The organism is Ruegeria sp. CDSA221, assembly GCF_059611825.1.
In genome coordinates this window covers 335544-390145 of record NZ_JBXWPK010000005.1, presented here as the reverse complement: position 1 = coordinate 390145, position 54602 = coordinate 335544, and the positions used below count along the sequence as shown (strand labels likewise).

Here is a 54602-nt window from a genome sequence, read left to right as displayed (position 1 = left end):
AGTCTGCGTCGGGCCATTGGCGAACGCCACGGGCTGGATCCGGCGCGCATTGTCTGTGGCGTGGGCAGTGACGAGGTACTGCAATTTGTGGCGCAGGCCTATGCCGGTCCGGGGGATGAGGTCATCTATACCGAACACGGGTTTTCGATGTATCCGATCATCGCGCGGATGGCGGGTGCCACGCCGGTGATGGTGTCTGAAACCGATCGTCGCGTCGATGTGGACAAGATATGTGCCGCTGTGACCGACCAGACCCGGATCGTGTTCGTGACCAATCCGGGCAATCCGACATCGACCATGATCCCCGAAGCGGATCTGATCCGACTGGCCGAAAGCTTGCCGCAGACCTGTCTGATGGTGATTGACGGCGCCTATGCCGAGTTTGTCGAAGGCTTCGACGGAGGCCGTGCTTTGGTGGATCGGTTTGAGAATGTGATCATGACGCGGACCTTCTCCAAGATTTACGGTCTGGGCGGGATGCGGGTTGGTTGGGGCTATGCCGCGCAAGAGATCATTGATGTGCTGAACCGCGTGCGCCAGCCCTTCAACCTGTCGCTGACTGCGCTGGTTGCTGCCGAAGCCGCCATAAAGGATGAAGAATACCTGAGTTTTTGCCACAGCGAAAATGCGCGGCTGCGGGTTTGGCTTTCGGCCCAGCTGTCCAAAATCGGCGTGCCTACGGATGCGTCCAGCACCAATTTCATCCTCGCCCGCTTTGCGGATCAGGCCGAGGCCGAGGCCTGCGACGACTTCCTCAAGACACAGGGTTTGATCGTGCGCCGCGTGGCGGGGTATAACCTGCCGAACGCTCTTCGCATCACGGTTGGGGACGAAGAGGCTTGTCGCCGTGTCGTTGCGGCCATAACCGCTTTTAAAGAGGGCAAGGCATGAGCCAGGTATATGACCGCGTCGCGCTGATCGGCTTGGGCCTGATCGCTTCGTCGATGTTCTGGGCGATTAAACGCGCGGGATTGGCTGGCGAAGTCACCGGTTATGCCCGGTCCGAGGCCACGCGTGACACCGCGCGCAGGATTGGCCTGTGCGACCGGATTTGCGACACCGCGCAAGAGGCTGTCGAGGGTGCCGACCTTGTGGTTCTGTGCGTGCCTGTCGGCGCGATGGGCGCCGTTGCACAAGAGATTGCCCCGGTCCTGAAATCGGGCGCGACCGTGTCAGACGTGGGTTCGGTCAAGCGGCATGTCATTGAGGACGTCTCGCCCCATATCCCGCAGGATGTTCACTTCATCCCGGCGCATCCGCTGGCCGGGACCGAGCATTCTGGCCCTGAATCCGGATTTGCCGAGCTGTTCGACAATCGGTGGTGCCTATTGGTACCGGTCGAGGGCACGGACCCCGACGCTGTCGCGCGCCTGCGCACGATGTGGACGGGCCTGGGATCGAATGTGGATGAGATGGATGCCGATCACCATGATCTGGTTCTGGCTGTGACATCCCATGCGCCCCACCTGATCGCCTATACGATGGTCGGCGTGGCAGATGATCTGCGCCGTGTGACCGATAGCGAGGTCATCAAATACTCGGCCGCGGGTTTTCGGGATTTCACCCGGATCGCAGCCTCGGACCCGACGATGTGGCGCGATGTGTTTCTGACCAACAAGGATGCGACGCTGGAGATATTGGGGCGTTTCACCGAAGAGCTCTTCGCCCTTCAGCGCGCCATTCGGACGGGAGATGGCGATCAGCTGTTCGATTATTTCACCCGCACACGTGCGATCCGGCGTGGAATCATTGATGCGGGGCAGGATACGGACGCCCCGGATTTCGGTCGCGGGAAGACCAACCCATGAGGCGCGGTTGGAGGGTTCTGTCGATCGGGTGGGTGGCGCTTGGCGCCACAATCGGCAATGCAGCACCGTCGGATCAACCCTCGATCCCAGACGACCAACCGGTTCTGGCCTTTGCAGCTCCGACTGCAATGCAGCCAGAGTTGCAGCCGAATTCGCTGATACAGCAGGTGCTGTTCAAAAAGCGCAAGCTGCGCAAAACTTCGGTCTGCGGGAATATCGACATCCAGGGCAAGCCGGTGGGTTCTGTTCCCGGCAAGATCAAAGCCTGCGGGATCAAGGAAGCGGTACAGATCACCTCGGTTTCCGGCGTGGCGCTCAGCCGTCCGTCCACCATGGATTGCGGCACCGCGATTGCGCTGAACCAGTGGGTCGATAAAAGCGTGAAGCCCACCTTCAAAAGGCGCGGTCCCGTTGTCGAACTGCAGGTCGCCGCCCACTACGCATGCCGGACGCGCAACAACCGCAAAGGTGCGCGGATATCCGAGCATGGCAAGGGTCGGGCCATAGATATCTCGGGCTTCAAGATGGCGAATGGCGAGGTTGTGACCGTCCTGAACGGTTGGCGCAAGAACCCGTCCAAGAAGCAACTGACCAAGATCTGGCGCGGGGCCTGCGGGCCGTTCGGAACGGTATTGGGTCCGAATTCAGACCGCTATCACCGGGATCATTTCCATTTGGACACGGCCCGGTATCGCAGCGGCCCCTACTGCCGTTAACGCAGGATAAGGCGCGGCGCCGGGCCAAGGGGCAGCGGGCCAAGCGCCACATAGCCCTCACGGAAGTTCAACTGCAGATCCAGCGCATCGGGATTGCCCCCCAAGCCAGCCATGAATTTCAGGGCACGTGTCACAGGGTCTACCGCCTGATCGGGCAGGGCCCCTGCGGCGTTGGCCATGGCAACCATCTCACGCCAATTTTCGGCCTTGATCGAAATCTCTCCGGTAGGAATACCCTGATCGTCCACGTCCAGCTCTCCGGCAGCGAACAGGCGCAATGCACCCCATTTCATCTCAGCCAGACGCAGGTCGATCCGGGTGGGCTGAGGTCGGCTTTGTTCCAGTGCAGATCGATCCCACGGTTTGTCAAAGGTGGCGACCATATCCATTTCCAGTGCATCGAATGTCTGGGGCAGTGTGGTGGCGGAATGCATCATGGCGCGCAGATCATCGCCGGGGGAAAAGCCATCGATCCGCGCGCTGATCGCATAGGCTTGAGGATTTTCGGTTTGCTCCATCACCAGACCAAGCGTGGTTCCCGCTGCCAGCAGATCCGCACCATCGGCAATGGACCATGGCCCGGCAGTCAGAGACATTTTCTCTAGCACCAGCGCGACACCAGGTTGCAACTGCAGCTCGGCCTGCAGGTCAGCTGCAACGATGGTCGACGTTTGATCGAAATAGGACAGCAGCTGCGGCGTTTCCGCGAAACGCAGAACTTGCCGACCCGGCCAGATCGCGGGGCTTTGGAATTCGATCCAGTCGGCGCTCCAGGCGGTGCCGTTGACCGGGTCGGCCAGTGCGGGGCTGTTCAGTCGGGTGACGTGGTTGAACGGATAGCCTGCTGTGGCTACGTCCGAAAAATCGGCCAGCCAGCCTCTTTCTTGTTGGTTGTCGAACCATGTTGTGATCGCGTTGCGCAATCCATATCCGGCGACGAACCAATAGGCGCTCCAGATCGCAGTGATGAAAATGACTACTCGTATTAGCCCGCGCATTGCTAATGGCCCTTTTTCCCGCCTTGAAATTGATGTTTATAGGCGCAAACGGGCAAGGACCAGTGCTATGACGATGTGGGTTTTCGGATATGGGTCGCTGCTGTGGAATCCCGGCTTTCCCGTGTCCCGCAGCGAACGCGCAACCCTGAATGGATATGCGCGGTCTTTCTGCATGAGTTCGATTCATCACCGCGGAACCGAAGAGAAACCCGGCCTTGTTCTGGCGTTGGATGAACAGCAAAACACCCTGTGCAAAGGTCTGGCCCTCGCCGTCGAAGCAGGCCACGAAGAGCGTACCTTGCATGAACTGCGCGAGCGCGAGCTGATCTCGTCGGCCTATGTCGAAAAGATGCTGGATGTGCATTTGGAAACGGACGAGGTCGTAACGGCAGTCACCTATGTTATCGACGCAGATCACGTGCAGTATTGCGGGGGCATGCCGTTGGAAGACCAGGCGCAGATCATTGCCCATGCTGTCGGCGGGCGTGGTCCAAATACCGAATACCTTTATAACACAGCTGAACATCTGACCGAGATTGGTCTGCGTGATCCCGATCTTGAGTGGTTAGCGCAACGGGTGCGAAGCATTACCTCATAAACCCTTGGCGTCACCGGCAGATTTTCGGTAGATTCGCGTCAGAGCAGAAAAGAACCGGGAAAAACGCGCATGGCGCAGGCACAACAGGGCGCGAGACCGCATTTCTCGCAACCCATTCGTCAGATCGTAACGATGCTTGTGGCGATCGGCCTGGCTGGTATGGGCATCTTCATGGCGCTGCCTTACGTTTTGCCGGTTTTCTATGCAAACCCGTATCTGAACGGTTTTATCCTTCTGGTATTTTTTGTCGGCGTAATTGCCTGTTTTTATCAGGTGACACAGTTGATCGGTTCGGTTCGCTGGATCGAGTCCTTCGTTGGTGGCGTTGTTCATGAGGACGCGCGCACGCCTCAGCTTTTGGCACCGCTGGCGTCGCTGCTGCGGGACCGGGGTGCGCGGTCGCAGATCAGTTCCAGTTCGACCCGATCTATTTTGGATTCGGTGGCCGAACGGGTCGAGGAAGAGCGTGAGATCACGCGTTATATCACCAATGTTCTGATCTATCTTGGGCTTTTGGGAACGTTTTTTGGCTTGGCCACGACGGTCCCCGCTATTGTCGACACGATCCGCAGTCTCAATCCGCAGGATGGCGAAGAAGGGCTGGCGGTGTTCAATCGCCTGATGGTTGGCCTTGAAACCCAACTGCAGGGAATGGGCGTGGCCTTTGGGTCTTCGTTGCTGGGCCTTGCCGGATCGCTGATTGTGGGGTTGCTGGAACTGTTCGCGGGCCACGGGCAGAACCGGTTTTATCGAGAGCTCGAAGAATGGTTGTCCTCGATCACCCGTGTCGGCTTTGCAGCAGGCGATGACGGCAGCAGCACCGAACTGGCGGTTCTGACACCGGTTCTGGATGCAATGTCCGAACAGATGAACGCCCTGCAGGACTTGTTTTCGGCGCAGGAAACCGACCGGGCCGAGCTGTCGGGCAAGCTGGGGCATCTTGTCGGCGCAATCGGAGATATGAACCAGCGTCAGTCTGAGACCGAGAATGTCACCGCTGCGCTGGAACGTGTCGCACTGGGGCAGGACGCTCTGCTGGATCATCTGCGGGAACAGGGGACCAGCGAAGGAATAGACGCAGAAAGCCGCATGCGCCTGCGCTCGATGGATGTTCAGTTGCTGCGTATCCTCGAAGAAATTTCTGCAGGCCGCCAAGAAAGCATGAGCGAGCTGCGCAAGGACATCGAACTGTTGGTCAAAGCTCTTACATTGCCCAGAGGCGCCGTTCGAACCGCTCCGGAAGGAGAGTAATCCATGGCTCTGTCCCGTCGCACAGGTCAGCGGTTTCAGGGGTCGGTCTGGCCGGGTTTCGTGGACGCGATGACCGGGCTGTTGATGGTGCTGACCTTTGTGTTGACCATCTTCATGGTGGTGCAATTCGTGCTGCGCGAGACGATTTCGGGGCAAGAGGATGAACTGACCGCCCTGTCCGGCGAAGTGGCGGCCCTTGCCGGTGCGCTTGGGTTGGAAGAACGGGAAAACAGCCGCCTTCAGGCCCGGTTAGGGGCGCTGAATGCGACCCTGACGCAGGCCGAGGAAGATCTGGCGCAGGCGGAAACCAGGATCACGTCATTCGAAGCACAGGTCGCATCTCTGTTGGCCGATCAGGAGCGGTCGCTGGGGGTTATCGCCTCACTGGAATCTGAGCGTTCGGAATTGCTGAATGAACAAGAGGCCCTGAACCTGGCCCTTGCCCAAAGTCGTGCCGAGGTCGATGCCCAGGCCGAGGCCGCCCGGCTTGATGCTGCCCGCCGCGAAGCGCTTGAAGCGTTGGTGGCGGATCTGGAACAAAATGAGGCCGCGCAGGCCGCATTGGTCACCGAGCTTGAAGGCCAGCTTGACGCCGAAGAGGCCGCGCGCCTGGCCGAAGCTGCGGCGGCCGAAAACCTGCGCAATCGTCTGCAGGATGCGGATGCGGAACTGACCGCTATGACGCTGGCTCTGGAAGCGCAACGCAAGCAAGCCGAAGAAACCCTGACCCTGTTGGCCGCTGCGCAAGCTGCTAAGGCCGAGCTGGAGCGGCAGTTTGGTGAGCTTGATAGTCAGGAGTTGCAGGCCCAGCTGCAAGCGGCATTGGCCGCCCAAACCGACGCTCTGACAGCGGAACAGATACAGCGCACATTGGCCGAAGAACGCGCAGCCTTGCTGGCCGTTGCGCGTGAGGCAATCTCTGCCGAGAAAGCCGTTTCAGCAAAGGCGCAGCGTCAGACTGCCTTGCTGAACCAGCAGATGGCAGCCCTGCGCGAGCAGTTGGGTGGATTGCAGGCCTTGCTGGACGATTACGAAGACCGCAACGCCGCCGCTGATATTCGTATTCAAACATTGGGTCAGGATCTGAACGCCGCACTCGCCCGCGCCGCCTCGGAAGAGCGTCGCCGCCGTTTGTTGGAAGAGGCCGAGCGCGCCCGGCTTGAGGCCGAGGCCGAAGCCCTTTCGGGCCAGAACCAAGAACTTACGGCGCAGGCCGAGGATCTTCAGCGATATCGCTCGGAATTCTTCGGTCGGTTGCGCGATGTGCTGGGTAATCAGGTAGGCGTTCGGATCGAAGGCGATCGGTTTGTGTTCTCGTCCGAAGTACTGTTCGATACAGGATCAGCAGTGCTGTCGCCCAAGGGTCAGCTTGAGATCGCCAAGGTGGCCAATATACTGCGCAGTGTCGCGGCTGAAATTCCCGAAGGCCTGAACTGGGTTATTCGCGTGGATGGCCATACCGACAATGTCCCGCTGGCCGGAACTGGCCGCTATCGGGACAACTGGGAGCTTAGCCAGGGACGCGCCTTGTCGGTTGTCCGTTATATGGTCGATGCGCTGGGTATTCCACCGCAACGTCTGGCGGCCAATGGCTTTGGAGAATTCCAACCCTTCAACCCCGCAAACACGCCAGAAGCGCGCGCTCAGAATCGCCGGATCGAATTGAAGCTGACCGAGCGCTGATTGCAGCAAGGAAGGCCCATTGTCAGAGTCGGGCGGTATTCCGGGCGCCCCTGAGATTTTCTTTTGAGACAGGTGACTCGGATCGGGCAAGAAAAAAGCCCGGCGTAGAAGCCGGGCTTTGGTTTGATATGCTGCTTTTAATCTGCAGTCAGAAGCGGGGGTTTGTCGCCAGGGATGCGCGGTTGATCGGGGCCAAAAATGTCCAGATCCAGCTCTCCCTTCTTGACCGAGACGCGAACGACACCGCCCTTGGCCAGCTTGCCGAACAGCAGCTCTTCGGCCAGGGGTTTCTTGATGTGTTCTTGAATGACGCGTCCCAATGGCCGCGCGCCCATCTTGTCGTCATAGCCTTTGTCCGCCAGCCATTCGGCGGCTTTTGGCGTCAGGTCGATGGTGACATTGCGGTCCAGTAGCTGTGCCTCAAGCTGAAGAACGAACTTCTCGACCACCTGCAGGATGACCTCTTTTGGCAGCGGCGCGAAGGAAATGACGGCATCCAGACGGTTGCGGAATTCCGGCGTGAACATACGTTCGATCGCGGCGGTATCCTCACCTTCGCGGCGGTCGCGGGCAAAGCCGATGGCCGCCTTTGCCTGTTCTTGCGCCCCTGCATTCGAGGTCATGATCAGCACTACGTTGCGGAAGTTCACCGTGCGACCATTGTGGTCGGTCAGCTCTCCGTGGTCCATCACTTGCAGCAGGATGTTGAACACGTCCGGGTGGGCTTTTTCGATCTCATCCAGCAGCAGAACGCAATGCGGATGCTGGTCGACACCATCAGTCAGCAAACCGCCTTGGTCGAACCCGACATAGCCCGGAGGCGCACCGATCAGGCGGCTGACCGCGTGTTTCTCCATGTATTCCGACATATCAAAACGCAGCAGTTCCACTCCCAGCGTATCCGCCAGCTGTTTCGCGACTTCGGTCTTTCCCACACCGGTTGGGCCAGCAAACAGATAGTTGCCGATGGGCTTTTCCGGCTCGCGCAGACCGGCGCGCGCCAGTTTGATGGCGCTGGACAGCGCCTCAATCGCCACGTCTTGCCCGAAGACCACCCGTTTGAGCGACTTTTCAAGGTCTTTCAGAACCTCGGCATCGTCCTTGGTGACGTTCTTGGGTGGAATGCGGGCGATCTTGGCAACAACGGCCTCGATCTCTTTGACACCGATGGTCTTGCGGCGCTTGCTTTCAGCAACCAGATGCTGGGCCGCACCGGCTTCGTCGATCACGTCGATCGCCTTGTCGGGCAGCTTGCGGTCATTGATGTACCGTGCTGACAACTCGACCGCGGTTTTAATCGCGTCGGCGGTATATTTGATCTCGTGATGCTTTTCGAAATAGGGCTTCAGACCGCGCAGGATTTTTACGCTGTCCTCAACCGAAGGTTCGTTCACGTCAATCTTCTGGAACCGGCGGCTGAGCGCGCGATCCTTTTCGAAATGCTGGCGAAACTCTTTGTAGGTGGTCGAACCCATAGTGCGCAGTTTTCCACCCTGAAGGGCCGGTTTCAGCAGGTTTGAGGCATCCATTGCCCCGCCCGAGGTGGCACCGGCACCGATGACGGTGTGGATTTCATCAATGAACAGAACCGCGTCTGGGTGATCCTCAAGCTCGGTCACGACCGCTTTCAGGCGTTCTTCGAAATCACCGCGATAGCGGGTGCCCGCCAGCAATGCACCCATATCCAGCGAATAGATGGTGGTTTCTGACAGGACATCGGGGGCCTCGCCAGAGATGATCTTAAATGCCAGTCCCTCTGCGATTGCGGTTTTGCCAACGCCCGGATCACCGACCAGAAGCGGGTTGTTCTTGCGCCGGCGGCATAGCACCTGAATGCAGCGCTCAACCTCATCAGCACGACCGATCAGCGGGTCGATATCGCCCGCGCGCGATTTCGCGTTCAGGTCGATGCAGTATTTCCCCAGCGCGCTTTCTTTTTGCTCGCCATCGGCAGTGCTGGCCGGAGATTCCTCTTCCGCCTGATCCGCGCCCGATACCGAACGGCTTTCGCCGTAGGCCGGGTCCTTGGCCACACCATGGGCGATGAAATTCACCGCATCGTACCGGGTCATATCCTGTTCCTGCAGGAAATAGGCTGCGTTGCTTTCGCGTTCGGCAAAGATTGCGACCAGAACATTCGCCCCGGTCACTTCGGTCCGGCCCGAACTTTGAACATGGATCGCAGCGCGCTGGATCACACGTTGGAAAGCGGCTGTCGGTACAGCCTCGGACCCGTCAATATCGGTGACAAGGTTCGAAAGGTCTTCGTCGATGAATTCCACCAGAGTGCTGCGCAACTCGTCAAGATCGACGCTGCAGGCTTTCATCACGCGGATCGCATCGGGCTCTTCCAACAATGCCAGAAGCAGATGCTCCAGCGTTGCGAATTCATGTCGCCGTTCATTCGCAGCCGCCAGGGCCGCGTGGATGGCTTGTTCTAGTGTGCTCGAGAATGAAGGCACGCGGGTGCTCCTCTGTCTTGGGTCAGAAGGGGGCGGGCTGAAGGCCGGATCCCCATCCCAACCATGTCCTCATACTATTAGAGTTTGGTTGATCAGAGCCCGGCTTCAAGGGTTTTCTTGCTCTTGACAGTCACATTTGTTGTGACCGTGGCTGTGAAGTAGGTGAAATAGGTATCAAAACCGATCTTTTCTAGCCCTGATTTCAGCAAAAATTTTGGCTGGTTCGGCGCCTGCCATACCCAGATGCGCCTGAATCGCCGGGTCAGCAGCGCGCAGGAAGGGGTTAGTGGCCTTTTCCAACGCCAGAGTGGAGGGAACTGTAGGCTGTTGGGCGGCTCGGGTGCTGTCAATTTCTGCGACGCGTTTCTGCAGCGCAGAATTTCCTGGATCGACGGTGAGAGCGAATTTGGCGTTGGACTGCGTGTACTCGTGCCCTGAACAAACCAGCGTGTCATCCGGCAAGGCGCTCAGTTTACACAGCGATTCCCACATCTGCGGTGCGGTGCCTTCAAACAGGCGTCCACAACCCATTGCCATCAGGCTGTCGGCGGTAAAGACCACCGCGCTTTGCGGCATGTGAAAGGCGATATGACCAAGAGTATGCCCCGAAACGTCCAGAACAAGGACGGGTTCTCCGCCGATTTCAAAACTGTCGCCGTCATTGACCTGTTGATCCAAGGGTGGCAGGCGATGTGCGTCGGCTGCCGCGCCGATCACCGTCGCCGGGTGCTGTTCCAAAATGGCCGGCAACCCGTCTACGTGGTCGAAATGGTGATGCGTGAGCAACACATGAGACAAGCCCCAGCCACGTCGTTCCAGTTCTGACAGAATCGGATCGCTTTCGGGCGCGTCGATTAATGCGGTGTTGCCGCTAACCGCGTCATGCGCCAGAAATGCGTAGTTATCGCTGAGACATGGGATGGTGACGATCTCAAGAGGCATGGCCTTTTGCCCTTTCGTTGCTAGACTGCGCTCAGCTAATCCGATTGGCCAGGTGTCCGCAATGCATCTTGATGTGCAGGATCTGAGGAATTTCTACTACCGCAGCACTCTTGGTCGTGCAGCGCAGGCGGCCATTCGTGGGCGAATGATTGATCTGTGGCCCGAGGCCAAAGGTCAAACCGTCGTAGGGTTTGGCTTTGCTGTGCCGTTGTTGCGACCCTACCTGAAAGATGCGCGCCGCGTCATCGGGCTGATGCCCGGGCCGCAGGGGGTGATGCCCTGGCCTGCGGGAATGCCCAACGTATCTGTTTTGACGGAAGAGACCTTGTGGCCGATTGAAACGGGCCATGTGGACAAGCTGGTGGTGATGCATGGACTTGAAACGTCACAACGTCCCGCCGAATTGCTGGCGGAATGCTGGCGTGTGCTTGGTCCCGGTGGACGGGCGCTTTTTATCGTACCGAACCGTGCGGGGCTGTGGTCACGGACCGATCGAACGCCATTTGGATTCGGGCGCCCTTATTCTGCCTCGCAGTTGGAAAGCCAGCTAAGGGCGCATCACTTTATGACGGATAACTATTGTTCCGCCTTGTATTTGCCTCCGTCCTTCCGTCGGTTCTGGTTGAAATCCGGCAGCCTGATAGAGAAAACTGGCCAGCGTTTGCCGACGATCATGGCAGGCGGCGTTCTGATGGTTGAGGCGACAAAGCAAATCAGACCGCCCAGCGGAACCGTCACCAAAGCGACAGGGCGCCGTCAGATCAAGGCGCTGGATGGCCTGCTCAAGCCAGCCTAGCGCAACGCCGGTACTACCTTCCGTCACAAGGCCGAAACACGCGAAAATGGCTGCAGGAATCGCAAAACCTTGCGGTTTGGTAACATTTTTCACCCTCATCAGCCGTATAAAAGGGTCGCACCCAAGCTAAGTATCTGAAATAGAACGCTTTGTGGATAAGGTGCCCATGGTGATAATATGTTGCTAGCTGGGTTTACCTCTGCTACATCCCCGTTGATTTTGATCCCCGGCCTTATGGACGGGGTTTCTTCACGCCCCCGGGTAGCTGCCGCAACGCGAATTCGGGGCCCAAATATATCGGAAGGGTGGACGTGTCCGAACCAGCTTCGATTTCCACAGGCATCGCCGAGCGCTATGCCACAGCGATTTTTGAGATCGCTAAAGAGAATAAAGACCTCGCAGGTCTGGAAACCGGAATCAACGATCTGGCAGCAGCATTGGGCGACAGTGCCGATCTGCGCGACCTGATCGCCTCGCCTCTGGTTTCGCGCGCTGAACAAGAAGGCGCGATTACAGCGATTGCCGACAAGATGGGTCTGAACGCCATCCTGCGCAACACGCTGGGTCTGATGGCGCAGAAACGCCGTCTGTTCGTTGTGCCGCAACTGGTGCAGGTTCTGCGCGACATGCTGGCCGAAGAGCGTGGCGAAGTAACCGCCGATGTCGCCTCGGCCAAGGCGCTGACAAAGACACAGATGGATAAACTGTCCAAAACGCTGTCCGAGCGTGTGGGCAAGACCGTAACAATAAATGCGACCGTTGATGAAAGCCTCATCGGCGGTCTTGTCGTTAAAGTGGGCTCGAAGATGATCGACAGCTCGATCCGCTCCAAGCTCAACTCCCTACAGAATGCAATGAAAGAGGTCGGATAAATGGGAATCCAAGCTGCAGAGATTTCTGCAATCCTGAAGGACCAGATCAAGAATTTTGGTCAGGAAGCCGAAGTGGCCGAAATCGGCCGCGTGCTGAGCGTCGGTGACGGGATTGCCCGTGTATACGGCCTGGACAATGTGCAAGCCGGTGAGATGGTCGAATTCCCCGGTGGCATCATGGGCATGGCGCTGAACTTGGAAAGCGACAACGTCGGTGTTGTTATCTTTGGTTCTGACCGTGACATCAAAGAAGGTGACACTGTTAAGCGCACCAACTCGATCGTGGACGTGCCGATCGGCAACGGTCTTCTGGGTCGTGTTGTTGACGGCCTAGGCAACCCGCTGGACGGCAAGGGTCCGATCGAATCCACCGAGCGCGGCGTTGCAGACGTCAAAGCGCCGGGCATCATCCCGCGTAAATCGGTTCACGAGCCGATGGCAACCGGCCTGAAATCGGTCGACGCGATGATCCCGATTGGTCGTGGCCAGCGAGAGCTGATCATTGGTGATCGTCAGACCGGTAAAACTGCCGTTGCTCTGGATGCGATCCTGAACCAGAAAGTTTACAACGAAGCGGCTGGCGACGACGAGTCGAAGAAACTGTACTGCGTTTACGTTGCGATCGGTCAAAAGCGTTCGACCGTTGCGCAGCTGGTGAAGAAACTGGAAGAATCTGGTGCGATTGATTACTCGATCGTTGTGGCCGCAACCGCGTCCGACCCGGCACCGATGCAGTTCCTGGCACCCTATGCCGCAACCGCAATGGCCGAGTTCTTCCGCGACAATGGCCGCCACGCGCTGATCATCTACGATGACCTGTCCAAACAGGCCGTGTCCTATCGTCAGATGTCGCTGCTGCTGCGCCGTCCGCCCGGACGTGAAGCCTATCCCGGTGACGTTTTCTACCTCCACTCCCGCCTGCTGGAGCGTTCGGCGAAGCTGAACGAAGACTTCGGTGCTGGCTCGCTGACCGCTCTGCCGGTTATCGAAACCCAAGGTGGTGACGTTTCGGCGTTTATTCCGACCAACGTGATCTCGATCACCGATGGTCAGATCTTTCTGGAAACCGAACTGTTCTATCAGGGTATCCGTCCTGCTGTGAACACCGGTCTGTCGGTTTCGCGTGTGGGCTCTTCGGCTCAGACCAACTCGATGAAGTCGGTTGCCGGTCCGGTGAAACTGGAACTGGCTCAGTACCGCGAAATGGCCGCGTTTGCGCAGTTTGGTTCCGACCTGGACGCCGCAACCCAGCAGCTGCTGAACCGTGGTGCGCGTCTGACCGAGCTGATGAAACAGCCGCAGTACTCGCCGCTGACCAACGCCGAAATCGTCTGCGTCATCTTCGCCGGCACCAACGGTTACCTTGACAAGATCGACGTGACGGATGTTGGCCGGTACGAGGCTGGCCTGCTGGCGCACCTGCGTGGCAAGCACGCCGACCTGCTTCAGTGGATCACTGACGAAGATCCCAAGATCAAGGGTGATGCCTCCGACAAGATCAAGGTTGCGCTGGACGAATACGCCGCAACCTTCGCTTAAGGGAGAGGCGGGCACATGCCAAATCTTAAGGATCTTAAAAACAGGATCGAGTCGGTCAAATCGACCCGCAAGATCACCAAGGCCATGCAGATGGTCGCGGCCGCAAAACTGCGCCGCGCCCAGGAATCTGCCGAAGCTTCGCGCCCCTATGCTGCACGGTTCAATGCCGTGATGGCGGGGCTGGCAGCATCGGTCGGGGGCAGCGACAGCGCCCCCAAGCTGCTGCGTGGTACGGGCAGTGATGACGTCCATCTGCTGGTTGTCATGACAGCTGAACGCGGCCTGTGTGGCGGCTTCAACTCGAACATCGCCAAGTTGGCCCGCGCCAAAGCCTATGAGCTGAAGGCGCAGGGCAAGACAGTCAAAATTCTGACTGTTGGCAAGAAAGGCCGCGACGCGATCAAGCGTGACTATGGCGATCTGTTCGTGGGCCATGTCGATCTGAGCGAGGTCAAGCGTCTGGGTTACTCCAATGCGCAAGACATCGCAAAAGACGTCCTGTCCCGTTTCGACGCGGGTGAGTTCGACGTAGCCACGATCTTTTACTCGAAGTTCGTCAACGTCGTAAGCCAGACCCCGACGGCACAGCAGATCATCCCGGCCTCATTCGAGGACACCGAGGGTGACGACAGCGGTGCGGTATTCGATTACGAGCCCAGCGAAGAAGCCATTCTGGCCGACCTGCTGCCCAAGGGGGTTGCGACCGCGATCTTCTCGGGGCTGCTCGAAAACGGGGCCTCGGAGCAGGGTGCACGGATGTCTGCAATGGACAACGCGACACGCAACGCGGGTGAAATGATCGACAAGCTGACGATCCAGTTCAACCGTTCGCGTCAGGCCGTGATCACCAACGAGCTGATTGAAATCATTTCCGGCGCCGAAGCGCTGTAGAGACTAACCGGAGACGAAACATGGCGAATGCAAAAGGCAAAGTCACTCAGATTATCGGGGCCGTCGTCGACGTGCACTTTGATGATGAGCTGCCTGAAATTCTGAATGCGCTGGACACCACCAACAACGGCAAAAAGCTGGTTCTGGAGGTTGCACAGCACCTGGGCGAAAACACAGTCCGGACCATTGCGATGGACGCGACCGAAGGTCTGGTTCGCGGCGAAGCCGTAACCGACACGGGCGCACCGATCGCGGTTCCAGTCGGCAACGCAACACTGGGCCGTATTTTGAACGTTGTGGGTGAGCCCATCGACGAAAAGGGTCCGGTAGAAACAACTGAAACCCGCGCCATCCACCAGGATGCGCCGGATTTCGCGGATCAGGCGACAGAATCCGAAGTTCTGGTCACCGGCATCAAGGTTGTTGACCTGCTGGCCCCCTACGCCAAAGGCGGTAAGATCGGCCTGTTCGGCGGTGCCGGTGTTGGCAAGACCGTTCTGATCATGGAACTGATTAACAACATCGCCAAAGTACACTCGGGCGTGTCCGTGTTCGCGGGTGTTGGTGAACGGACTCGTGAAGGTAACGACCTGTATCACGAGATGATTGAATCCGGCGTTATCGTTCCCGACAAGTTGGAAGACTCGAAAATCGCGCTGGTTTACGGCCAGATGAACGAGCCTCCGGGAGCCCGTATGCGGATCGCTCTGTCGGGTCTGACCCTGGCGGAACAGTTCCGTGATGCAACCGGTGCCGACGTTCTGTTCTTTGTCGACAACATCTTCCGCTTTACGCAGGCGGGTTCCGAGGTTTCGGCTCTGCTGGGTCGTATTCCTTCGGCGGTGGGCTATCAGCCGACACTGGCGACCGACATGGGCGCGATGCAGGAACGCATCACCTCGACCAAGTCCGGCTCGATCACGTCGGTTCAGGCCGTCTATGTTCCTGCGGATGACTTGACCGACCCTGCGCCGGCCACCTCGTTCGCACACTTGGATGCGACCACCGTTCTGAATCGTGCGATCTCGGAAAAGGGTATCTACCCTGCCGTTGACCCGCTCGACTCGACCTCGCGTCTGCTCGACCCGGCCATCGTCGGTGAAGAGCATTATACCGTTGCGACTGACGTTCAGCAGATCCTTCAGCGCTATAAGTCGCTGCAGGACATCATCGCGATCCTCGGCATGGACGAACTGTCGGAAGAAGACAAACTGACCGTGGCCCGTGCCCGTAAGATTGAACGCTTCCTGTCGCAGCCGTTTGACGTGGCCGAAGTCTTCACTGGCTCGCCTGGTGTTCAGGTTCCTCTGGATGTCACCATCGCGTCGTTCAAGGCCGTTGTGGCCGGCGAATACGATCACCTGCCCGAGGCAGCCTTCCTGATGGTTGGCGGCATCGATGAAGTGATCGCCAAAGCGGAAAAGATGGCCGCAGAAGCCGCCTAAGGAGCACACCTGATGGCAAACACGATGCACTTTGACCTCGTCAGCCCCGAGCGGAGCCTTGCTTCGCTCGCGGTGACTGCGGTCCAGCTTCCCGGCGCGGACGGGGACATGACGGCGATGCCCGATCATGCCCCCACCATCACCACGTTGCGCCCCGGCCTGCTAAAGGTCGAGGCACCCGAAGGGTCCAGCGAATACCTGGTCACCGGCGGGTTTGCCCAGATCAATGGCGACAGCATGTCGGTTCTGGCCGAAAAGGCCATTCCGGTCTCTGAAGTGACCCGCGCGCATCTGGACGATCTGATCGCCGAGGCACGTGCGTCGCATGACGCGGCCAAAGGCGGCGACGATCAATCAGTCGTCGACGATGCGGCCAAGCTGCTGGCCGATATGGAAGCTCTTGGGACACATATGAGCCTGTAAGTTTCAGGACATGTAGATTTAGAAACGGCCCTGCCTGTGCGGGGCCGTTTTTTTGTGGTGATTTTGGATGAAGGGCGGTCTAAGGTTCCGTAATTCTTTATAAAAGACGACAAAATGCAGACTTTTAGTACCCATCCGATTGGTATCGACCAAGGCGAAGTTGTGCTGTTCTCCGACTTCGCAGATGGCGGTGACATGTGGACAGGCGAGGGGCCGCGCGAACGACGCTCGGACATTGAATTCAGCCAGCCATACCGTTCCGCGCCTGTTGTACAGATCAGCGTGTCACTGTGGGATGTTGATACATCTTCGGCATTGCGCGCCGAGGTCAAGGCCGAGGACATCACGCCCGAGGGATTTTCTGCGGTGTTCCGTACCTGGTCGGATACCCGCATCGCGCGCATCCGAATATCTTGGACAGCGTTCGGCGAGGTGCCGCATGAGGATGACTGGGATATTCTGTGAAGCCAGCCTTGGGTTTAGGACTCGTCCGATGCCTCAATCATGGCGACCCGGTGTGCATGCCGTCCGCCTTCGAATTCGGCTGACAGGAACGCATCCACTATATCCAGCGCCTGACCCTCACCCACGACTCGGGCGCCGACAGACAGCATGTTGGCGTCGTTATGCTGGCGGATCATGCGTGCGGAAAAGGCATCCGAGCAGACACCGCAGCGAATGCCGGGGACCTTGTTGGCCGCCATCATGATACCTTGACCCGTTCCACACAGAACGATGCCAAGCTGACAATCCCCGGAAGCCACTGCTTGGGCGGCGGCTTTGCCATGAACAGGGTAATGGGTGCTCTCAGGTGTCTTGGGGCCGATATCGACAACGTCCCATCCCTGGGCCGCAATATGAGAGGCAACCGCCTGGCGTAATTCGATAGCTGCGTGGTCGCTGGATAGAACAATGCGTTTTGAGGCTGTCACGGTAAACTCCGACCTGTATTGCAGAAAGAAAAGAGGCGGCCCTTGGGCCGCCGCGTTCGATCAATCCCTATGATACATCGACTCGTAGATCGGCGTCAGGGTCTTATCCTCGAACAGTGACGATACACTGGTGCCGTTCCAGATATTCAGGATCGCCTGCGTAAAGATCGGGGCTGTGGGCACGATGCGGATGTTCTTGGCCTTGGTAATTTCTTCTGTCGGCTGGATCGTGTCGGTCAGCACCAGAGATTTCATCACCGAATTGGTCACGCGTTCGACCGCAGGGCCGCTCATGACGCCGTGTGTGATGTAGGAATGAACTTCCTTCGCACCATTATCCAGCAGTACTTGCGCCGCTTTGCACAGGGTACCGGCCGTGTCGCACATGTCGTCCACGATCAAACAGATCTTGTCTCTGACATCGCCAATTACGGTCATCTCGGCGACTTCGCCGGCTTTTTCGCGGCGTTTGTCCACGATCGACAGCGGGGCGTTGATCCGCTTGGCCAACTCGCGCGCCCGGGCCACGCCGCCCACATCGGGCGAAACGACCATAATCTCGTCGAGGCTGTCCTTGAACTGATGTTTCACATCCAGCGCAAAGATCGGCGAGGCATAAAGGTTGTCGACAGGCATGTCGAAGAACCCCTGAATCTGCGCTGCGTGCAGATCCATGGTCAGGATACGCTCGATCCCGGCGCCAGTCAGCATGTTGGCCACCAGCTTGGCGCTGATCGGTGTGCGGGCCTTGGTGCGGCGGTCCTGGCGGGCATAGCCGAAATAGGGGATCACGGCGGTAATCCGTTGGGCCGACGAACGGCGCAGCGCATCAGCAATGATGAGCAGCTCCATCAGATTGTCATTGGCCGGGTTCGAGGTGGGCTGGACGATGAACATATCTTCGCCGCGCACGTTCTCGAACACTTCGACAAAGATTTCACCGTCGTTAAACCGTTCGACCCGGGCATCGACCAGACCCTGATCGACGCCGCGATACAGGCTCATTCGGCGTGCAATGGATTCGGCAAGTGGAAGATTAGCGTTCCCAGCGATTAGCTTGGGTTCGTGAAGTGTCGGCATCGGCTGAGGTCCCCGGGCAGCAATGGCAAATGTGACAGATTCGTGATGTTGACACCGCTTAGCATGGCCTTACCGTCCAGCAAAGATAACGCTGCGGAGAAAGTTCACATGTCCACCATTGACTACTTTTTTGCGACACTCTCGCCATACACCTACCTGGCGGGACTGCGCCTGGAGGAGATTGCGGCCAAACATGGTGCGACAATCAACTACAAGCCGCTTGATATCGTCGCCCTGTTCGGACGTACGGGAGGTGTTCCGCCCAAGGACCGCCATATCTCGCGCATCGAATACCGGACACAAGAAATGCAGCGACAGTCAAAAAAGCTGGGTATGGCGTTCAACCTGCAACCGGCCCATTGGCCCACCAATGCGGCGCCGTCCTCATACGCGATCATCGCCGCCATTCAGGACGGGTCAGGGGAGGTGGGGCAGCTGGTGCATTCCTTTGTGCGCGCCTGCTGGGCCGAGGAAAAGGACATCGCGCAGGACGACGTGATCCGCGCTTGCCTGGCTGACGCTGGGTTTTCCCCGGATCTGGCCGTTAGCGGCTTGCTGCTCGGGGCTGAGACCTATACCGCCAATCTGGAAGAAGCCGTGGAACGCGGGGTTTTTGGAGCTCCGTTCTATATAACGGAAGACGATCAGCGGTTCTGGGGCCAAGACAGGTTGGACGATCTGGACGGGCATCTGGCCGGGCTGAAGGGATAGGACAACATAATGGCCGTTGCGCAGAACCTGCATGTCACGCGGCTGGGGCAGGGTGATCGCCCTGTGCTGGCCTTGCATTGTACCATTGCTCATTCCGGGGTCTGGGCAGGCCTAGCCGCGGCGATGAAAGGGCAGGCAAGTTTTATTGCACCGGATATGCTGTCCCATGGGCGCAGCCCGGACTGGGATCGCCAGGGGGATCTGTATGACCGGCTGACCGAAGCCACACTTGAACATCTGACCGAGCCGATGGACGTGGTCGGGCATTCTTTTGGCGCGGCGATTGCATTGCGGCTGGCGGTCGAGCACCCTACATTGGTTCGCAGTGTCGTACTGATCGAACCGGTGTATTTTGCCGTGGCACAGCAGGATGCCCCGGACCTCGTGGCGGAATACGCGCATGTTGCCCAACCCTGTATGGACGCGCTTGCAGCAGGCGACGAACCTTTGGCGGCAAGGCTGTTCAACCGGTTGTGGGCCGGAGATAGGGGGCCGCGTTGGTCAGACATGCCCGAAACTGCACGGGCGGGGATGGTGCGTGGAATTCATCTGGTATCCGAGGTCGAAAACGAACTGATAATGGATTCCAAAGGTTTGCTACGGCCCGAGCGGATCGCACACGCCAATATGCCGGTATTGCTGCTGCATGGCGCGCTCACCCACCCAGTGATGGTCGCGATAAACTCTGGATTGAAATCCCGTCTTCCAATGGCCGAAAGCGCCGTGATCGAAGGGGCAGGGCATATGGCTCCGATCTCTCACCCGACAGAGACCGGCGCTCTGATCGAGGCTTTTTGGAACAGACTGCCTGCCACTGCCTGAAGCTTCGGGCGCGTCGTTACAAGAGCGCGATGAACCGATCAATTTGCGCAGGCTCGATGGACCAGTCACAAACCAGCCGACAGGCTAGAATTTCGCTGTCATCTGCCCCGTCCAGCTCTGCCCCCCACAGGTGGTAAACAGCACCTGCGGCATGCAGTTGCTTGTGTTGGGCGCGTGAAAATTGGGCAAAAATCATATTCGCCTGCGGCGCGTGCAGGAAAGAGGCACCTTTGGACCGCAATCCCTCGGTCAGACGGGCGCAGTTGTTATTGGCCTGACGGGCCAGTGTCAGCCACAGATCATCCTGCAGATACGCCGCCATTTGTGCGGACAGATAGCGGTGCTTGGAGAACAGGTGCGCCCCGCGCTTGCGGCGCAATTCGAATTCCCAGGCTTTGCTTTCATCAAAGAAGACAACGGCTTCGACGCCCATCAGCCCGTTTTTGGTCCCGCCAAAACTGACCGCATCCACGCCTGCTTTCCACGTCATCTCGGCGGGTGAGCAGTTCAACGCAACAAGGGCGTTGGAAAAACGCGCACCGTCCAAATGGACAGGCAGCCCATACTCTTTGGCCACAGCGCAGAGCGCCTGCAATTCTGACAGGGTGTAAACAGACCCTCGTTCGGTCACCTGCGTAATGGATACAGGTCCGCGCTGCGGTCCATGCACGCCGCGTGTTTCTTCGGCCAGAATCGAGCCGCGCAGCGCGTCCGGCGCCATCTTGTCCGCGCCCGGAACCAGCGTCAGCTTGGCGCCGCTGTAAAACTCGGGCGCGTTGCACTCATCCTCGTGGATATGGGCCACAGGTGAGCAGAACACCGTCTCCCACGGCTGCGCCAGCGTCGCCAGCGCCAGCGAATTCGCCGCGGTCCCGGTGGCCACCAGATACACGGCGGCGCCAGGTGCCTCGAACACCCCGCGAATGCGATCCCGGACCTCATTCATCAGGGTGTCGGTTCCATAGGCCATCTGATAGCCCTGATTGGCAGCATTCAGCGCTTCCATGACCGCCGGGTGAACCGGCCCCGAATTGTCAGAGGCAAAGTACATTAGCTGGGCTCCTCGATGATATGATCTTCCCACTCCTCCAGCGGAGTTTCGAATTCGGACACGGTCCGCCCCTGAACCGAGACTCCGGCGGCATGAACGCTGTCCGGTGTGCCAGAAATCAAGGGGTGCCAGTCGTGTAGGGGTTTGCCCTCCCACAGCAGGCGATAGGCACAGGTCTGTGGCAGCCAATAGGCGTGATCGTTGATGTTGCCCGGCGTCATCACGATACATTCCGGCACAAATTGGTGGCGGATATCGTATTGGGTGCAGCGGCAACTTTCGTCATCCAGCAGACGGCAGGCGACGCAGGTCAGGGCAACCTCGCCGGTGTCTTCATCTTCCAGTTTGTTCAGACAACATTTGCCGCAGCCATCGCACAAAGCTTCCCATTCGGCTTGGTTCATGCGGGTTAGCGGTTTTCGTTCCCAGAACCTGGGGGCCAGGCCGGTGCGGTCGATCGGATCCGTTGTCATCGGTCCGCCAGCAGGCCGCGGGCCTTGTCGCAATCGGCATCCATCTGCGCGATCAGGCCGTCCAGACCGTCAAAGGTCATCTCGGGGCGCAGGTATTCTACCAGACCCACCGACAGGGTCGCGCCATAAAGGTCACCCGAGAAGTCGAACAGGAAGGTTTCGATATTGGGGACCTCACCATTGAACATCGGTCGCGTCCCAACCGAGGCTGCGCCTTGATAGCTGCCCAGATGAGGTCCATCCAGAACATCGACCAGTACGGCATAGACGCCGAATCTTGGCGGATGCAGCCCCTCAATGGACATGTTTGCGGTGGGAAATCCCAGTTCACGGCCCCGTTGTTCTCCTCCGATCACCTCGCCTTCGATCCGGTGCCAGTGACCCAGCATGGTAGCGGCATCCTGCGGGCGGCCCTCGGTCAGTGCAGTACGGATCGCAGTGGAAGAAACGACATTTTCGGACCTCTCCATCAACGGAGCGATGGTGACACCGAACCCCATCTCTTGCCCAAAGAGCACCAAGTCATCAGCGGTGCCGCTGCGGCCTTTGCCGAAACAGAAATCGGCACCTACGACGACATGCGACAGGCCGAGCCCGTCGCAGATCACGTTGCGGGCGAATTCCCTGGGCGTCAGGCCAGCCAATGCGGCGTTGAACGGCAGCTCATACAGCTTTTCGACCCCCAGTTTTGCTAACCGGTGCGCGCGGGCATTGCCGCGCATCAGACGAAAGGGCGAGGTGTCCGGGGCGAAGTATTCCCTGGGATGCGGCTCGAATGTCAGTACGCCCAAAGGTGCACTCGGCGCGGCGCTGAGGGCCAGTTCGATCACAGATTGGTGGCCAATATGAACGCCGTCGAAATTCCCGATCGCCACGCTGGCGCCGCGATCTTGGGGTTCGATGAATTGGAGGTCACGAATGATGCGCATAGCGACTGCCTAGCGGGACAGGCGCGCTTGTTCAAGGGTCTGAGACCCCCGGAAACGCTCAGTCGAATTTGCGCGACGGGGCCAGCACCATGGCTTCGCCGACCAGCACCTTCTTGCCATCCACTGCGCAGTGACAATCGAGCTTGACCCGACGCTTGGCAAAATCAATGTCGATCACCTTGACCTCGGCATAGACCATGTCACCCGGGCGAACAGGAGCGAGAAACTTCAGCGACTGCCCCATGTAAACTGTGCCGTGGCCCGGCAACTGCTCGCCGATCACGGCCGAGATCAGACCCGCGGTCAGCATCCCATGCGCGATGCGCCCCTCGAAGATCGTGTCGCGGGCGTAATCGTCGTCCAGATGTACGGGGTTTCTGTCGGTCGACACCTGAGCAAACATTTCGATATCCTCGTCCGTCACCACTTTGCGAAGGTGACGGGACATGCCCATCTCGATGTCTTCAATACAGATCGTGCCGCGTGGAAGATTATCCAACATGTTGCCCTCACTCGAATTCACCGGGCAACAAAAAAATCAAAGTCACCCCTGTTGGGAAACTTTATTACTTTGCAACTGCAGAAAATCAAGCCTTTTTTGACTACCTAAGGCGGCCAATCGTATAGGTCGGATTTATCTTTACCTTTTGAATATAATCAGTTAGGGATTCATGATGCGGATGTGCCTCGGTTTTTGTCTCGGCCGCGGCTAGCCCGCCCGAGATGAAAAGAGAATCAATGCCTTCCCCCATTCCCCCCAGAATGTCGGTGTGCGGACCGTCTCCGATGACAAGAATGTCCCCATCGGGGATGTCGTGGCCAAGTTCCTGCAACCTGCGGCGGGCAAGATCATAGATCGGCGGATGAGGCTTTCCGAAATATAGGCTTTCGCCACCCATTTCCGTATAAAGCCTGGCTAATGCACCAGCGCACCACTCCCGAACCTCGCCACGGTCCACCACAATATCGGGATTGGCACAAAGCAGCTTCAGCCCCTTTTGTTTGGCGTACAGGAAATCAGCGCGGTTCACAGACGGATCGGCCATGGGATCGAAGGGGCCGCAACAAGCAATGCCCTCTGCCTCGGCCAGCGGCACGCGCTCGATATGAATCGGGTGGTCCAACAACTTCAGCGGTTCAAAGAATCCCGCGTCCCGCTGCCATTCGCCCATGAAATAGACCTTTTCGCCCACTGCGCCCCGGAACATGGCCGACCGGGCCGAATCTCCGCTGGTTGCAATCGTGTCATAGGCGTCGTCTGGGACATTGAATTGCGCCAGCTGGGTAGCGACGCCAGCACGCGGTTTGGGTGAGTTTGTCACCAGGACAACAATGCCGCCTTGCGCGCGATAGGCCTGCAGGGCCGCAACCGCTTCGGGGTAAGCGGTGATGCCATTGTGAACACAGCCCCAAAGATCGACGAACAGGGCCTTATACCGGCTGGAAACCTCGGGCAATGCGTGGATGATCTGCGTCATGATGGGCCCCCATTGATCTGGAAAGAGTGTCGTTTGAGCCTAAGACAGTGCGTGTGGTGTTTGGCCAGTAAGGGCAATGCCTAGCAAAAAAGGCGCCCGATCAAGGCGCCTTTGGTGATTTTGGGATCAGACCTTGAGGTTCGGAATGATCTGTTTCTTACGGCTCATGATCCCGGGCAGAACGACCGCGTCGCCATCAACCGAAGCGCCAAAGCTTTTCTCGGCCACGGCTTTGACCAGATCGTTGGGAACCAGCAGGGTTGCTTCTTCGTTCAGAATATCGACCACGAACAGCAATACCTGATCGACACCGTCCTCTTTGGCTACGTCGGCCATCGACGCCGCAAGGCTGTCTTTGCGGTCCAGCACGACACCCGGTGCTGTGGTTTCCAGAACCGAAACGCGGAATTTGGTGCCGTCGACTTCGTATTCCTTGCTGTCCATCCGGATCAGCTCGGCGTCCGAGAATGAGGACACATCTGATTTGGCCGCGAACATTTCTGCAGCATAGGCCGAGACGTCCAGACCCAGATCCGCGGCCAGTTTTTCGGCCACAGCGCGGTCATGCGCGGTTGTGGTGGGCGAGCGGAATTCCAACGTGTCCGACAGGATGCAAGTCAGCGCCGCGCCTTTGATGGCATCGGGCATTTTGGCGGCATCGTCGCCGATCATGTCAACCATGATAGTGGCGGTGCAGGCCAGCGGCCGCACGGTGATGTCGATCGGGCCTTTGGTTTCCAGACCGCCGACCAGTTTATGGTGGTCGATAATGGCGCGGATATCGGCGCCGTTGATACTGGCGGGCAGCTCGGCGGGGTTGTTCGTGTCGACAATAACAACCGGTGCGTCAGCCTCTACGTCTGTGATGATGCGCGGCTTGGGCAGGTCCCAGTGCTGCAGCATAAAGGCTGCTTCAGTGTTGGGTTCGCCCAGCAGGACAGGCTCGGCCTGTTCGCCTTTGATTTCGTTCATGTACCACGACCACAGGATCGGCGAACCGGTGGAATCAGTGTCGGGGGATTTATGTCCAAATACGAGGGTTGTCATTTCAGCGTCCTGAGGAGAGTAGATTTGGGCGCCTTATAGGGTGGTCTGGCACACTTGTCACCCGCCCCTGCGTAAACTGCGACGAAGGGTAAGGCCGGGCCTAGAAAGCGGCACGTTTCAGCGTGTATCCAGCCTGTTCCAACTGGTTCAACAGACCATGGTCATCGCCCAAATGTCCGGCGCCCACAGCAATGACCACCGTTTGGTCCTGAATGGCCAATATGTGCTGCATCCAGTTGTTGTTGCGCCCGACTAGAAGTTGCTGTTCGAAACTGGACCACTCTTCGTCGAAGACCTCTTGTGACAGACCGGATGTTTCAAGCCCTTGTAGTCTGGCAAATTGGATGATCTCTGCGTGCTTTTCTTCTAGATAGGCATTGACCATAGTCGCCAGCTGATCCTCGCTGCTTTCAAAGGCACTGGCCATGCGGATCAGTGATTGCACCTGCTTTTCGATCGGGTGCTGGTCAAACATCGCCATCAGATCGTCAATCTGCTCTAACGAGTACTGGGGGATGTCATGGGCTTCGGCCATGTCGGTCAGGCGCGCGTCCATTCCATAGCTGGCTTCCGGATTCTCGGTCATGCATGGGGGGACACCCAGCATCATGCTCAGAAACCAGGGGCGCATTTTTGCAGCCATCCAACTGGGGATGCCACGCTCTGCCAGGCCGCTGGACAGGGCGGCCCAGTCCTCTTCCGGCATCAGCTCAATCAGGGTGGGACCTGAGGTTATCAGAACAGGGCTGAGGTCTTTGGCCAATTCCTGTTCAAATGCAGTCATTTCGCCCTGGGTCACTTCGAAATAGAACGCATCCGCCTGGCTGAGTGTCGGTTCCAGCCTTTCTGTGACGGCGTCCATACGCAGGTCGTTTGTGTGCAGCGTTCCTATCAGATGCAGAACTGTATCGCCTTTTGTCGCGATCCAGTGATTGCCTTCCGGGTACGGGAAGTCGGCCAAAGCCTGCTGCAAATCAGCTTGCGCCTCTGGACTTAGGTCAGACCTCAGGTCGCGCCCCTCGCAGGCCGCTTGGGCCGAGAAAGGTACCAGCAGACAAGCCAAAAAGATCAAAAAACGCATCGTACCATCCTGGTTGGATCAATCCCTATATGGGGTGCGACCTTGCCGGGGCCAAGGCCGGTGTTCAACCTGCCTGGATGGACACTGACCTGATCTGTGTCTGGCATTCCACAGTAATTCGAATAGCATGAGCCACATGGACCGCGAGCAGGATCTCTACCCCCCAATCAAGGCGCTGTTAGAGCGTCAGGGCTATACCGTCAAAGGCGAGGTCGGTGCGGTCGATGTCATGGCTGTTCGTGAGGGTGAAGAGCCTGTGATTGTAGAGTTGAAGTTGCGTTTCTCATTGGCGCTGTTTCACCAGGCAATCACCCGACTGAAGGTTACTGAAAATGTCTATATCTGTGTTCTCAAGCCCCGCGGACGCACGGCCAGGCGGGCGTTGAAGGACAACACGGCGCTATGTCGAAGGTTGGGCCTTGGCCTGATAACTGTTCGGGCGGATGGCGTTGTCGAGGTGCATTGTGATCCTGGGCCCTACGCCCCGCGAAAAGACAAGGCCAAAACAGCGCGGCTGCTGCGCGAGTTTGACAGGCTTGAAGGTGATCCGAACGCAGGCGGCGCCACACGCCACGGCCTCGTCACCGCCTATCGTCAGGATGCTTTGCGCTGTGCGGCGCATCTTGCAGAATGTGGTGCCACAAAAGGGGCAGATGTTGCTAAGGCAACCGGTGTTTCGATTGCGACCCGGCTAATGCGCGAAAACCATTATGGCTGGTTCGACAAAATTGAAAAAGGCGTCTACGCCTTGTCGGAATCCGGACAAGAGGGTCTGAAGCACTGGGCCTATAGCTGGGATCAGCCTGACTGAGTCCCAAGGATAAAAAATTCTTCACGCTTGTTGACTCAGGGATTTCGACCCCCTAGCTATACGCCGTTATCACTCGCAAGGGTCGAGTGCTAACGCCTCACCACAAGGTGAGGGGAGGATAAATAAACTTTGAGCCCAAGGAGCTGCAAAGATGGCATTGAAACCGCTTCATGACCGCGTGTTGGTTCGCCGTACCGAAAGCGATGAGAAAACCGCTGGTGGTCTGATCATTCCAGACAGCGCAAAAGAAAAGCCCAGCGAAGGCGAAGTTGTTGCGACCGGCGAAGGCGCACGCAAGGACAGCGGCGAGCTGATCGCAATGGCTGTAAAAGCTGGCGACAAGATCCTGTTCGGCAAATGGTCGGGCACCGAGGTTCAGGTCAACGGCGAAGAGCTGCTGATGATGAAAGAAAGCGACATCATGGGGATCATCGAGTAAGCCCACGCGCTTCCTCTGATCTTCATCCCAATACATTTTCTCAAGGAGAAACGACATGGCTGCTAAGGACGTCAAGTTCGACACCGATGCCCGTAACCGCATGCTGGCAGGTGTGAACATCCTGGCCGACGCTGTTAAAGTGACCCTGGGCCCCAAAGGCCGCAACGTGGTTCTGGACAAATCTTTCGGCGCACCGCGCATCACCAAAGACGGTGTTTCGGTTGCCAAGGAAATCGAACTGGAAGACAAGTTCGAAAACATGGGCGCGCAGATGGTGAAAGAAGTCGCCAGCCGCACCAATGACGAAGCCGGCGACGGCACCACCACCGCAACCGTTCTGGCTCAATCCATCGTCAAAGAAGGTCTGAAGCAGGTTGCAGCGGGCCTGAACCCGATGGACCTGAAGCGCGGCATCGACCTTGCAACTGCCAAGGTTGTTGAAGGCATCAAGAACGCCTCGCGTGAAGTCAAAGACTCGGCTGAAGTTGCTCAGGTTGGCACCATTTCTTCCAACGGTGAAACCGAGATCGGCCAGCAAATCGCAGACGCGATGCAGAAGGTCGGCAACGAAGGTGTTATCACCGTCGAAGAAAACAAAGGCCTGGAAACCCAGACCGATGTTGTCGAAGGCATGCAGTTCGACCGCGGCTACCTGTCGCCTTATTTTGTCACCAACGCTGACAAGATGGTTGCAGACCTCGAAGACTGCATGATCCTGTTGCACGAAAAGAAACTGTCCTCGCTTCAGCCGATGGTTCCGCTGCTCGAGCAGGTGATCCAGTCGCAAAAGCCGCTGCTGATCATTGCAGAAGACGTTGAAGGCGAAGCGCTGGCAACTCTGGTTGTTAACAAACTGCGCGGCGGCCTGAAAATTGCTGCTGTCAAAGCACCGGGCTTCGGCGATCGCCGTAAGGCCATGCTGCAGGACATCGCAATCCTGACCGGCGGTCAGGTCATCAGCGAAGATCTGGGTATGAAGCTTGAGTCCGTGACCATGGACATGCTGGGCACTGCCAAGAAAATCGAAATCACCAAAGACGAAACCACCATCGTCGACGGTGCTGGCGAAAAAGCCGAGATCGAAGCACGTGTTGCTCAGATCCGCACCCAGATCGAAGAAACCTCGTCGGACTACGACCGTGAGAAGCTGCAAGAACGTGTTGCCAAACTGGCAGGCGGTGTTGCTGTTATCCGCGTCGGCGGCATGACCGAAGTTGAAGTGAAAGAGCGTAAGGACCGTGTGGACGATGCTCTGAACGCGACCCGCGCTGCTGTTCAAGAAGGCGTTGTTGTGGGCGGTGGTGTTGCTCTGGTTCAGGCCGGTAAAGCACTGGACACTCTGCAAGGCGCAAACGCTGATCAGGACGCAGGCATCAACATCGTTCGTAAGGCAATCGAAGCGCCTCTGCGCCAGATCGCTGAAAACGCAGGTGTCGACGGTGCGGTTGTTGCTGGCAAAGTTCGCGAAAGTGACGATGTGGCATTTGGCTTCAACGCGCAGACTGAAGAATATGGTGACATGTTCGCATTCGGCGTGATTGACCCGGCCAAAGTTGTCCGTACCGCATTGGAAGATGCAGCGTCGGTTGCTGGCTTGCTGATCACTACCGAAGCAATGGTTGCTGACAAGCCGCAGAAAGATGCACCTGCTGGCGGCGGCATGCCCGACATGGGCGGCATGGGCGGCATGATGTAAAACGTCGAATTCGCTTAGGCGAATTCTGACGGCCCCACAGGCGCTTGGCAGCATAGCCAAACCGCCCAGAGGGGAGCTGCAGAGCTAAGGAACGGGGTCGCCTTCGGGCGACCCCGTTTCGTTTTGACACGCCGCTTTTGACTGAAACTGTGGCTCAAACTGTTCCGAGGTCGACGGTCTAACCGGTCCCTTCAGGAAAGTGAGTACCCAAACCGGTGTGAAACCGATATCGGGTTGATATGCGACTGTTCCTTCTGACCGCCCTCACCATGTGCGCCTTTGCAGCGAACTCTATTCTGAACCGGATGGCCGTTGAAGGCGGCGATAGCGACCCGGCCGGGTTTGCGGTTATGCGCGTTCTGGCAGGGGCGCTCATGCTGGCGGTGCTGGTTTTGATACGTGGCGGCAGCCTGCCGTTGCGCAGCTCTCGCCGGTTCATTGGCGCCGGCGCCTTGTCGCTTTACATGATCGGGTTCTCGATCGCCTATCTTACACTGGATGCTGGGCTGGGCGCCTTGATCCTTTTCGGGGTGGTGCAAATCACGATGTTCGTGGCCACTGCCGTGACTGGAAATTCACCGACACGACAGCAACTTCTGGGAGCGGCGATTGCATTGGGTGGCCTCGCCTATGTGCTTTGGCCGTCGGGAACGGTTCAGGTGGACCCGGTCGGAGCCGCCCTGATGTGCGCTGCCGGGATTGGCTGGGCAGCATATTCTCTGGCGGGACGGTCCGAGCCAAATGCGCTTGCCGGTACGGCGGCGAATTTCGTCATTGCCCTTCCGGTGACGGCCGGAGCTTTGCTGCTGCTCGGCGGAGGTTGGCAGATGACGGGCACCGGTTTGTTGCTGTCGGCAATATCCGGGGCGGTCACTTCGGGGCTGGGATATGCGTTGTGGTACCGTGTTTTGCCCCAACTGGCGCCGACCGTTGCAGCTGTAGTGCAGTTGAGCGTGCCCGTGATTGCTATTCTGGGTGGTGTCCTCTTGCTGAGCGAAACAGCAGAGGCCCGGCTTTTGATTGGCGCAGCGCTGGTGTTGGGCGGCATTGCGCTGGCGGTGCTGCGACGTCAGCGGGGGTAGGGCTTTCATCAGGGGCGCTTAGGCATTATCTGGCGCTTATGAAAATTCTGATCGCCCTGCTTTTCTTTCTACTCCCCGCCGCGGCCAGCGCGAAATGCGTGGTCTTGTTGCATGGTCTTGCGCGGACCGAGGCCTCTTTCACCGTGATGGAGCAGCTGTTCAAGTCACATGACTATTCGGTTGTGCGCCCGGGCTATCCCTCGACCGAGATCGGTATTCCCGAACTGGCCGAACAAACCATTCCTGATGCCTTTGCGTCTTGTGGCGATGACACTGTCAATGTGGTGGCACATTCGATGGGCGGCATTTTGTTGCGCTATTGGCTCAAGGATCATAGCCCGGAAAACCTGGGTCGTGTCGTCATGCTGGGGCCGCCCAATCAGGGCAGCCAACTGGTCGATGAACTTAGCGCGTGGGAGGTGTTCGGCTATCTCAACGGACCTGCGGGCCTTCAACTGGGCACAGGCGCCGAAGGGATTCCGGGTCGTCTACCGCCGGTGGATTTTGAACTGGGTGTTATCGCAGGCGAGAACTCATTAAACCCGGTGTTTTCTTCACTGATTGATGGGCCCGATGACGGTAAGGTTTCGGTTGAAAGCACCAAGGTCGAAGGAATGACTGATCACCTGGTTCTGCCGGTGACCCACACGTTTATGATGAATAATCCGCGAGTCATGGCTCAGGCCCTGCACTTCATTGAATTCGGCCAGTTCGACCCGCAGATCACCTGGCTTGACGGGGTGATGGAAGCTATTGACGAGATCTGCATCGGACAGGATTGCTCGGAACCTGACTCGGAGTCCACGCAATGACCGCATTAAGCCTGACTCTGACCGGTGCAGAGGTTCTTCTGCCCGGCGAGGGGCTGACGGATGTCGATCTGACCATTGCCGATGGCGTGGTTCAGACAGGCCCTGCCGGGCGGCAGATCGACCTGTCAGGATATCTGGTTCTGCCCGGTATTATCGACTTGCATGGCGATGGGTTTGAACGGCACATCGCGCCCCGTCGCGGTGCCATGAAGCAGATGAACGAAGGGATCCTCTCGGTCGAGGCTGAACTGGCGGCCAATGGCATCACCACAGCCGTTCTGGCCCAGTTTTACAGTTGGGAAGGCGGGGTGCGCGGGCCTGAGTTCGCAGGGCAGGTGTTTGATGCCATTGCGGCAGTCAAGGACCACACCGTCACCGATCTGATGCCCCAGCTTCGGTTCGAAACGCATATGCTGGACGATTACGCCGGACTGGCAGAAAAGATTGCGGCTTGGCAGGTGCCCTATGTCGTGTTCAACGACCACCTGCCGCATGACCGTCTGGCTGAAGGGCGTAAGCCCCCGCGTCTGACCGGTCAGGCGCTCAAGGCCGGTCGCAATCCCGAGGTGCATTTCGAAATGCTGCTGTCGATGCATGCTCGCCGCGATGAGGTGTCTACCGCACTGGATATACTCTGTGCTGATTTGACAAAGCAGGGCGTCCGCATGGGCAGCCACGATGACGCAAAAGCCCAAACACGCTCCGATTGGCGCGCGCGGGGCGCGCGGATTTCAGAGTTCCCCGAAACGCTGGAAGCCGCCGAGGCCGCCCGCACCGCCGGAGACCACATCATCCTGGGGTCGCCCAATGTGGTGCGCGGCGGGTCGCATAAAGGGAATGTTAGCGCGCTGGACCTGATTGCGATGGGGCTGTGCGATGCACTGGCCTCGGATTATCACTATCCCAGCCCGCGCCGGGCAGCCTTGATGCTGGCCAAATCCGGCCTTCTGGACATGGCGGGCGCATGGGCGCTGGTGTCGTCAGGGCCAGCCCGCGTACTTGGGTTGCAAGATCGCGGCACGCTCACCCCCGGGCAGCGTGCCGATCTGGTCATTCTGGAGGCAGATACAAACCGTGTCGCGGCAACGCTGGCTGCCGGGCGCGTCAGCTATATGGCCGGGGATATCGCCGCGCGGTTTGTCGGCTGATTTACCGCGTGATGCGGTTAAAATGACCCATCTTGCGGCCTGCCTTCACCTCGGCCTTGCCATAAAGATGCAGCGCAACATCACGTTCGGTCGCGAGTTCAGGTACGCGGTCCATATCGTCGCCGATCAGGTTCTCCATCACCACGTCTGAATGACGCTGCCCGTCGCCCAGAGGCCAGCCTGCCACGGCACGGATATGTTGCTCGAATTGATCCACCGCGCAGCCATTCTGTGTCCAATGGCCCGAGTTATGCACGCGCGGTGCGATCTCGTTCACGATCAGACCCTGCGGGGTCACGAACAACTCGACCCCCATGACGCCGACATAGTCCAAGGCGTTCAGGATATTTGCCGCCAACAGGATCGCATCTGTGCGCTTTGCTGCGGGCAGGCGGGCAGGGACGGAGGTGGTATGCAAAATGCCATCGCGATGCACGTTCTCACCGGGGTCGAAACAGGCGACCTGACCATCCAATCCGCGCGCGGCGATGATTGATACCTCATGGCTGAAATCGACAAACCCTTCAAGGATCGCAGGCGCACCCGCCATATCGGCCAGAGCAGTTTCAGCGTCATCGGGGCTGCGTAGCCGGGCCTGTCCCTTGCCGTCATAGCCAAATCGGCGGGTCTTCAGGATGGCAGGGGTGCCGATCTTGTCAATCGCAGCCTTCAGGCTGTCCAGATCCGTGATATCGGCGAAGGGTGCGGTATTCAGGCCCAGCCCTTGCAAGAAAGCCTTTTCGTTCAGTCGATCCTGACTGACCCGCAGCGCCTCGCGCCCCGGGCGGATGGGGCGGTGGACTTCCAGAATGTCCAGTGCTTCGGTGGGGATGTTCTCGAACTCATAGGTGATGACATCGACTGCTTCGGCAAAGGCCTTGAGGGCCTCGGCATCATCATAAGAGGCGGTGGTCACACGATCCGCCACATGACCCGCAGGCGGGGTCGCACCGGGTTCATAAATATGCGACACAAAACCCAGCCGGGCTGCAGCAACGGACAGCATACGGCCCAGTTGACCGCCGCCCAAAATCCCGATTGTCGCGCCGGGGGCGAGCATTTCCACCATTCTCAACTCTCCAAACGTTTGCCAATAGCGCCAAGTGCTGCGTGCAATACCTTGTGCGCGCCCTGATCTTGCAGGGTCTGTGTCATTTGCAGGCTCAGCGTGCCGTCAGTGGCCAGCGCATCGCGTTCGGCCTCTAGGCGGCCTGCGGCCTTCTTATCCATCGCGTGCAGAAAGCCCGATACCAACTGGGTGGTGTAGAATTCGGCCCCGGCTGCGTCTCCGGTTGTGTCTCCCAGCCAAGTTGCTCCGGTCGCCATCAGGTCCAGAAGGCCAGGGACCATGGCGCAAATGGCGAAATGTGCGTTTAGTGCCGCCTCATCTGCGACCTTGATCACCGGGTTTTCCGGTGCGAACAAATCGACCAGCAGTTGATCGTTGCCGAAAGCGACAAGCGGGCAACCACCGACTTCCAAAAATCCCAGCGGAATGGTTTGCACGATTGCCGGCGCCGGAGAGCAGAGCTCGGTTAGTTCATCTTTCGAAACTGCTGCCATGACCGAGACGATCTGATGGTCGGATCGAAACGTTAAGGCGGCCAGAACGTCCGCAGCGATATGTGGGCGCAGGCACAGGAACACGATCTCGGATGCATCAATCACGGCCTGTGGCGTCGTGACAGACACACCCAGTTCAGCCTTTAGCGCGGTTGAAACCTGGTCATTGCGTTCTGTCACGGAGATCTCGTGCCCTTTACGGGCCAAAAAACGCACCATCGGGGCCGCAATATGGCCCGTGCCGATGAATCCGATCCGGCTCATCCCTCGGGTTCTTCGGGGATTGAGGCCGATAGCGCGTCGCGCCAGGCATCCAGCCGGTCGGCCAGAGCGTTATCCTGCAGCGCCAGAATGCCAGCGGCCATCAATCCCGCATTGGCACCGCCTGCCGACCCGATCGCCATAGTCGCAACCGGAAACCCTTTGGGCATCTGAACAATGGAATAGAGCGAATCGACGCCAGACAGTGCCCGCGTCTGCACCGGAACGCCGATCACAGGAACGCGTGTTTTCGAGGCCATCATACCCGGTAAATGCGCGGCCCCGCCGGCCCCTGCAATGATCACCTGCAATCCGCGCGAGACAGCAGTCTTGCCATAGTCCCACAAGCGATCTGGGGTGCGGTGCGCTGAAACGATGCGTTTTTCATAGGCTACGCCCAGCTCATCCAGAATATCTGCGGCTTCTTTCATCGTGGACCAGTCTGACTGGCTTCCCATGATGATCCCCACTTTAACGTCGCTCATCCGCTTGCGTCCCTGCCTTCCAAAAGAGCGCGAACTATAGCCAAATCCGCCTTTGTGGCAATGCGGTTCAGATGTCTCAGGCGATGATATCCGGGGTCAGGCGGTCTTCGATCAGGCGAATGATGTCTTTCAGGCGCAGTTTCTGCTTTTTCAATCGTTTGATCGTCAGTTGATCCGAGGTGCCAGTGGCCTGAAGCGCCTCGATTGCTTCGTCAAGATCACGGTGTTGACGGCGAAAAACTTCCAGCTCTACCCGCAGAACCTCATCAGTTTTCATCGAAAGATCGGTGGGCGCGTTCATTGGCGACTCAGAGTTGTTGTGGTGCTTGTCACACAAGATAGTGTGTCAGGCTTGATCCGGCCAGACCTTGTGGACATCGCTGTATATTCCCATATTCTATTATACGCGGTTGCCAGAATGGGGCCGCACAACACGTCGCTTTGGCAATAAAGGACGAAAATACGTGTCTAAACTTACTCTGGGCTCATACCCGCATCTTTTGGGGTTCGAGCAGTTGGAACGCCTTCTGGAGCGGTCTGCAAAGGCCGGAAATGAAGGGTATCCGCCCTATAATATTGAACAGACCTCGAATTTTTCCTACCGCATTACCTTGGCCGTGGCCGGGTTTGCAGAAGAGGACCTGTCGATTACCATCGAAGATCGACAGTTGGTGATCCGGGGACGTCAGCGCGACGACAGCGAAGGACGTATCTTTCTACACCGTGGGATCGCGGCACGTCAGTTTCAGCGCATGTTCGTGTTGGCCGATGGGGTCGAGGTTGGCGAAGCGATCATTGAAAATGGTCTGCTGCATGTGGATCTGACCCGCGCCGTGCCCGAAACCGTGGTGCAAACGATCAACATAAGAAAGGGGTAAGAGCAATGAATACACCGTTTGAAATCAACGCCGAAGGCGATCGGATCGTCTATGTCAAAACAGTTGAAGTCGCCGATCTACCTCGGGAAGTTCGCGAACAGGCCGGAGATCTGAGCCTGCTATATGCGGTACACGATGCCGACGGCCAGCAACTGGCACTGGTTGCTGATCGCAAGCTGGCGTTTAACCTGGCGCGCGAGCATGATTTTTCACCGGTGGCCGTGCACTAAAGCGGCCTCCGTACGTTTTCCTCGTGACATCCATGGCCTGTCGGGCGAGACAGTCGAACCTATGATGGTTCGAATATCGGAGTGCACGACACATGAATTGGTTCGACTTTGACTGGGTAGACGCCTTCAGCGATCGCGCCTTTGGTGGCAATGGGTGCGCTGTTGTTCATGGTGGGGCAGCTCTGTCCGAAGACGTCTGCATGGCCTATGTGCGCGAGACGTCCTTGGTTGAATGCACCTTTACTGGCCCGTCCGATGTGGCCGATTTCCGGGTTCGTTATTTTCTGGCCAGTCGCGAAATCCCCTTTGCCGGGCATCCCACGATCGCAACCGTAGCTGCAATACAGTCCAGAGGAATGCTGCAAGGCAATACCCTGACGCTTGAAACCGGCGCGGGGAACGTTTCGATCTGCATCAGCGGTGATGAAATCGAGATGACGCAGATTGCACCACAATTCGGCGCCTATGTTCCCGCCGAGCTGGTCGCCTCTGCCATCAGCCTGCCCAAAGAGGCGATTATCTCGCCGCCGCAATTTGTTTCTACCGGGCTGCCCTTCTGTGTCACTGTTCTTCGTGATCACGACGCCCTGCGCGCGGCAAAACTGGTCGAAAGGCCTTTGCGCGAGATTGCCGAAAAGGCGGGCTTTTCCGGCTCCGATATGGCCGAACCTTTTCTTGTAACGCTCAAAGGCGCGACCAAAGCAGGCGATACATTCTCGAGATTGCTGTTGGCCCCGCCCAGCCCGCCCGAGGATCCGTTTACCGGATCTGCCACAGGTGCGATGGCGGCGTATCTCTGGAAACATGGGCTGATGCCAAAGGACGTTTTTATTGCCGAGCAAGGCCATGATATGGGGCGCCCCGGTCAGGCGACTGTTACCCGAGCTGGCCCATCGGATGCGATGACAGGCATCAAGGTCGCCGGTCGCGGGCATATTCTGATGCGGGGTCAGGTCAATTTGCCAGATGCCGGATGATGACAGAACCTGCAATCGCCATATTGCCCTATGGGCATCGGTTAGGGCCGAAACTGGCCACGGTTCCTTTGTCGGAACTGACCTGGCCCGAAGGTTGCCCGGATCGTCTGATCGGAAAAACAGTGGGCGATCTTGCGCACACGGACCATCTGATCATGTACCCCAATTCCACCGTACATCTGCGTCTTCGTCGGGGAACACGTGCGCGGATATCTTTGATGATGGGAGAGCCTTCGGCCATCCATGCCAAACATGATCGCATGTTGCGCTATACGTGGCGGCGGTTCTTCCGGGTGCTGACCTTTCATGATGCTTTGTTGCAAGGTATCCCAAACGCCGTGTTTCTGCCTTATGGCGTGACGATGGTGCCTGATTGGCGAGAACTTTTGGTTGAGAAATCCAAATCCTGTTCTCTGATCGCCTCGGCCAAACGTGATCTCGAAGGACATCAGCTGCGCCATTCCGTGATCGACTGGGTTCGTGAATCCGGGGCAGATGTCGATATTATGGGGCGTGGCTATACTCCGTTTGACCTGAAGTCTGACGGGCTGGCCCCATATCGCTATTCGGTGGTGATCGAGAATGTGCGGGAGCGGAATTACTTTTCGGAAAAGCTGACAGACGCGATTTTGTGCTCGACTGTGCCGATCTATTGGGGCTGTCCCAATATTGGTGATTTCTTCGACACATCCGGTATGGTCCTGTGCGATTCCAAGGCCGACATTCGGAGTGCGATTCAAGCCGCTTCGGTCGATGACTATGCCGCGCGTCTAGATGCCCTGCGGGCCAGCCAGTCCAAAGCGGCGGAATTTGGTGATTTCGAAGGACGCGCTGTCGCCGCCATTCGGGCAGAACTATAATCCAATAGAAAAAGGCCCCCGGAAACCGAGGGCCTTTTGCTTGATTCTTTGCGCAGGTTACGATCCGGCGATCAAACCCATGCTTTCCAGCTTGAGCAGAACCTGGTGGGCACAGTTGTCTACGTCCACATTCTCGGTCTCGACGCTCAGCTCAGGATTGGCAGGTACGTCGTAGGGATCGGAAATTCCGGTGAATTCCTTGATCTTGCCTTCACGCGCCAGCTTGTACAGGCCCTTGCGGTCGCGGCGTTCGCATTCTTCGATGCTGGTGGCCACGTGAACCTCGCAGAAAGCGCCAAACGCTTCGACATCTTCGCGGACGGCGCGGCGGGTCGTGGCGTAGGGTGCGATTGGGGCACAGATAGCGATGCCGCCGTTCTTGGTGATCTCGCTGGCCACATAGCCGATGCGGCGGATGTTCAGGTCGCGGTGCTCTTTCGAGAAGCCCAGTTCCGATGACAGGTTCTTACGAACAATGTCACCATCCAGCAGGGTCACCGGACGACCGCCCATCTCCATCAGCTTTACCATAAGCGCGTTGGCGATGGTCGATTTGCCCGATCCGGAGAAACCGGTGAAGAATACGGTAAAGCCCTGCTGACTGCGTGGCGGTTTGGTCTTGCGCAGCTCGGTCACAACCTCAGGGAAGCTGAACCATTCGGGGATTTCCAGGCCTTCGGCCAGACGGCGGCGCAGTTCTGTGCCCGAGATGTTCAGGATTGTGACGTTGTCTTTGTCGGCGATCTCGTCATTCGGTTCGTATTGAGCGCGTTCCTGCACAAAGACCATGTGCTTGAAATCGACCATTTCGACGCCGATTTCATCCTGGAATTGGCGGAACAAATCCTGCGCGTCGTAGGGGCCATAGAAATCTTCGCCGGCCGAGTTCTTGCCGGGGCCTGCGTGGTCACGGCCGACAATGAAATGCGTGCAGCCGTGGTTGGCGCGGATCAACCCGTGCCACACCGCCTCGCGCGGGCCTGCCATACGCATCGCCAGGTTCAGCAGTGACATCGAAGTTGTCGAGGCCGGGTACTTGTCCAGAACAGCCTCATAGCAACGCACGCGGGTAAAGTGGTCCACGTCGCCCGGCTTGGTCATACCAACAACAGGATGAATCAGCAGGTTGGCCTGCGCCTCTTTGGCGGCGCGGAAGGTCAGTTCCTGATGCGCGCGGTGCAGCGGGTTGCGAGTTTGGAACGCAACAATACGGCGCCAACCCAACTTGCGGAAATAGGCGCGCAGCTCGTTCGGTGTATCGCGGCGGGCACGGAAGTCATAGTGAACGGGCTGTTGGATACCAACAACAGGGCCGCCCAAGTAAACCTTGCCGGCAGTGTTGTGCAGGTAGTTGACCGCCGGGTGGGCATCGTCATCTGCACCAAAGACCTTTTCCGCCTCGCGTGCCTTGTTCGGCGTCCAGCGGTCGGTCACAGTCATGGTGCCCAAAATGACACCTTCCTGGTCGCGCAGTGCAATGTCCTGACCCAGTTCGATGCCCTCAGCGAAGTCTTCGCTGACATCCAACGTGATTGGCATCGGCCAAAGGGTGCCGTCGGCCAGGCGCATGTTTTCGACGACATTGTCGTAATCGGCCTCGCTTAGGAACCCTTTGAGCGGGTTGAACCCGCCATTCATCAGCAGTTCCAGATCACAGATCTGACGAGGGCTCAGGTCCCAGCTTGTCAGGTCGGCAGCTTCTACTTTCAGTTTCTGTGCGGACTCGTACGAAACATAAAGTTCAGAGATCGGCGCCAGATTGCTCAACATCGTCATGGGAATTCTCTTGTCGAAGGATGGGTTGGCCAGTGATTCAGGGGCGTTTGCCGGGCATGTGCCCCGGCGGTTGGGTGAAGTCCAGATGGATTTATGAAACAAAGGACGATATGCGCGGTTTTTCTCCGGATTGGAAGGATTTTCCACATTTTGACGCGAAACCCGACGACAATCCCTTGGATCAAGGTCAAATAGACCGGTTTGAATGAGTGTGTTCTCAGGCGGCAATCTTGGGGGTGAGGTCGGACGCACGTTTGACCGGCAGGGCAGAAATTGGCCTTGTTACCCCACGCAATTGGAAGGGGCGCAGATCGTTCTGCCAACCCTCATGCCCCGCTGCCTTCAGCAGATCGCCCGAAACCAAAAGCTCGACACCCAGCCCCTTGGTTTCGGCCTCCAATCGGCTGGCGACATTCACGGCGTCGCCGATAATCGTGCGGCTTGCAGTCCCCACGGCGCCGATTTCGCCCAGAACCAGATCGCCCAGATGTAACCCCATTCCAATGCGGATAAGCGGGCTGCCCTCGGTTTCGAGTTGCTCGTTGAACCGTTGCAATGCGCGGCTGATATTGGCTGCAGCTTTCATCCCGGCCCGTGCTGAACTTGCAGCATCGGCGGTTTCAAACACTGCAAGCAGCCCGTCACCCATATACTTGTCGACCACACCCCCATCCGAGGTGATGGCTGGCACGATGGCGTCAAAGAACCGGTTGAGCAGGAAAACGATGTCATAGGGCAACTGCCCGGTGGTCAGCGCCGTGAACCCACGCATGTCCAGAAACAGCACCGCCAGTTTACGTTCCTGCCCCTGACTGGCATGGGCGCGATTGCGACCGCTACCGGGATTGTACATCCGAAAGGCCGTGATTGGCTCGGTCGGGCGGATCTGACAGGCCAGGCGTGCGCCTTCGGGTGCTTTTACGGCAGCCAAGCTGCGGGCCTCGATCTCACTGGGGACGGGGAGCTGATCTGCACCATTTTCGACAATAACGCGACAGGTGGTGCAGCGCCCCTTGCCACCACATAGCGCAGTGTGGGGAATGCCGTTGGCCTGAGAAATCTCAAGCAGAGTCATGCCTTTTTCGGCCACAATTTCGGGGCCTTCCACATATTTAATGCGCACCGAATGCCGGCGTCGCAAAATTTTGCGCACCAGAAACACAAGCAATGTAGCGCCAACCGCCAGCCCGAATGCAAGCAGCGTATCTTGCCTCACACCCATCAGAGCCTGAAATGCCTCGGGCGATGGCCAGTTGTAATGTTCGATATACTGATCGCGCAGAAACGGGTCGGCGAAATCAGCCCAGATGCGTCGGCCCTCTGTCAAAAGACCTGCCAGAGCGAAAGACGGAATGAACACGGCGAGCCCGATCAAATAAGGCAGCGTCCTTTGCCACCAGGTTGTCAGGCGCAGCCACATGTGAAGACCGATGCAACTGTGGACCCAAACCACCAGCAAAAGCAGGCTTTGAGTCCAGATTGCATAGCTGGGCCACATTAGCGCGATGATATAACCCATCTCATCATTAACCCCGAAAACTGCATGTGCGTATCGGGTGTGAACAAGGTGCGAGATCAGTTGCAGTGGAATCACAAATCCAAGCACCACCTGTAGCCCCAGACTGAAAGGCATTCGCATGGTTCTGCGCTGAGCTAACGAATACAGCGCCAGCCCAAAATGCACGAGCAAGGCCAGATATAGAATCGCGCTGCCGATGTTGTTGCGTGTAATGACATGGCGGCCTTTCTGCATTCCGTGGAGAAAATCAGTATGAAACAGTCCCAGACCGATATTGATGAAGTGAAAGAAGGCAAAGATGAACAGGATCAGGCCGCTCATGATCCTCAGCCGGGTAGCCCACCCGCCTTGCCATAGTACGCTTTTCACTCGGTTCACCTGTGTTCGTTTTGCTCGCATCTCAGAGTCTGTAACGGCGCAGAGCGGGGGTCAAGCGAAGCCTCTATGCCCCGGCAACCAGGGATGCGGATCCCCATCCAGGCACACTACCTCTGGTGAGGTGCTAAACAAAACCGCATGACTGAGTTCTGGCCGGGATCGCGAGCTGTATAGCAAGCCGTCGGCGCCTTTGGCGCGGGCGTCATCCGAAAATAGCCAGGTGGGTGAGGCGCCTTCTTTTTCGTGGATATCCTGCCACACGACCGAGGCTTCGCTGCGCCCCCGCAGATCTACCAGCCGAGCGCCGGTGATCCGGCATTTTTGAAGAATGCGTGGTGGATCGGATGGGCAGACATAGCGTTTGATGGCTACTTCGGCACCCTCAGCGCTCAGCGAAGAATAAAGCGCGAATTGGCCCGCATAATGAAAACGCCCCTCTGGCGCCCGTGCTGGGGCCAAAGGGGCGTCTATCTGTGACAGGAACAGAATTCTCCAGATCGGGCCGGAGAATTCGATCACCTGATTAATCCTGCTCGGCCAGGAACCGTTCAGCATCCAGCGCGGCCATACAGCCCATCCCGGCGCTGGTAACGGCTTGACGGTAGATGTGATCTGTCAAGTCTCCGGCAGCAAAGACACCTGGAATGGAGGTTTCTGTGGAGCCCGGTTTGGTGATCACATAGCCGCCCATATGGGTTTCCAGCGAGTCCTTGACCAGCTCATTCGCGGGTGCGTGGCCGATGGCGATGAAAACACCTTTGCAGGGGATTTCGCGAATCTCACCGGTTTTCACATTCTTGACGCGCACGCCTTCGACACCCAAAGGCGCATCGGTTCCGATGACCTCGTCCAGTTCGTGGAACCACAGGGGCTCGATCTTGTCGTTCTTCATCAGCCGATCCTGCAGGATCTTTTCGGCGCGCAATTCATCGCGGCGATGGATCAAGGTGACCTTGCTGGCAAAGTTGGTCAGAAACAGCGCCTCTTCCACGGCGGTATTGCCGCCGCCGATTACAACGATCTCCTGCCCGCGATAGAAGAACCCGTCGCATGTGGCGCAGGCGGAAACGCCAAAGCCTTTGAACTTCTCTTCCGAGGGCAATCCCAGCCATTTCGCCCGCGCGCCAGTGGCCAGAATGACCGCATCGGTAGTGTAGATGGTGCCGCTGTCGCCCTTGGCGGTGAATGGGCGTTTCGAGACATCCAGATCGCTGATGATGTCGCCGATGATTTCGCAACCCATCGCGGCGGCGTGCTCCTGCATCTTGATCATCAGATCAGGCCCCTGAACCTCGGTAAAGCCGGGATAGTTCTCGACCTCGGTGGTGGTTGTCAGCTGCCCGCCCGGTTCGATGCCCTGAACCAGTATCGGTTCCAGCATCGCACGGCTGGCATATACGCCCGCAGTATAACCGGCAGGTCCTGATCCGATTATCAGAACCCTGGTGTGTTTTGTTTCGGCCATGATACCCCCGACTCGATCTGCCTGATACGGGCCTGCGGCCCCTTGGCGAATGGATATAGCGACCCCCTTGAGGCGCTTAAAGCCCCTTCGTGCCGTATCGGAGAATCCGTTTCACAACTCGCGCTAGAAAAATACCTGGAAAACCAAAGAATATTGCGCAAACGCGAAACATTATTGCGCATCCCTTGGGTGCTGATATAACAACCGAAAATTCAGGAGCTTTTTATGGTCGCGACACGGCTGGACGAGATTGACCGCAAGATTCTGGCAGAATTGCAGGCAGACGGTCGCATGACCAATGTAGAGCTCGCGAAACGTGTGGGAATTTCCGCGCCTCCGTGCCTGCGGCGCGTGCGCACATTGGAGGACTCGGGCCTTATCCGCGGATACCATGCGGAAGTGAATGCGCGTGAGCTGGGTTTTGAGGTTCAGGTCTTTGCAAGCGTCGGATTGGAAAGCCAAGCCGAAGCCGAACTCAGCGCATTCGAGGAACGCTGCCGCGAGTGGCCACTTGTCCGTGAATGCCACATGCTGAACGGCGAAGTGGATTTTATTCTGAAATGCGTCGCTCCTGATCTCAGCAGCTTTCAGCAGTTTTTAACAGGCGAGTTGCTGACCACGCCAAACGTGGCCAGCGTTAAAACCTCACTTGTGATACGCGGCGCTAAGGACGAGCCCGGTGTACCGTTTGACGTCCTGGAAGAACGAATGAACCGGACGGCGTAAAGCGCATCCTTTTGTGACGGCTGGTGCACGGCGGCAAAATCGCCGTGACAACCAGAAACAACACCCAACTAATTAAAATCTGCATAAAGCCCCCACTTTGCAGTACTGGTTAAAACTCAGGCAGTGATTGCGTCCACCTCTCCATCTCCGGCACGCGGTAACTGCAGCGGGCCAAAGTCATTCAGCGATTCGACATGCTCGAACAAGTTCAAATAGATTGAGCGAAGCGAATGGCTGATCATCCGAACCGCATTTACGCCTGGATGATATGATTCAAACTGTAATCCGTCTACCTTGATAACCGAATGGCGTTTCAGACAGATGTGAAACAATTCGATTGGGGTAGGCGGTAGCATCTCGATGACACCCATCCCGTCTTGGAACTCGTGAGCGGGCGTCAAAACAGGAGATCCGCCATACAAGTGCCGCAGATGTGCTGGGGTGCCCAACAGGCGCGCAGCCGGACCGACAGTCACGCCTGACATCGGTTTTTGCATTCCGAAGGTATCCGCCATGATGCGTGTCAGCGGGCGTGTGCGACCACGCGAGTCTTCGCGCCCGGGGATCAAAGTAACCGAGCCCTTCCAGACCACGGTTTCCGAAGTTCCATTCTCGGTCAAAACCGTATCGCCAGGCAAAAGATCTTCGATCGCTATCGGCCCGTTTTCGGTTTCGACAAGCGAACCCCGCGTAAAGGCACAAAACGCATCCTCGAACATGGGCAGCGCTGGCGCGATGTGGCGGGTTTGGGATACCTCGCCATTGCTCAACAATGAACTGACCTCATAGCGCCGCAGCTGCGCTTTTTGTTTTGTTGTATTTCTTGGAATCTCGCGCAGCATTGTCGACGTATCGACGGCGTTTCTGGCGGCGCGGGCCAAAGAATGTGGAATAGTCATACTAATTCCGTCCCCTCAAACATCCGCTCAGGAAGGCTGAACCCCCGTACAGGCCCGCCTGATCGGTTTTCTTTGTCTTGAATGCTATGGCGACTTCGAGACGTCGGCTGTAACGGCCGCGCAGTGCGATGGAATTTCGCAAACTCTTGGTCAACACATTGACCCCCCAGACAAACTCACAACTCGCAGACGAAAATTGTCTACGCACACAAACTCCTAAACACATTCACAGAAAGCGTCTGTGAAGCGCCACACACCGGATCGGAGCACCCCCGCTGTGTGTCTTGACCCTCAAAGCCGGCAGAATGGCTTTGGTAGGCCTGTCCAATCAGCGTCGCGAAGCCAAACGGCGCGCCACACTGGCAGAACGGCTGGAAACCCGCTTCCACGGCATCTCCAGTTTTTGCTCTCTGGACGCTTTTAGAACAGCGCTGAGAAAGCGGGATCTTTGTTTCATCCTGTTGTCCTACTCGTTCAAGGCTTAATGCCTAATGACCCAATCTGAGACTAACGTGTCGCGATATTGAGGCGGCCATAAGGCTGACGCGGGTTGAATCTGGGACAAAAGAAAGTTGGCTGTTTCCTTTTCTTAATCTAGCCGCGCTCACATTCGGAAATATGCAGATAACCATCTGAGAGAGGGCAAAAAAACCTAATTTTGGCGACTCATATAGACACAACAAATGTGGCGAAAAAGCGGCGATTTCGCCACAATCAGGATACGCGTCACAGTTTGATGGCGGAAATCAGGCGGCCGTAGTCGGCTTCTTTTGCATGAACCGATCGGCGGTACGAATAGAATCTGTTCGGGTCCGAATAGGTGCAATGACGAATCCACTCTGCATGCCCGACACCAGCCTGACGTAACCGGTGCAGCCCATAGGACGGGAGGTCAAATTGCATCCGATCACCCGTCCCATTTGCGAAGAACCGCAGGTTTTCTGATGATTCAGCGGCAAAGTCTTCTAGGAACTCGGGCCCGACCTCATACGCAATTTGCGAGATTGTGGGCCCTATGACGGCCACTGTATTCTCGCGCCGTGCTCCCAGCGCCTCCATGGAGTCCAACGTGGCCTCAAGCACACCGTCCAGCGCGCCGCGCCATCCTGCATGTGCAGCCCCTATCACTTTTGCGTGGGTGTCGGCAAAAAGAACAGGTTGGCAGTCCGCCGTGAGGATGGTCAGCGCCAGTCCGGGACAGGCCGTAACCAACGCGTCTGCTTTAGGCTTTTCCCCGTCGATTGGACCATCAACAGTTATGACCGTCGGTGAATGCACCTGATGCACCCCGATAAGGGATCCGGGATCGACCTCCATCGCATCCGCTACGCGGTTACGGTTTATCGCGACAGCCTCGGTCTGGTCAGATGATCCATGACCGCAGTTGAGCCCTGCAAAGATCCCGGATGAGGCCCCGCCACGGCGGCAGAAAAAACCATGGCGTACGGATGACAAGAGATCCGAAGTCAGAATTTCCAGCGTCATGATTCCAGTCCCGGTGGCAATGCGGCATAAGATGGGTACAGGCCCAGTACTTTGAACAGGTTTCCCATTTCCTCTGGGTGCGTCAACCGGCGATGTGCGGCTATCAACGCCTCAAGCTTGGACCCGCTGAGTGGTTTCGCCAATGCTTGCGCCCGCGCAGTGATGCCCAGCCGTTCCAGAAAAACGCCTTGGGGTGTCAGGCGCGAATGGGCGCAGCCCGCAGCTCGCGCTGCGCTCGCCAGAGGTTCGAAGTCCACATGGGCGGTCAGATCAGCTTGTCCGGGGCTGGAAAGAGGGTCTATCGGCTTGTGGGCATGCAGCGCTTGAAACGTATCCCCAAGCGAATGCCAGTCGCCATAATCCAGGATCAGTCCGGCCCCGCCGTGTGTCGCGATCCGTCCGGCGATCACAGTGATGATCGGTATGGCCGAAGGGCAAAGCTCGACCAGATCCCCATCCTGCGTGTCCTCAAGCCGGTTCTTCAAAGCGATCTGTGGTGACCGCGGCCCTAGGCCAAAAGCCAGTGATTCGTCCTTCATCCCGATCAAACGTTCCCGCCAATCGTTGCCATCACGGATGAATTGGCGAATGGGCAGAGCGTCAAAGAACTCGTTTGCCACCAGCAAAAGCGGGGAATCGGGTAGATCGGTGACTGATGTAATCCAGCGTGGAGCATAGGCATCCAGCGTCTTTGCCTGAATGGTGCGCAGGGTTGGTGAGGCCTCAAGCAGAACAATATCTGCCGCCGCGTGAAAGCCATCCACGCCCTGTGTCGCACGCAGCATGTCAGCCATCAGCGTTCCGCGCCCGGGACCCAGCTCCGCTAGCGTGAAACGGCCCGGACGCCCCTGGTCAATCCAGCAATGCGCAAGGCCGAGCCCGATTAGTTCGCCAAACATCTGGCTGATTTCCGGGGCGGTGATGAAATCGCCCTGCGGGCCAAGGGGGTCGCGGGTGGTGTAATATCCCAGCGTCGGGTGCAGAAGGCATTCGGTCATATAGTCGGCTACACTCATCGGGCCGTCTTGTGCGATACGAGCCTGTAAGAGGTTGGCGAGGGTCATCACTTGGCCTTAGCGCGTGATGCCAGCCAAAGGCCAAAGGCAATCATTGGCAAAGACAGTAACTGGCCCATGGTCAGGCCGTAGCCGCCCATTTGCCAGGCAAGTCCAAGCGGATTTCCGGCCGAAACAAACTGTGCATCGGGTTGCCGGAAAAACTCGACAATGAAACGCGATGCGCCATAGCCCGCCATAAACACGCCTGTGACCAGACCGGGCCGTAGGAAAGCGCGGCGCCGATAGACCAGCCACAACAGCAGGACGCCCAGCAGCAACCCCTCAAGCGCGGCTTCGTAAAGTTGAGAGGGGTGGCGGGCGCAAAGACCAATAACCGTCGGGCAGTTTTGGGCGGCAGGACCAGGGAATACAAAGGCCCAGGGCAGGTCGCTGGGCCTTCCCCACAGTTCGGCGTTGATGAAATTCGCGACACGACCCAATAACAGCCCAGGCGGCACGGTATGCGCGATCAGATCAGCAAGCGGCAAAATCGAAATTTGGTGACGTCTTGCATAGATATATGAGGCCACGACGACGCCTAGCAATCCACCGTGGAAGGCCATGCCGCCCTGCCAGACCATCAGAATTTCGATCGGGTTCGAAAGGTAATAGGCTGGTTGATAAAACAGCACGAACCCAAGTCGCCCGCCCAGAATCACGCCCAGGATGATCCAGGTGATCAAATCCTCAAGCTGGGCGGGTTGCATCGGTGGCGCCTTGTCGGGCCACAGGGCGGGGCGCTTTAGGGCGATCACCCCCAGGCGCCATGCAATCACAATCCCGGCGATATAGGCGAGGGCGTACCATCTAAGTGCGAACTCCATCCCGAACAGCGAGATCGAGAAAAGTTCGGGCGACAGATCGGGGAAATTTAGAACAGCCTGCATGTGCGTCTCATTGCCCGGGCTTTGAGGGTTAAGTCAACCTTGAGCCTGCGCCAATCATTCCCCATATAGAGACCAACCGCCAAATCGGAGGATAACCATGCAAACCCGCAACAAGATTCTGGATGATGTTTCCCAACTCATGACCAACGCCATGGGTGTTGCCCAAGGCGCAAAGGACGAGGCGGAGAACGCCATGAAGTCGATGATCGACCGTTGGCTGGCTGATCGCGATTTCGTCACACGCGAAGAATTCGACGCTGTCCGTGCCATGGCTCAGAAAGCGCGCGAGGAAAACACAGCGCTCGAGGCGCGCATTGCAGCGTTGGAAGCCAAGCTGGGCGAATAATCCCCCGCGAAATTTTCGAAAAAAAACAAACGCCGCGCAATCCGGTTCTGGGTTGTGCGGTGTTGTGCATCATGCCGTCTTGCGGGAATTAATCAAGACAAAGCTGCATCTGATGCCAATATTTTGATCCCCGTTGCCAGCTATCCACAACTTATTGCTGTTATCCCCAAAAATGGGGGTTGTCAGGCCACCACCCACAGCGCACCATATTTAGTACAGGCCTATGGGGGAAGCCCGGCTTGTAGAGCAGGCAACTAGCGCTGGGGCGCTGCCAGCCCCGAAATGCTAGAAATTAGTGAGGTGGCATTATGGCCCTTTCCGAGCAGTTTCTTGACGAAGACCTTCATCCGATCGACATTGTTGAACATCTTGCCGAACATCACGATTGGGACTTTGATCGGATCGGGGATGATCAGATCGCAATGGCTGTCGAAGGACAGTGGCGCACCTACTCGATTACGCTGGCCTGGTCGAATTATGACGAAACGCTGCGTATGGTGTGCTCGTTCGAGATGGAGCCACCTGAGGCGCGCGAGACCGAGCTTTATGAACTTCTGAACAAGATGAACGATCAGTGCTGGGCCGGGGCCTTCACATACTGGGCCAATCAGAAGCTGATGGTTTACCGGTACGGTCTGGTTCTTGCGGGTGGTCAGATGGCCAGCCCGGAACAGATTGATACGATGATCACTGCAGCGGTCCTGAGCGCCGAGCGTTATTATCCCGCGATCCAACTGGTCACATGGGGCAACCGCACCCCGGAAGACGCGATGCAAGTCGCCATTGCAGAGGCCTACGGCCGCGCGTAAAGCTTTGCCCCGAGCCAAATAAGCGGAGGGGCAATCATGGACATGTCACGCGTCGCCGAACAGGGGCTGGTGCTTTTGGGATGCGGCAAGATGGGATCGGCCATGCTTGCCGGGTGGTTAGAGCATGGCCTTCTTGCCTCGTCAGTCTGGGTGATTGACCCTTTCCCGTCGGATTGGCTGAAATCGTCGGGCGTCAACATCAATACCCCGCTACCCGAGGGGCCTGCAGTTGTGCTGGTCGCGGTAAAGCCGCAGATGATGGGCGATGCGCTGCCCGCAATTACAGCCTTGGGCGGCGGGCGCAGCCTGTTCGTGTCGGTCGCGGCGGGCACCTCAATCTCCACATTCGAAGAGGTGTTGGGCCAGAAAACACCAATCGTGCGTGCCATGCCGAACACCCCGGCGGCGATCCGACAGGGAATCACGGCGTTGATTGGAAATTCTGCTGTTTCGGATGCGGATCTGGCCCTAGCCGAAAACCTGCTATCTGCGGTCGGTGAGACGGTCAGATTGCAGGATGAGGCGCAGATTGATGCCGTTACCGGGCTGAGCGGGTCCGGCCCTGCCTATGTATTCCACCTTATTGAAACGCTCGCTGCTGCGGGTCAGGCTCAGGGCCTGCCACATGATTTGGCGATGAGGCTGGCCAAGTCCACGGTCGCCGGGGCAGGGGCCTTGGCCATGGCGTCTGACGAGGACCCTTCGCAACTGCGCGTCAATGTCACTTCGCCTAATGGAACCACGCAGGCCGCGCTTGAGGTCCTGATGCACGACGAATTCGGTTTTCCCGACCTGCTGCACCGCGCTGTTAAAGCCGCAACCGATCGGTCCAAGGAGCTGTCTCGTGGGTGAAATTACATTCGACGATTTTCTTAAGGTCGACATTCGCGTCGGCGAGGTTATCCGCGCCGAGCCCTTCCCCGAAGCGCGCAAGCCAGCGATCAAGATGTGGATCGATTTTGGACGAGACATCGGCGAACGGAAAACCTCGGCCCAGATCACTGCGCATTATGATCCCGCCTCATTGGTGGGCAAGCAGGTGATGGCGGTGGTAAATTTCCCTCCGCGCCAGATCGGCAAGTTCATGTCCGAAGTGCTTGTTTTGGGATTGCCCGATGAGACTGGTGAGATCGTCCTGATCGGGCCGGATGGCAAGGTTCCAACCGGTGGGCGGATGCACTGATGCGTGTGTTCATTGCCCGACCGATGACCGCCTCTGTCGAAGCACGTGCACGCGCAGAGTTCGACGCAGAGATGCGCAGTGAAACCTTGCCGATGTCACCCAAGGAAATGGGGCATGCGCTGTCCGAATTCGATGTCGTGGTGCCGACCTTGGGCGACCTGTTTTCTGCCCAGATCTTTGCTGAGGTGCCGAAACCGCGATGCAAGCTGCTGGCGAATTTCGGGGTTGGGTATAATCACATTGATGTGGACGCGGCCCGTAACGCCGGAATTGCCGTGACCAACACGCCGGGCGCTGTCACAGATGCGACTGCCGATATCGCCATGACATTGCTGCTGTCCACGGCCCGCCGCGCTGGAGAAGGCGAACGGCTGGTACGTTCAAACCTTTGGCAGGGCTGGCACCCGACACAGATGTTGGGCCATCACGTGACCGGCAAACGGGTCGGCATTGTGGGCATGGGGCGCATTGGGCAAGCCATCGCGCGACGTTGCCACTATGGGTTTGGTATGCACGTCGCCTATCAATCGCGTAGCCCAAAGGAGCTAGAGTTTCCGGCGGATTATGTCCCAGACCTCAAAGCTTTGGCTGCCGGTGTAGATTTCCTGATCCTGGCTGTGCCGGGCGGTGCCGAAACCCGGCATCTGATCAATGCGCAGGTGCTGCAGGCGATGAACGCTGCTGCCATCCTGATCAATATTTCTCGGGGAGAGGTATTGGATGAATCGGCCCTGATTTCGGCGTTGCAAGAAAAGCAAATCGCGGGTGCGGGTCTGGATGTCTACGAATTCGAACCCGCAGTGCCGCAAGCTCTGATAGATTTGCAGAACGTGACCCTGCTGCCCCACCTGGGTACCGCGACTGAGGAGGTCCGCAGCGATATGGGGCACATGGCGCTAGATAATGTTGCGGCCTTTGTTCAGGGGCGTCCGCTGCCAAATCCGGTTTAGGTGCCCACGGCCTCGCGCCAATGCCTGCGGCACAGCGAGACATAGGTTTCGTTGCCACCAATTTGAACCTGAGCACCCTGGGTGATGGGATTTCCATTCTCGTCCTGACGAATCACCATTGTTGCCTTGCGGCCGCATTCGCAGATCGTGCGAACCTCGCGCATCTCATCCGCCAGCGCCAGCAAGGCGGCCGATCCGGGAAATAGCCGGCCCTGAAAATCGACCCGCAACCCATAGGCCAGCACCGGCACGTTCAGGTCATCTACGGCGCGGGCCAGTTGCCAGACCTGATCTTCGGTCAGGAACTGGGCTTCGTCGATAAAGACACATGCAATTTTGCCTTGCGCCAGACGGGCTTCGATCATGGCGAAAACATCATCATCGGTGTCAAAAGTATCAGCCTCGGATGATATCCCAATCCGCGAGGCAATTTTCCCAGCACCGGCGCGCCCATCCAATGCGGCCGTCATCAGGTAAGTATCCATGCCGCGCTCGCGATAATTATGCGAGGCCTGCAGCAACACGGTCGATTTGCCAGCGTTCATAGTCGAGTAGTTGAAGTAAAGTTTTGCCATGGCTCGGGTCTAATTCGCCAGCCCCGCCTGGGCAAGCCATCTCATGTGGCGAAATGAGCGACGCCGCCGTTGTCCAGTTAGGGGATGAGCTCACGCTCTTTGGGGATGGAGCCCCTGCACTCACAACAGCGACGCCTTCGGCCTATAAGCGGCCTAAACGAAGCGGGGCTAATATGTGCCCCGCTATCACTCGCTACCGGCATTATTGCCGCCACTCACTCACAAAACCCTCGCATATCTGAGGGATAGCCAACATATCGCATTTCAATTATGACTCAGGTATGGGAAATTTCATTTCCCTTTCCCCCGCAATGGCAGATGTAGTGGGGAAGGCAGGTAGCAAAGGTAAAAACATGGCAGATATCGGGGCCTATCTCAAAAAGCACACCGAAGCGTTGGTCAAGGACGTTGGAATTGAGTCCGCGTGCGAGATCACGGGTAAATCCAAAGCCACGCTTGGCCGATATTATTCAGATAATGCAGAGCATGCTGATCGGTTCATGCCGGTTGATGCAGTTGCACGCCTTGAAGCGGTGGCCAACTTTCCGCATGTGACGTCGGCTTTGGCCGACCTCAAGAACATTACGCTGTCATATGATGGCCGCAACACGGACGCTCCTCGCACCGGAGGTGTGAATTCGGATGTCATCGCGTTGAGCCAACGCTTTGCCATGCTTATGACCGAATACCAGTCTGCTATCGAAGACGGTATCATCACCGTGAACGAGGCCAAACGCCTGTTGAAGGAAACCAGCCTGCTGCAGCATGTTCTGATCGAGATGAAGCTGCACCTGGAAGAAGAAAGCGTGAGCTGAGGCAAGGGAAGCTGCGTGTCTTGATCCAGTTTGGTGTGCGTACCGATACTCATGACATGCTAGGTCAAGCTTGACCCGATCTGAACGCTCGCATGCTGGGGCTTTTGCCGCTTGCCGCCGGACGGGGTGATGCCAGTGCTGAAACAAGGATCAAACAACCAAGCCGGGTCGAATGAGCCCGGCTTTTTTGTGCGAATTTGTAGTTGCGCGGAATGTTGCCTTAACCGTGCCGTTTCACGATTACTGAACCCACGGAATACCCTGCTCCGAAGGAACAGATAAGGCCGATCTCGCCATCGGTGAAATCGTCCGAGTATTTCGAAAATGCGATGATCGACCCTGCCGAGGACGTGTTCGCATAGTCTTGCAGGATGTTTGGCTGCTCTCCAGGGGCGGGCTCGCGGCCCATGACTTTTTTACCGATGAAATCATTCATCGTTTTATTCGCCTGATGCAGCCAAAGACGTTTGAGATCGGCGTTGCTGATCCCTTCGGCGTCCATGTGATCGGCAATGTGTTTGCTGACCATTGGAAGAACCTCTTTGAACACTTTACGGCCGTTTTGCATGAACTGCATGTCGCGGCGGTCGGTCAATCCCTCTGGCCGAGTGCGACGCAGGAAGCCATTATTGTTTCGGATGTTGTTGGAAAAATCCGTGGCGCAGCTGGTCGACAAAATCTCGAAATGCGGTCCGGTCGCATCCTCGATCCGTTCGATCACGGTGGCCGTTGCCACGTCACCAAAAATAAAGTGGCAATCACGGTCACGCCATTCCAGGTGGCCCGTGCAAATCTCGGGGTTTACCACAAGCGCACATTTGACCGAACCGGACCTGACCATATCCGCCGCCGCCTGAATGCCGAACGTGGCCGAAGAACAGGCAACGTTCATATCGAATCCGAAGCCTTTGCATCCCAGCGCCTGCTGGATCTCGATCGCGATTGCAGGATAAGCCCGTTCATGGTTCGAAGCCGCGCAGATTACCAGATCAACATCGTCCCCGTTGCGCCCAGCCTGTGCCAGTGCTTTCTTGCAGGCGTCAACGGCCATTTCGGTCATGATGCCAGGTTCATCGTCAGAGCGCTGACGAAACAGCGGGTGCATCACGTCGGGATCCAGAACGCCCGCTTTGTCCATCACATAGCGGTTCTCGATTCCGGAGGCCTTCAGAATGAACTCTTCAGACGAATGCTGCATCGGCTCAACGTCACCAGCGGCAATCGCCTCTGCGTTCTGGGTGTTCATCTTGTCGGCATATGCATTGAAGGCCGAAACGAGCTCGGCATTCGTAATGACATTATCTGGCGTGAAAACACCCGAGCCGGTGATTGCTGGCGTATACATGTTGGGTCCTGGATTTCTGGATTCACCCAAAATGCCGTTATGATTGGTATTGTTCAAGAGAGATTGACCCGAGGGAATGTTAAGCTTGGTTGGAAATTGAGCTTCAGTTCTTGAATAGTTCGTTTTTCGAAGTATATACGCGTCAAATTCTGCAAGGAATCAACCCATGGCCCATGATCATAACACTCTGTTGCATCGCTTAAGCCCCGAGATGCAGGCGATGATGGGTGTGTATGCGCTCTATTGGAAGCTCGAGGAGAGCTTCGATGCCATCGAAATAGAGCTGAGCCATCAGGAATGCCATATGGTGATCAAATTGGATCAGCCCAGGCGCATGGGCGTTTTAGCGGCTGACATGCTGTCAGTTCCTTCGACAATCACGTCGACCGCCGATGCCTTGGAAAAAGCGGGCTATCTGAGACGCGAACGCGATCCAGAGGATCGCCGTGCATGGCTTTTGGTTTTGACCGAAAAAGGCACAGAAACACGCCAGATGCTTGTGGCCCAAGCGGGCGCCCTGTTTCAGCGCGCGTCCGGACTGAACAAAGATGAAACCGCAGAATTCGCGAGACTGGCCCGGAAGATCCGGGAAAACATACTGAAAACTGGAATTCCCGAGGGACTGAAGAAATGAAACTGATCTCTGCTTTGGGCGTGGCCCTGATCTTTCTCTCCAGCTCAATCATGGCTGAAGAAGCTGCCAAGCCGGTAAAGCTGATGGTGGTCAAGGAAACGACCCCCGGCTTCTCGCGCCAGTTCTTTGGTCGCGTCGCCGCGCGGCAGACGGTCGATCTGGCCTTTCAGGTGGCCGGGCAGATTGTCGAAATGCCGGTGGCCGAAGGGTTTGTGATCCCCAAGGGTGAGCTGATCGCCGAGCTGGATCGTGAACCCTTCCAGCGTCGTTATGACCGGGCTGTTTTGCAAAAAGAACAGGCGGATCGCACGTCGGCCCGTTTGGAGCGCCTGCGGGGAACAGCGGCCAGCCAGGTGGCGGTAGATGACGCCGAAACTGCCGCCCAACTGGCTGATATCGCGGTGCGCGACGCGCTTTATGATCTTGAACATGCGACACTGACCGCGCCGTTCGACGCGCTTGTTTCCAGCCGCGCGGTCGAG

At 57.6% G+C, this 54602-nt stretch carries 61 protein-coding genes (2 of these 61 cut by a window edge); 35 read left to right on the top strand and 26 right to left on the bottom strand.

Features of this window, described 5'->3' with window-relative positions; translation table 11 throughout:
• The 3 genes in view from hisC to AC2FJ5_RS10905 are tightly spaced (each overlapping or abutting the next) and all read left to right on the top strand, a layout consistent with a single transcriptional unit that may run on beyond the window.
• Positions 1-891, top strand: the 3' portion of a protein-coding gene (gene hisC, locus AC2FJ5_RS10915) for a histidinol-phosphate transaminase (protein ID WP_496793350.1). The gene continues 195 nt to the left of window position 1, outside the view; the window shows 891 of its 1086 coding nt (coding positions 196-1086); its start codon lies off the left edge, out of view; the stop codon is at positions 889-891.
• A complete protein-coding gene (locus AC2FJ5_RS10910) occupies positions 888-1808 on the top strand; it encodes a prephenate/arogenate dehydrogenase family protein (protein WP_496793349.1) in 921 nt (306 codons plus the stop codon). The genes hisC and AC2FJ5_RS10910 overlap by 4 nt, the downstream gene beginning before the upstream one ends.
• Entirely contained in the window at positions 1805-2524 is a 720-nt protein-coding gene (locus tag AC2FJ5_RS10905) for an extensin-like domain-containing protein (RefSeq protein ID WP_496793348.1), read from the top strand. Before AC2FJ5_RS10910 ends, AC2FJ5_RS10905 begins: the two co-directional genes overlap by 4 nt.
• Here AC2FJ5_RS10905 and AC2FJ5_RS10900 read toward each other — a convergent pair.
• A complete protein-coding gene (locus AC2FJ5_RS10900) occupies positions 2521-3522 on the bottom strand; it encodes a DUF2125 domain-containing protein (RefSeq protein ID WP_496793347.1) in 1002 nt (333 codons plus the stop codon). The genes AC2FJ5_RS10905 and AC2FJ5_RS10900 overlap by 4 nt on opposite strands.
• 67 nt (positions 3523-3589) lie before the next feature.
• Between AC2FJ5_RS10900 and AC2FJ5_RS10895 the strand changes: the two genes are divergently transcribed.
• The 3 genes from AC2FJ5_RS10895 (at position 3590) to AC2FJ5_RS10885 (ending at position 7054) form a co-directional block, all read left to right on the top strand.
• Entirely contained in the window at positions 3590-4120 is a 531-nt protein-coding gene (locus AC2FJ5_RS10895; protein WP_496706717.1) for a gamma-glutamylcyclotransferase, read from the top strand.
• 69 nt (positions 4121-4189) lie between these two features.
• Entirely contained in the window at positions 4190-5371 is a 1182-nt protein-coding gene (locus AC2FJ5_RS10890) for a biopolymer transporter ExbB (protein WP_282021534.1), read from the top strand.
• 3 nt (positions 5372-5374) lie between these two features.
• Positions 5375-7054 (top strand): peptidoglycan -binding protein, encoded by a 1680-nt coding sequence (locus AC2FJ5_RS10885; protein WP_142636481.1) that lies wholly within the window; start codon positions 5375-5377, stop codon positions 7052-7054.
• A 137-nt stretch (positions 7055-7191) separates the two neighbouring features.
• Here the strand turns inward: AC2FJ5_RS10885 and clpA are convergent, their stop codons facing one another.
• Both clpA and gloB read right to left on the bottom strand, forming a co-directional pair.
• On the bottom strand, positions 7192-9516 hold the full coding sequence (gene clpA, locus AC2FJ5_RS10880; RefSeq protein WP_496693892.1) for an ATP-dependent Clp protease ATP-binding subunit ClpA: 2325 nt from the start codon (positions 9514-9516) through the stop codon (positions 7192-7194).
• 174 nt (positions 9517-9690) lie between these two features.
• The gene (gloB, locus tag AC2FJ5_RS10875) at positions 9691-10458 is read right to left on the bottom strand and encodes a hydroxyacylglutathione hydrolase (protein ID WP_496793345.1); all 768 of its coding nucleotides are present in this window, start codon (positions 10456-10458) and stop codon (positions 9691-9693) included.
• Between the two features lie 61 nt (positions 10459-10519).
• Between gloB and AC2FJ5_RS10870 the strand changes: the two genes are divergently transcribed.
• The 7 genes from AC2FJ5_RS10870 to AC2FJ5_RS10840 all read left to right on the top strand — a co-directional run bounded on the left by AC2FJ5_RS10870 (position 10520) and on the right by AC2FJ5_RS10840 (position 16889).
• Positions 10520-11254 carry a class I SAM-dependent methyltransferase gene (locus tag AC2FJ5_RS10870; RefSeq protein WP_142636487.1) on the top strand — a complete coding sequence of 245 codons (735 nt, stop codon included), beginning with the start codon at positions 10520-10522 and terminating at the stop codon, positions 11252-11254.
• A 311-nt stretch (positions 11255-11565) separates the two neighbouring features.
• A complete protein-coding gene (locus tag AC2FJ5_RS10865) occupies positions 11566-12126 on the top strand; it encodes a F0F1 ATP synthase subunit delta (protein ID WP_142636489.1) in 561 nt (186 codons plus the stop codon).
• Positions 12127-13665, top strand: a complete 1539-nt coding sequence (gene atpA / locus AC2FJ5_RS10860; protein ID WP_496793343.1) for a F0F1 ATP synthase subunit alpha — start codon at positions 12127-12129, stop codon at positions 13663-13665.
• 15 nt (positions 13666-13680) lie between these two features.
• Positions 13681-14556 (top strand): F0F1 ATP synthase subunit gamma, encoded by an 876-nt coding sequence (locus tag AC2FJ5_RS10855; protein ID WP_496793341.1) that lies wholly within the window; start codon positions 13681-13683, stop codon positions 14554-14556.
• Between the two features lie 20 nt (positions 14557-14576).
• Positions 14577-16001: a F0F1 ATP synthase subunit beta gene (gene atpD, locus AC2FJ5_RS10850; protein ID WP_299981945.1), complete on the top strand. Its 1425-nt coding sequence runs from the start codon at positions 14577-14579 to the stop codon at positions 15999-16001.
• Positions 16002-16013: 12 nt separating this feature from the next.
• Positions 16014-16424 carry a F0F1 ATP synthase subunit epsilon gene (locus AC2FJ5_RS10845; RefSeq protein ID WP_142636498.1) on the top strand — a complete coding sequence of 137 codons (411 nt, stop codon included), beginning with the start codon at positions 16014-16016 and terminating at the stop codon, positions 16422-16424.
• A 114-nt stretch (positions 16425-16538) separates the two neighbouring features.
• Positions 16539-16889 (top strand): H-type lectin domain-containing protein, encoded by a 351-nt coding sequence (locus tag AC2FJ5_RS10840; protein WP_496793340.1) that lies wholly within the window; start codon positions 16539-16541, stop codon positions 16887-16889.
• 14 nt (positions 16890-16903) lie between these two features.
• Here AC2FJ5_RS10840 and rpiB read toward each other — a convergent pair whose 3' ends face one another.
• Both rpiB and AC2FJ5_RS10830 read right to left on the bottom strand, forming a co-directional pair.
• The gene (gene rpiB, locus AC2FJ5_RS10835) at positions 16904-17356 is read right to left on the bottom strand and encodes a ribose 5-phosphate isomerase B (RefSeq protein WP_142636502.1); all 453 of its coding nucleotides are present in this window, start codon (positions 17354-17356) and stop codon (positions 16904-16906) included.
• A gap of 60 nt (positions 17357-17416) precedes the next feature.
• Positions 17417-18436 (bottom strand): ribose-phosphate pyrophosphokinase, encoded by a 1020-nt coding sequence (locus AC2FJ5_RS10830; RefSeq protein ID WP_142636504.1) that lies wholly within the window; start codon positions 18434-18436, stop codon positions 17417-17419.
• A gap of 108 nt (positions 18437-18544) precedes the next feature.
• On the opposite strand from AC2FJ5_RS10830, the gene AC2FJ5_RS10825 reads away from it, so the two are divergent.
• Both AC2FJ5_RS10825 and AC2FJ5_RS10820 read left to right on the top strand, forming a co-directional pair.
• On the top strand, positions 18545-19147 hold the full coding sequence (locus AC2FJ5_RS10825) for a 2-hydroxychromene-2-carboxylate isomerase (RefSeq protein ID WP_496701888.1): 603 nt from the start codon (positions 18545-18547) through the stop codon (positions 19145-19147).
• A 9-nt stretch (positions 19148-19156) separates the two neighbouring features.
• Positions 19157-19969 (top strand): alpha/beta fold hydrolase, encoded by an 813-nt coding sequence (locus AC2FJ5_RS10820; RefSeq protein ID WP_496691022.1) that lies wholly within the window; start codon positions 19157-19159, stop codon positions 19967-19969.
• A 16-nt stretch (positions 19970-19985) separates the two neighbouring features.
• On the opposite strand, the gene AC2FJ5_RS10815 is transcribed toward AC2FJ5_RS10820, so the two are convergent.
• From AC2FJ5_RS10815 to AC2FJ5_RS10785, 7 genes are all read right to left on the bottom strand, one after another.
• On the bottom strand, positions 19986-21020 hold the full coding sequence (locus AC2FJ5_RS10815) for a threonine aldolase family protein (protein WP_496691021.1): 1035 nt from the start codon (positions 21018-21020) through the stop codon (positions 19986-19988).
• Positions 21020-21493, bottom strand: a complete 474-nt coding sequence (locus AC2FJ5_RS10810; RefSeq protein ID WP_142636512.1) for a YcgN family cysteine cluster protein — start codon at positions 21491-21493, stop codon at positions 21020-21022. The genes AC2FJ5_RS10815 and AC2FJ5_RS10810 overlap by 1 nt, the downstream gene beginning before the upstream one ends.
• Positions 21490-22422 carry a bifunctional riboflavin kinase/FAD synthetase gene (locus AC2FJ5_RS10805; RefSeq protein WP_496793339.1) on the bottom strand — a complete coding sequence of 311 codons (933 nt, stop codon included), beginning with the start codon at positions 22420-22422 and terminating at the stop codon, positions 21490-21492. Before AC2FJ5_RS10805 ends, AC2FJ5_RS10810 begins: the two co-directional genes overlap by 4 nt.
• 58 nt (positions 22423-22480) lie before the next feature.
• Entirely contained in the window at positions 22481-22924 is a 444-nt protein-coding gene (locus tag AC2FJ5_RS10800) for a MaoC family dehydratase (RefSeq protein WP_074736482.1), read from the bottom strand.
• A 100-nt stretch (positions 22925-23024) separates the two neighbouring features.
• The gene (locus tag AC2FJ5_RS10795; protein ID WP_496793338.1) at positions 23025-23900 is read right to left on the bottom strand and encodes an HAD family hydrolase; all 876 of its coding nucleotides are present in this window, start codon (positions 23898-23900) and stop codon (positions 23025-23027) included.
• Between the two features lie 126 nt (positions 23901-24026).
• A complete protein-coding gene (locus AC2FJ5_RS10790) occupies positions 24027-24947 on the bottom strand; it encodes a manganese-dependent inorganic pyrophosphatase (RefSeq protein ID WP_281972652.1) in 921 nt (306 codons plus the stop codon).
• Between the two features lie 100 nt (positions 24948-25047).
• Positions 25048-26028 (bottom strand): TraB/GumN family protein, encoded by a 981-nt coding sequence (locus tag AC2FJ5_RS10785; RefSeq protein WP_496793337.1) that lies wholly within the window; start codon positions 26026-26028, stop codon positions 25048-25050.
• Positions 26029-26164: 136 nt separating this feature from the next.
• Here AC2FJ5_RS10785 and AC2FJ5_RS10780 point away from each other — a divergent pair, with 136 nt between their 5' ends.
• The 6 genes from AC2FJ5_RS10780 to AC2FJ5_RS10755 all read left to right on the top strand — a co-directional run bounded on the left by AC2FJ5_RS10780 (position 26165) and on the right by AC2FJ5_RS10755 (position 32016).
• A complete protein-coding gene (locus AC2FJ5_RS10780; protein WP_282021525.1) occupies positions 26165-26839 on the top strand; it encodes a DUF2161 domain-containing phosphodiesterase in 675 nt (224 codons plus the stop codon).
• 151 nt (positions 26840-26990) lie between these two features.
• On the top strand, positions 26991-27278 hold the full coding sequence (locus AC2FJ5_RS10775; RefSeq protein ID WP_120632017.1) for a co-chaperone GroES: 288 nt from the start codon (positions 26991-26993) through the stop codon (positions 27276-27278).
• Positions 27279-27333: 55 nt separating this feature from the next.
• The gene (gene groL / locus AC2FJ5_RS10770; RefSeq protein WP_496691017.1) at positions 27334-28974 is read left to right on the top strand and encodes a chaperonin GroEL; all 1641 of its coding nucleotides are present in this window, start codon (positions 27334-27336) and stop codon (positions 28972-28974) included.
• A 239-nt stretch (positions 28975-29213) separates the two neighbouring features.
• On the top strand, positions 29214-30056 hold the full coding sequence (locus AC2FJ5_RS10765) for a DMT family transporter (protein ID WP_496691016.1): 843 nt from the start codon (positions 29214-29216) through the stop codon (positions 30054-30056).
• Between the two features lie 38 nt (positions 30057-30094).
• A complete protein-coding gene (locus tag AC2FJ5_RS10760; protein ID WP_496750298.1) occupies positions 30095-30868 on the top strand; it encodes an alpha/beta fold hydrolase in 774 nt (257 codons plus the stop codon).
• Positions 30865-32016, top strand: a complete 1152-nt coding sequence (locus AC2FJ5_RS10755; RefSeq protein ID WP_496793335.1) for an alpha-D-ribose 1-methylphosphonate 5-triphosphate diphosphatase — start codon at positions 30865-30867, stop codon at positions 32014-32016. Before AC2FJ5_RS10760 ends, AC2FJ5_RS10755 begins: the two co-directional genes overlap by 4 nt.
• Before the next feature lies 1 nt (position 32017).
• Here the strand turns inward: AC2FJ5_RS10755 and AC2FJ5_RS10750 are convergent, their stop codons facing one another.
• The 4 genes from AC2FJ5_RS10750 to AC2FJ5_RS10735 all read right to left on the bottom strand — a co-directional run bounded on the left by AC2FJ5_RS10750 (position 32018) and on the right by AC2FJ5_RS10735 (position 34626).
• Positions 32018-33085, bottom strand: coding sequence for a 5-(carboxyamino)imidazole ribonucleotide synthase (locus AC2FJ5_RS10750; RefSeq protein WP_496691013.1), 1068 nt, complete (start codon positions 33083-33085; stop codon positions 32018-32020).
• 2 nt (positions 33086-33087) lie between these two features.
• Positions 33088-33843, bottom strand: coding sequence for an NAD(P)-binding domain-containing protein (locus tag AC2FJ5_RS10745; RefSeq protein WP_496793334.1), 756 nt, complete (start codon positions 33841-33843; stop codon positions 33088-33090).
• Entirely contained in the window at positions 33840-34325 is a 486-nt protein-coding gene (gene purE, locus AC2FJ5_RS10740) for a 5-(carboxyamino)imidazole ribonucleotide mutase (protein ID WP_271949196.1), read from the bottom strand. The genes AC2FJ5_RS10745 and purE overlap by 4 nt, the downstream gene beginning before the upstream one ends.
• Positions 34326-34401: 76 nt before the next feature.
• Positions 34402-34626 carry a YdcH family protein gene (locus AC2FJ5_RS10735; RefSeq protein ID WP_037308505.1) on the bottom strand — a complete coding sequence of 75 codons (225 nt, stop codon included), beginning with the start codon at positions 34624-34626 and terminating at the stop codon, positions 34402-34404.
• A gap of 163 nt (positions 34627-34789) precedes the next feature.
• On the opposite strand from AC2FJ5_RS10735, the gene AC2FJ5_RS10730 reads away from it, so the two are divergent.
• The 4 genes from AC2FJ5_RS10730 to AC2FJ5_RS10715 all read left to right on the top strand — a co-directional run bounded on the left by AC2FJ5_RS10730 (position 34790) and on the right by AC2FJ5_RS10715 (position 37270).
• Positions 34790-35203 carry an Hsp20 family protein gene (locus AC2FJ5_RS10730; RefSeq protein WP_142636541.1) on the top strand — a complete coding sequence of 138 codons (414 nt, stop codon included), beginning with the start codon at positions 34790-34792 and terminating at the stop codon, positions 35201-35203.
• Between the two features lie 5 nt (positions 35204-35208).
• Positions 35209-35433, top strand: a complete 225-nt coding sequence (locus tag AC2FJ5_RS10725; protein WP_142636543.1) for a DUF1150 family protein — start codon at positions 35209-35211, stop codon at positions 35431-35433.
• Between the two features lie 92 nt (positions 35434-35525).
• Positions 35526-36410, top strand: coding sequence for a PhzF family phenazine biosynthesis protein (locus AC2FJ5_RS10720; RefSeq protein ID WP_496793332.1), 885 nt, complete (start codon positions 35526-35528; stop codon positions 36408-36410).
• Positions 36410-37270 carry a hypothetical protein gene (locus tag AC2FJ5_RS10715; protein WP_496793331.1) on the top strand — a complete coding sequence of 287 codons (861 nt, stop codon included), beginning with the start codon at positions 36410-36412 and terminating at the stop codon, positions 37268-37270. The genes AC2FJ5_RS10720 and AC2FJ5_RS10715 overlap by 1 nt, the downstream gene beginning before the upstream one ends.
• Positions 37271-37327: 57 nt before the next feature.
• On the opposite strand, the gene AC2FJ5_RS10710 is transcribed toward AC2FJ5_RS10715, so the two are convergent.
• From AC2FJ5_RS10710 to trxB, 4 genes are all read right to left on the bottom strand, one after another.
• Positions 37328-39046: a bifunctional sulfate adenylyltransferase/adenylylsulfate kinase gene (locus AC2FJ5_RS10710; protein WP_282021518.1), complete on the bottom strand. Its 1719-nt coding sequence runs from the start codon at positions 39044-39046 to the stop codon at positions 37328-37330.
• Positions 39047-39263: 217 nt separating this feature from the next.
• Entirely contained in the window at positions 39264-40934 is a 1671-nt protein-coding gene (locus tag AC2FJ5_RS10705) for an adenylate/guanylate cyclase domain-containing protein (RefSeq protein ID WP_496793329.1), read from the bottom strand.
• A 60-nt stretch (positions 40935-40994) separates the two neighbouring features.
• Positions 40995-41462, bottom strand: coding sequence for an RES family NAD+ phosphorylase (locus AC2FJ5_RS10700; RefSeq protein ID WP_496793328.1), 468 nt, complete (start codon positions 41460-41462; stop codon positions 40995-40997).
• A 4-nt stretch (positions 41463-41466) separates the two neighbouring features.
• On the bottom strand, positions 41467-42408 hold the full coding sequence (trxB, locus tag AC2FJ5_RS10695; protein WP_496793327.1) for a thioredoxin-disulfide reductase: 942 nt from the start codon (positions 42406-42408) through the stop codon (positions 41467-41469).
• Between the two features lie 225 nt (positions 42409-42633).
• Here trxB and AC2FJ5_RS10690 point away from each other — a divergent pair, with 225 nt between their 5' ends.
• Entirely contained in the window at positions 42634-43134 is a 501-nt protein-coding gene (locus AC2FJ5_RS10690) for an Lrp/AsnC family transcriptional regulator (RefSeq protein WP_142636556.1), read from the top strand.
• A 116-nt stretch (positions 43135-43250) separates the two neighbouring features.
• On the opposite strand, the gene AC2FJ5_RS10685 is transcribed toward AC2FJ5_RS10690, so the two are convergent.
• A complete protein-coding gene (locus tag AC2FJ5_RS10685; RefSeq protein ID WP_142636558.1) occupies positions 43251-44033 on the bottom strand; it encodes a Hint domain-containing protein in 783 nt (260 codons plus the stop codon).
• Between the two features lie 305 nt (positions 44034-44338).
• Between AC2FJ5_RS10685 and AC2FJ5_RS10680 the strand changes: the two genes are divergently transcribed.
• Positions 44339-44518: a hypothetical protein gene (locus AC2FJ5_RS10680; protein WP_185956677.1), complete on the top strand. Its 180-nt coding sequence runs from the start codon at positions 44339-44341 to the stop codon at positions 44516-44518.
• Between the two features lie 241 nt (positions 44519-44759).
• Here AC2FJ5_RS10680 and pgeF read toward each other — a convergent pair whose 3' ends face one another.
• The 3 genes from pgeF to lgt are packed head-to-tail and all read right to left on the bottom strand — an operon-like array spanning position 44760 to position 47463.
• Positions 44760-45518 carry a peptidoglycan editing factor PgeF gene (pgeF, locus tag AC2FJ5_RS10675; protein WP_496701915.1) on the bottom strand — a complete coding sequence of 253 codons (759 nt, stop codon included), beginning with the start codon at positions 45516-45518 and terminating at the stop codon, positions 44760-44762.
• Positions 45515-46582, bottom strand: a complete 1068-nt coding sequence (locus tag AC2FJ5_RS10670) for a class I SAM-dependent methyltransferase (protein ID WP_496793326.1) — start codon at positions 46580-46582, stop codon at positions 45515-45517. Before AC2FJ5_RS10670 ends, pgeF begins: the two co-directional genes overlap by 4 nt.
• Complete coding sequence (gene lgt, locus AC2FJ5_RS10665; RefSeq protein ID WP_496793324.1) at positions 46582-47463, bottom strand: prolipoprotein diacylglyceryl transferase; 882 nt, start codon at positions 47461-47463, stop codon at positions 46582-46584. Before lgt ends, AC2FJ5_RS10670 begins: the two co-directional genes overlap by 1 nt.
• Before the next feature lie 97 nt (positions 47464-47560).
• On the opposite strand from lgt, the gene AC2FJ5_RS10660 reads away from it, so the two are divergent.
• The 5 genes from AC2FJ5_RS10660 to AC2FJ5_RS10640 all read left to right on the top strand — a co-directional run bounded on the left by AC2FJ5_RS10660 (position 47561) and on the right by AC2FJ5_RS10640 (position 50751).
• Positions 47561-47809 (top strand): accessory factor UbiK family protein, encoded by a 249-nt coding sequence (locus AC2FJ5_RS10660; RefSeq protein WP_142636566.1) that lies wholly within the window; start codon positions 47561-47563, stop codon positions 47807-47809.
• Positions 47810-48117: 308 nt separating this feature from the next.
• Positions 48118-48618, top strand: coding sequence for a type III secretion system chaperone family protein (locus tag AC2FJ5_RS10655; RefSeq protein WP_496691006.1), 501 nt, complete (start codon positions 48118-48120; stop codon positions 48616-48618).
• A 36-nt stretch (positions 48619-48654) separates the two neighbouring features.
• Positions 48655-49470 (top strand): pyrroline-5-carboxylate reductase, encoded by an 816-nt coding sequence (gene proC / locus AC2FJ5_RS10650; protein WP_496691005.1) that lies wholly within the window; start codon positions 48655-48657, stop codon positions 49468-49470.
• The gene (locus AC2FJ5_RS10645; RefSeq protein ID WP_282021513.1) at positions 49463-49801 is read left to right on the top strand and encodes a tRNA-binding protein; all 339 of its coding nucleotides are present in this window, start codon (positions 49463-49465) and stop codon (positions 49799-49801) included. Before proC ends, AC2FJ5_RS10645 begins: the two co-directional genes overlap by 8 nt.
• A complete protein-coding gene (locus AC2FJ5_RS10640; RefSeq protein WP_282021512.1) occupies positions 49801-50751 on the top strand; it encodes a 2-hydroxyacid dehydrogenase in 951 nt (316 codons plus the stop codon). The genes AC2FJ5_RS10645 and AC2FJ5_RS10640 overlap by 1 nt, the downstream gene beginning before the upstream one ends.
• Here AC2FJ5_RS10640 and AC2FJ5_RS10635 read toward each other — a convergent pair.
• A complete protein-coding gene (locus AC2FJ5_RS10635) occupies positions 50748-51326 on the bottom strand; it encodes a thymidine kinase (RefSeq protein ID WP_142636576.1) in 579 nt (192 codons plus the stop codon). The genes AC2FJ5_RS10640 and AC2FJ5_RS10635 overlap by 4 nt on opposite strands.
• Positions 51327-51679: 353 nt before the next feature.
• Here AC2FJ5_RS10635 and AC2FJ5_RS10630 point away from each other — a divergent pair, with 353 nt between their 5' ends.
• Positions 51680-52141 (top strand): hypothetical protein, encoded by a 462-nt coding sequence (locus tag AC2FJ5_RS10630; RefSeq protein WP_142636888.1) that lies wholly within the window; start codon positions 51680-51682, stop codon positions 52139-52141.
• Between the two features lie 220 nt (positions 52142-52361).
• Here the strand turns inward: AC2FJ5_RS10630 and AC2FJ5_RS10625 are convergent, their stop codons facing one another.
• A complete protein-coding gene (locus AC2FJ5_RS10625; protein ID WP_281972669.1) occupies positions 52362-53486 on the bottom strand; it encodes a beta-ketoacyl-ACP synthase III in 1125 nt (374 codons plus the stop codon).
• 166 nt (positions 53487-53652) lie between these two features.
• Here AC2FJ5_RS10625 and AC2FJ5_RS10620 point away from each other — a divergent pair, with 166 nt between their 5' ends.
• Entirely contained in the window at positions 53653-54120 is a 468-nt protein-coding gene (locus AC2FJ5_RS10620; RefSeq protein WP_185956678.1) for a MarR family winged helix-turn-helix transcriptional regulator, read from the top strand.
• A protein-coding gene (locus tag AC2FJ5_RS10615; RefSeq protein ID WP_496793322.1) for an efflux RND transporter periplasmic adaptor subunit crosses the window boundary here: on the top strand, positions 54117-54602 show its start. 552 nt of this gene lie beyond the right edge of the window; only the first 486 of its 1038 coding nucleotides appear in the window; its start codon is at positions 54117-54119; its stop codon lies beyond the right edge, outside the window. Before AC2FJ5_RS10620 ends, AC2FJ5_RS10615 begins: the two co-directional genes overlap by 4 nt.

Bases quoted from the DNA above. Each gene is read 5' to 3' on its own strand.
- AC2FJ5_RS10910 (WP_496793349.1), top strand. From the start codon at position 888: ATGAGCCAGGTATATGACCGCGTCGCGCTGATCGGCTTGGGCCTGATC.
- AC2FJ5_RS10905 (WP_496793348.1), top strand. From the start codon at position 1,805: ATGAGGCGCGGTTGGAGGGTTCTGTCGATCGGGTGGGTGGCGCTTGGC.
- AC2FJ5_RS10900 (WP_496793347.1), bottom strand. From the start codon at position 3,522: ATGCGCGGGCTAATACGAGTAGTCATTTTCATCACTGCGATCTGGAGC.
- AC2FJ5_RS10895 (WP_496706717.1), top strand. From the start codon at position 3,590: ATGACGATGTGGGTTTTCGGATATGGGTCGCTGCTGTGGAATCCCGGC.
- AC2FJ5_RS10890 (WP_282021534.1), top strand. From the start codon at position 4,190: ATGGCGCAGGCACAACAGGGCGCGAGACCGCATTTCTCGCAACCCATT.
- AC2FJ5_RS10885 (WP_142636481.1), top strand. From the start codon at position 5,375: ATGGCTCTGTCCCGTCGCACAGGTCAGCGGTTTCAGGGGTCGGTCTGG.
- gloB (WP_496793345.1), bottom strand. From the start codon at position 10,458: ATGCCTCTTGAGATCGTCACCATCCCATGTCTCAGCGATAACTACGCA.
- AC2FJ5_RS10870 (WP_142636487.1), top strand. From the start codon at position 10,520: ATGCATCTTGATGTGCAGGATCTGAGGAATTTCTACTACCGCAGCACT.
- atpA (WP_496793343.1), top strand. From the start codon at position 12,127: ATGGGAATCCAAGCTGCAGAGATTTCTGCAATCCTGAAGGACCAGATC.
- AC2FJ5_RS10855 (WP_496793341.1), top strand. From the start codon at position 13,681: ATGCCAAATCTTAAGGATCTTAAAAACAGGATCGAGTCGGTCAAATCG.
- atpD (WP_299981945.1), top strand. From the start codon at position 14,577: ATGGCGAATGCAAAAGGCAAAGTCACTCAGATTATCGGGGCCGTCGTC.
- AC2FJ5_RS10845 (WP_142636498.1), top strand. From the start codon at position 16,014: ATGGCAAACACGATGCACTTTGACCTCGTCAGCCCCGAGCGGAGCCTT.
- AC2FJ5_RS10840 (WP_496793340.1), top strand. From the start codon at position 16,539: ATGCAGACTTTTAGTACCCATCCGATTGGTATCGACCAAGGCGAAGTT.
- AC2FJ5_RS10830 (WP_142636504.1), bottom strand. From the start codon at position 18,436: ATGCCGACACTTCACGAACCCAAGCTAATCGCTGGGAACGCTAATCTT.
- AC2FJ5_RS10825 (WP_496701888.1), top strand. From the start codon at position 18,545: ATGTCCACCATTGACTACTTTTTTGCGACACTCTCGCCATACACCTAC.
- AC2FJ5_RS10820 (WP_496691022.1), top strand. From the start codon at position 19,157: ATGGCCGTTGCGCAGAACCTGCATGTCACGCGGCTGGGGCAGGGTGAT.
- AC2FJ5_RS10815 (WP_496691021.1), bottom strand. From the start codon at position 21,020: ATGTACTTTGCCTCTGACAATTCGGGGCCGGTTCACCCGGCGGTCATG.
- AC2FJ5_RS10810 (WP_142636512.1), bottom strand. From the start codon at position 21,493: ATGACAACGGATCCGATCGACCGCACCGGCCTGGCCCCCAGGTTCTGG.
- AC2FJ5_RS10805 (WP_496793339.1), bottom strand. From the start codon at position 22,422: ATGCGCATCATTCGTGACCTCCAATTCATCGAACCCCAAGATCGCGGC.
- AC2FJ5_RS10800 (WP_074736482.1), bottom strand. From the start codon at position 22,924: ATGTTGGATAATCTTCCACGCGGCACGATCTGTATTGAAGACATCGAG.
- AC2FJ5_RS10795 (WP_496793338.1), bottom strand. From the start codon at position 23,900: ATGACGCAGATCATCCACGCATTGCCCGAGGTTTCCAGCCGGTATAAG.
- AC2FJ5_RS10790 (WP_281972652.1), bottom strand. From the start codon at position 24,947: ATGACAACCCTCGTATTTGGACATAAATCCCCCGACACTGATTCCACC.
- AC2FJ5_RS10785 (WP_496793337.1), bottom strand. From the start codon at position 26,028: ATGCGTTTTTTGATCTTTTTGGCTTGTCTGCTGGTACCTTTCTCGGCC.
- AC2FJ5_RS10780 (WP_282021525.1), top strand. From the start codon at position 26,165: ATGGACCGCGAGCAGGATCTCTACCCCCCAATCAAGGCGCTGTTAGAG.
- AC2FJ5_RS10775 (WP_120632017.1), top strand. From the start codon at position 26,991: ATGGCATTGAAACCGCTTCATGACCGCGTGTTGGTTCGCCGTACCGAA.
- groL (WP_496691017.1), top strand. From the start codon at position 27,334: ATGGCTGCTAAGGACGTCAAGTTCGACACCGATGCCCGTAACCGCATG.
- AC2FJ5_RS10765 (WP_496691016.1), top strand. From the start codon at position 29,214: ATGCGACTGTTCCTTCTGACCGCCCTCACCATGTGCGCCTTTGCAGCG.
- AC2FJ5_RS10760 (WP_496750298.1), top strand. From the start codon at position 30,095: ATGAAAATTCTGATCGCCCTGCTTTTCTTTCTACTCCCCGCCGCGGCC.
- AC2FJ5_RS10755 (WP_496793335.1), top strand. From the start codon at position 30,865: ATGACCGCATTAAGCCTGACTCTGACCGGTGCAGAGGTTCTTCTGCCC.
- AC2FJ5_RS10750 (WP_496691013.1), bottom strand. From the start codon at position 33,085: ATGGTGGAAATGCTCGCCCCCGGCGCGACAATCGGGATTTTGGGCGGC.
- AC2FJ5_RS10745 (WP_496793334.1), bottom strand. From the start codon at position 33,843: ATGAGCCGGATCGGATTCATCGGCACGGGCCATATTGCGGCCCCGATG.
- purE (WP_271949196.1), bottom strand. From the start codon at position 34,325: ATGAGCGACGTTAAAGTGGGGATCATCATGGGAAGCCAGTCAGACTGG.
- AC2FJ5_RS10735 (WP_037308505.1), bottom strand. From the start codon at position 34,626: ATGAACGCGCCCACCGATCTTTCGATGAAAACTGATGAGGTTCTGCGG.
- AC2FJ5_RS10725 (WP_142636543.1), top strand. From the start codon at position 35,209: ATGAATACACCGTTTGAAATCAACGCCGAAGGCGATCGGATCGTCTAT.
- AC2FJ5_RS10720 (WP_496793332.1), top strand. From the start codon at position 35,526: ATGAATTGGTTCGACTTTGACTGGGTAGACGCCTTCAGCGATCGCGCC.
- AC2FJ5_RS10715 (WP_496793331.1), top strand. From the start codon at position 36,410: ATGACAGAACCTGCAATCGCCATATTGCCCTATGGGCATCGGTTAGGG.
- AC2FJ5_RS10710 (WP_282021518.1), bottom strand. From the start codon at position 39,046: ATGACGATGTTGAGCAATCTGGCGCCGATCTCTGAACTTTATGTTTCG.
- trxB (WP_496793327.1), bottom strand. From the start codon at position 42,408: ATGGCCGAAACAAAACACACCAGGGTTCTGATAATCGGATCAGGACCT.
- AC2FJ5_RS10690 (WP_142636556.1), top strand. From the start codon at position 42,634: ATGGTCGCGACACGGCTGGACGAGATTGACCGCAAGATTCTGGCAGAA.
- AC2FJ5_RS10685 (WP_142636558.1), bottom strand. From the start codon at position 44,033: ATGACTATTCCACATTCTTTGGCCCGCGCCGCCAGAAACGCCGTCGAT.
- AC2FJ5_RS10680 (WP_185956677.1), top strand. From the start codon at position 44,339: ATGGCTTTGGTAGGCCTGTCCAATCAGCGTCGCGAAGCCAAACGGCGC.
- pgeF (WP_496701915.1), bottom strand. From the start codon at position 45,518: ATGACGCTGGAAATTCTGACTTCGGATCTCTTGTCATCCGTACGCCAT.
- AC2FJ5_RS10670 (WP_496793326.1), bottom strand. From the start codon at position 46,582: ATGACCCTCGCCAACCTCTTACAGGCTCGTATCGCACAAGACGGCCCG.
- lgt (WP_496793324.1), bottom strand. From the start codon at position 47,463: ATGCAGGCTGTTCTAAATTTCCCCGATCTGTCGCCCGAACTTTTCTCG.
- AC2FJ5_RS10660 (WP_142636566.1), top strand. From the start codon at position 47,561: ATGCAAACCCGCAACAAGATTCTGGATGATGTTTCCCAACTCATGACC.
- AC2FJ5_RS10655 (WP_496691006.1), top strand. From the start codon at position 48,118: ATGGCCCTTTCCGAGCAGTTTCTTGACGAAGACCTTCATCCGATCGAC.
- proC (WP_496691005.1), top strand. From the start codon at position 48,655: ATGGACATGTCACGCGTCGCCGAACAGGGGCTGGTGCTTTTGGGATGC.
- AC2FJ5_RS10640 (WP_282021512.1), top strand. From the start codon at position 49,801: ATGCGTGTGTTCATTGCCCGACCGATGACCGCCTCTGTCGAAGCACGT.
- AC2FJ5_RS10635 (WP_142636576.1), bottom strand. From the start codon at position 51,326: ATGGCAAAACTTTACTTCAACTACTCGACTATGAACGCTGGCAAATCG.
- AC2FJ5_RS10630 (WP_142636888.1), top strand. From the start codon at position 51,680: ATGGCAGATATCGGGGCCTATCTCAAAAAGCACACCGAAGCGTTGGTC.
- AC2FJ5_RS10625 (WP_281972669.1), bottom strand. From the start codon at position 53,486: ATGTATACGCCAGCAATCACCGGCTCGGGTGTTTTCACGCCAGATAAT.
- AC2FJ5_RS10620 (WP_185956678.1), top strand. From the start codon at position 53,653: ATGGCCCATGATCATAACACTCTGTTGCATCGCTTAAGCCCCGAGATG.